General features: G+C 60.3%; 43 protein-coding genes and 2 pseudogenes. 26 read left to right on the forward strand and 19 right to left on the reverse strand.

Annotated features, from left to right (window positions below; all coding sequences use genetic code 11):
* Positions 1-71: 71 nt before the first annotated feature.
* A pseudogene (locus PCE31106_RS24415) lies at positions 72-895 on the reverse strand (IS3 family transposase); the annotation flags it as partial.
* Between the two features lie 723 nt (positions 896-1618).
* Between PCE31106_RS24415 and PCE31106_RS24185 the strand changes: the two are divergent.
* Positions 1619-1930 carry a serine hydrolase gene (locus PCE31106_RS24185; RefSeq protein ID WP_217425919.1) on the forward strand — a complete coding sequence of 104 codons (312 nt, stop codon included), beginning with the start codon at positions 1619-1621 and terminating at the stop codon, positions 1928-1930.
* Between the two features lie 527 nt (positions 1931-2457).
* On the opposite strand, the gene PCE31106_RS21590 is transcribed toward PCE31106_RS24185, so the two are convergent.
* From PCE31106_RS21590 to PCE31106_RS21600, 3 genes are all read right to left on the reverse strand, one after another.
* The gene (locus tag PCE31106_RS21590; protein ID WP_130025979.1) at positions 2458-2670 is read right to left on the reverse strand and encodes a cold-shock protein; all 213 of its coding nucleotides are present in this window, start codon (positions 2668-2670) and stop codon (positions 2458-2460) included.
* A 306-nt stretch (positions 2671-2976) separates the two neighbouring features.
* Positions 2977-11619 (reverse strand): glycoside hydrolase family 94 protein, encoded by an 8643-nt coding sequence (locus PCE31106_RS21595; RefSeq protein ID WP_150564624.1) that lies wholly within the window; start codon positions 11617-11619, stop codon positions 2977-2979.
* A 27-nt stretch (positions 11620-11646) separates the two neighbouring features.
* Entirely contained in the window at positions 11647-11979 is a 333-nt protein-coding gene (locus PCE31106_RS21600; RefSeq protein WP_150549841.1) for a hypothetical protein, read from the reverse strand.
* Between the two features lie 211 nt (positions 11980-12190).
* Between PCE31106_RS21600 and PCE31106_RS21605 the strand changes: the two genes are divergently transcribed.
* Together PCE31106_RS21605 and PCE31106_RS21610 are read left to right on the forward strand one after the other, a co-directional pair.
* On the forward strand, positions 12191-13009 hold the full coding sequence (locus PCE31106_RS21605) for a PRC-barrel domain-containing protein (protein ID WP_150549840.1): 819 nt from the start codon (positions 12191-12193) through the stop codon (positions 13007-13009).
* Positions 13010-13089: 80 nt separating this feature from the next.
* Entirely contained in the window at positions 13090-13959 is an 870-nt protein-coding gene (locus PCE31106_RS21610; protein ID WP_150564625.1) for a slipin family protein, read from the forward strand.
* Between the two features lie 37 nt (positions 13960-13996).
* On the opposite strand, the gene PCE31106_RS21615 is transcribed toward PCE31106_RS21610, so the two are convergent.
* The 3 genes from PCE31106_RS21615 to PCE31106_RS24080 all read right to left on the reverse strand — a co-directional run bounded on the left by PCE31106_RS21615 (position 13997) and on the right by PCE31106_RS24080 (position 16549).
* Positions 13997-15088, reverse strand: coding sequence for an AI-2E family transporter (locus PCE31106_RS21615; protein WP_150564626.1), 1092 nt, complete (start codon positions 15086-15088; stop codon positions 13997-13999).
* 387 nt (positions 15089-15475) lie between these two features.
* Complete coding sequence (locus PCE31106_RS21620; RefSeq protein WP_150549837.1) at positions 15476-15937, reverse strand: BON domain-containing protein; 462 nt, start codon at positions 15935-15937, stop codon at positions 15476-15478.
* A gap of 441 nt (positions 15938-16378) precedes the next feature.
* Positions 16379-16549: a hypothetical protein gene (locus tag PCE31106_RS24080; protein ID WP_174975356.1), complete on the reverse strand. Its 171-nt coding sequence runs from the start codon at positions 16547-16549 to the stop codon at positions 16379-16381.
* 225 nt (positions 16550-16774) lie between these two features.
* On the opposite strand from PCE31106_RS24080, the gene PCE31106_RS21625 reads away from it, so the two are divergent.
* Positions 16775-17014, forward strand: a complete 240-nt coding sequence (locus PCE31106_RS21625; protein WP_174975358.1) for a hypothetical protein — start codon at positions 16775-16777, stop codon at positions 17012-17014.
* 185 nt (positions 17015-17199) lie between these two features.
* On the opposite strand, the gene pgm is transcribed toward PCE31106_RS21625, so the two are convergent.
* Together pgm and tkt are read right to left on the reverse strand one after the other, a co-directional pair.
* On the reverse strand, positions 17200-18894 hold the full coding sequence (gene pgm / locus PCE31106_RS21630) for a phosphoglucomutase (alpha-D-glucose-1,6-bisphosphate-dependent) (RefSeq protein WP_150564627.1): 1695 nt from the start codon (positions 18892-18894) through the stop codon (positions 17200-17202).
* The gene (tkt, locus tag PCE31106_RS21635; protein ID WP_150564628.1) at positions 18891-20999 is read right to left on the reverse strand and encodes a transketolase; all 2109 of its coding nucleotides are present in this window, start codon (positions 20997-20999) and stop codon (positions 18891-18893) included. The genes pgm and tkt overlap by 4 nt, the downstream gene beginning before the upstream one ends.
* A gap of 301 nt (positions 21000-21300) precedes the next feature.
* On the opposite strand from tkt, the gene PCE31106_RS21640 reads away from it, so the two are divergent.
* Positions 21301-21459: a DUF3309 family protein gene (locus tag PCE31106_RS21640; protein ID WP_150549834.1), complete on the forward strand. Its 159-nt coding sequence runs from the start codon at positions 21301-21303 to the stop codon at positions 21457-21459.
* A gap of 126 nt (positions 21460-21585) precedes the next feature.
* Positions 21586-21762, forward strand: coding sequence for a CsbD family protein (locus PCE31106_RS21645; RefSeq protein WP_150549833.1), 177 nt, complete (start codon positions 21586-21588; stop codon positions 21760-21762).
* Between the two features lie 81 nt (positions 21763-21843).
* On the opposite strand, the gene tal is transcribed toward PCE31106_RS21645, so the two are convergent.
* The 5 genes from tal to PCE31106_RS24585 all read right to left on the reverse strand — a co-directional run bounded on the left by tal (position 21844) and on the right by PCE31106_RS24585 (position 26979).
* Positions 21844-22917: a transaldolase gene (gene tal / locus PCE31106_RS21650; RefSeq protein ID WP_150549832.1), complete on the reverse strand. Its 1074-nt coding sequence runs from the start codon at positions 22915-22917 to the stop codon at positions 21844-21846.
* 1026 nt (positions 22918-23943) lie between these two features.
* Positions 23944-24663 carry a Crp/Fnr family transcriptional regulator gene (locus PCE31106_RS21655; RefSeq protein ID WP_150550382.1) on the reverse strand — a complete coding sequence of 240 codons (720 nt, stop codon included), beginning with the start codon at positions 24661-24663 and terminating at the stop codon, positions 23944-23946.
* 230 nt (positions 24664-24893) lie between these two features.
* Positions 24894-25076 (reverse strand): hypothetical protein, encoded by a 183-nt coding sequence (locus PCE31106_RS21660; protein ID WP_150549831.1) that lies wholly within the window; start codon positions 25074-25076, stop codon positions 24894-24896.
* A 238-nt stretch (positions 25077-25314) separates the two neighbouring features.
* On the reverse strand, positions 25315-26595 hold the full coding sequence (locus PCE31106_RS21665) for an NRAMP family divalent metal transporter (protein WP_254441246.1): 1281 nt from the start codon (positions 26593-26595) through the stop codon (positions 25315-25317).
* 165 nt (positions 26596-26760) lie between these two features.
* Entirely contained in the window at positions 26761-26979 is a 219-nt protein-coding gene (locus PCE31106_RS24585; protein WP_150564629.1) for a YMGG-like glycine zipper-containing protein, read from the reverse strand.
* Positions 26980-27560: 581 nt separating this feature from the next.
* On the opposite strand from PCE31106_RS24585, the gene PCE31106_RS21675 reads away from it, so the two are divergent.
* A complete protein-coding gene (locus tag PCE31106_RS21675) occupies positions 27561-30671 on the forward strand; it encodes a transglycosylase domain-containing protein (RefSeq protein WP_150564630.1) in 3111 nt (1036 codons plus the stop codon).
* 112 nt (positions 30672-30783) lie between these two features.
* Here PCE31106_RS21675 and ppsA read toward each other — a convergent pair whose 3' ends face one another.
* Positions 30784-33189: a phosphoenolpyruvate synthase gene (ppsA, locus tag PCE31106_RS21680; protein ID WP_150564631.1), complete on the reverse strand. Its 2406-nt coding sequence runs from the start codon at positions 33187-33189 to the stop codon at positions 30784-30786.
* Positions 33190-33322: 133 nt separating this feature from the next.
* Positions 33323-33679: a transposase gene (locus PCE31106_RS24590; protein WP_437343839.1), complete on the reverse strand. Its 357-nt coding sequence runs from the start codon at positions 33677-33679 to the stop codon at positions 33323-33325.
* A gap of 163 nt (positions 33680-33842) precedes the next feature.
* On the opposite strand from PCE31106_RS24590, the pseudogene PCE31106_RS21685 reads away from it, so the two are divergent.
* The 13 genes and pseudogenes from PCE31106_RS21685 to PCE31106_RS21745 all read left to right on the forward strand — a co-directional run bounded on the left by PCE31106_RS21685 (position 33843) and on the right by PCE31106_RS21745 (position 45928).
* A pseudogene (locus tag PCE31106_RS21685) lies at positions 33843-35139 on the forward strand (IS701 family transposase).
* A gap of 520 nt (positions 35140-35659) precedes the next feature.
* On the forward strand, positions 35660-35950 hold the full coding sequence (locus PCE31106_RS21690; RefSeq protein ID WP_094068964.1) for a tyrosine-type recombinase/integrase: 291 nt from the start codon (positions 35660-35662) through the stop codon (positions 35948-35950).
* A gap of 53 nt (positions 35951-36003) precedes the next feature.
* Positions 36004-36258: an AbrB/MazE/SpoVT family DNA-binding domain-containing protein gene (locus tag PCE31106_RS21695; protein WP_094068963.1), complete on the forward strand. Its 255-nt coding sequence runs from the start codon at positions 36004-36006 to the stop codon at positions 36256-36258.
* Entirely contained in the window at positions 36258-36620 is a 363-nt protein-coding gene (locus PCE31106_RS21700; RefSeq protein WP_094068962.1) for a type II toxin-antitoxin system PemK/MazF family toxin, read from the forward strand. The genes PCE31106_RS21695 and PCE31106_RS21700 overlap by 1 nt, the downstream gene beginning before the upstream one ends.
* Before the next feature lie 67 nt (positions 36621-36687).
* Complete coding sequence (locus PCE31106_RS21705; RefSeq protein WP_094068961.1) at positions 36688-36882, forward strand: YqaE/Pmp3 family membrane protein; 195 nt, start codon at positions 36688-36690, stop codon at positions 36880-36882.
* A gap of 11 nt (positions 36883-36893) precedes the next feature.
* On the forward strand, positions 36894-37313 hold the full coding sequence (locus PCE31106_RS21710; protein WP_094068960.1) for a DUF2513 domain-containing protein: 420 nt from the start codon (positions 36894-36896) through the stop codon (positions 37311-37313).
* A 19-nt stretch (positions 37314-37332) separates the two neighbouring features.
* A complete protein-coding gene (locus tag PCE31106_RS21715; RefSeq protein WP_017234496.1) occupies positions 37333-37839 on the forward strand; it encodes a superinfection exclusion B family protein in 507 nt (168 codons plus the stop codon).
* A 21-nt stretch (positions 37840-37860) separates the two neighbouring features.
* Positions 37861-38118 carry a hypothetical protein gene (locus tag PCE31106_RS21720; protein WP_017234497.1) on the forward strand — a complete coding sequence of 86 codons (258 nt, stop codon included), beginning with the start codon at positions 37861-37863 and terminating at the stop codon, positions 38116-38118.
* A gap of 122 nt (positions 38119-38240) precedes the next feature.
* On the forward strand, positions 38241-38939 hold the full coding sequence (locus PCE31106_RS21725; RefSeq protein WP_094068959.1) for a response regulator transcription factor: 699 nt from the start codon (positions 38241-38243) through the stop codon (positions 38937-38939).
* Entirely contained in the window at positions 38920-40191 is a 1272-nt protein-coding gene (locus PCE31106_RS21730; RefSeq protein ID WP_094068958.1) for a sensor histidine kinase, read from the forward strand. The genes PCE31106_RS21725 and PCE31106_RS21730 overlap by 20 nt, the downstream gene beginning before the upstream one ends.
* Before the next feature lie 119 nt (positions 40192-40310).
* Positions 40311-41708: a TolC family protein gene (locus PCE31106_RS21735; RefSeq protein ID WP_172417179.1), complete on the forward strand. Its 1398-nt coding sequence runs from the start codon at positions 40311-40313 to the stop codon at positions 41706-41708.
* Positions 41705-42769, forward strand: coding sequence for an RND family efflux transporter (locus tag PCE31106_RS21740; protein WP_017234502.1), 1065 nt, complete (start codon positions 41705-41707; stop codon positions 42767-42769). The genes PCE31106_RS21735 and PCE31106_RS21740 overlap by 4 nt, the downstream gene beginning before the upstream one ends.
* A gap of 39 nt (positions 42770-42808) precedes the next feature.
* Positions 42809-45928 (forward strand): efflux RND transporter permease subunit, encoded by a 3120-nt coding sequence (locus PCE31106_RS21745; RefSeq protein ID WP_094068956.1) that lies wholly within the window; start codon positions 42809-42811, stop codon positions 45926-45928.
* Between the two features lie 76 nt (positions 45929-46004).
* Here the strand turns inward: PCE31106_RS21745 and PCE31106_RS21750 are convergent, their stop codons facing one another.
* The gene (locus tag PCE31106_RS21750) at positions 46005-47249 is read right to left on the reverse strand and encodes an MFS transporter (RefSeq protein WP_094069189.1); all 1245 of its coding nucleotides are present in this window, start codon (positions 47247-47249) and stop codon (positions 46005-46007) included.
* 530 nt (positions 47250-47779) lie between these two features.
* On the opposite strand from PCE31106_RS21750, the gene PCE31106_RS24685 reads away from it, so the two are divergent.
* From PCE31106_RS24685 to PCE31106_RS21780, 6 genes are all read left to right on the forward strand, one after another.
* Positions 47780-48088 (forward strand): hypothetical protein, encoded by a 309-nt coding sequence (locus tag PCE31106_RS24685; protein WP_017234505.1) that lies wholly within the window; start codon positions 47780-47782, stop codon positions 48086-48088.
* A gap of 15 nt (positions 48089-48103) precedes the next feature.
* Positions 48104-48472 (forward strand): hypothetical protein, encoded by a 369-nt coding sequence (locus PCE31106_RS21760; RefSeq protein WP_017234506.1) that lies wholly within the window; start codon positions 48104-48106, stop codon positions 48470-48472.
* A gap of 87 nt (positions 48473-48559) precedes the next feature.
* Complete coding sequence (locus PCE31106_RS21765; RefSeq protein WP_094068955.1) at positions 48560-49804, forward strand: TolC family protein; 1245 nt, start codon at positions 48560-48562, stop codon at positions 49802-49804.
* A 35-nt stretch (positions 49805-49839) separates the two neighbouring features.
* Positions 49840-51324, forward strand: coding sequence for an efflux RND transporter periplasmic adaptor subunit (locus PCE31106_RS21770; protein ID WP_246171432.1), 1485 nt, complete (start codon positions 49840-49842; stop codon positions 51322-51324).
* Positions 51321-54455, forward strand: coding sequence for an efflux RND transporter permease subunit (locus PCE31106_RS21775; RefSeq protein WP_017234509.1), 3135 nt, complete (start codon positions 51321-51323; stop codon positions 54453-54455). Before PCE31106_RS21770 ends, PCE31106_RS21775 begins: the two co-directional genes overlap by 4 nt.
* Positions 54456-54506: 51 nt before the next feature.
* Positions 54507-54875 carry a copper-binding protein gene (locus tag PCE31106_RS21780; protein ID WP_174975360.1) on the forward strand — a complete coding sequence of 123 codons (369 nt, stop codon included), beginning with the start codon at positions 54507-54509 and terminating at the stop codon, positions 54873-54875.
* A 642-nt stretch (positions 54876-55517) separates the two neighbouring features.
* Here the strand turns inward: PCE31106_RS21780 and PCE31106_RS21785 are convergent.
* A complete protein-coding gene (locus tag PCE31106_RS21785) occupies positions 55518-56501 on the reverse strand; it encodes a F510_1955 family glycosylhydrolase (protein WP_094068953.1) in 984 nt (327 codons plus the stop codon).
* A 168-nt stretch (positions 56502-56669) separates the two neighbouring features.
* Positions 56670-57002, reverse strand: a complete 333-nt coding sequence (locus tag PCE31106_RS21790; RefSeq protein ID WP_124988667.1) for a hypothetical protein — start codon at positions 57000-57002, stop codon at positions 56670-56672.
* Between the last annotated feature and the right edge of the window lie 669 nt (positions 57003-57671).

The following is a 57671-nucleotide window of genomic DNA, read 5'->3' on the forward strand; positions in this document are numbered from 1 at the left end:
TGATCTGCTGCCGCACCGTTGGACGCCTGCCGTCCGTTGAAACCTCATCCGTCAAGACGGGTTTGCTAGCCGCTTACAAATTCCGGCCCATTGTCCGACCGAAGATAACGGGGCGCTCCGTGCACGCTGATCAACCGACTTAGCACTTCAATGACTCGGCGTGAGCGAATCGATCCCGCCACATCGATCGCCAGGCATTCCCGCGTATATTCGTCGACCACGGTCAGACATTTGACTTGCTGCCCGTTTGCGCAGGCGTCGAATACGAAGTCGTAGCACCACACCGAGTTACGAGCCGCTGGCGCATGAGGCCTCGGACGGCTGCCGGCAACCCGGCGCCTACGTCGCTTCCTCGGCACTTGCAGGCCCGCCCGGGCCCAGAGCGAGGCACATCGGTCGCGGCCGACAACGATGCCTTCGCGCTCCAGCAACACGCGGATGCGACGAGAGCCGAAGCGCGGGTGATGTCCCGACAACGTTCTCATAGCCTCGATCACCGGTGCATTCTTGCTTGGCATCTTCAATGCATAGCTCAAGCTCGAACGGCTGACCTGCATCAGCGCACACGCTCGCCTTTGACTCAAACCCCGCGCCATCGCGAACCGGGCTTGTTCACAGCGAACCTGTGCGCTCACCACTTTTTTGCGCCGATCTCCCTCATGACCTCAATCTCAAGATCGCGCTCGGCCACCATTTTCTTTAACCGCGCGTTCTCGGCCTCAAGCGTCTTGAGTCGTTTGACGTCATCGCTGACCATCTCGCCGAACCGTTTGCGCCAAGCGTATATCGACGCTTCGCTCACGCCATTGCGCTTGGCCACCTCGGGGATCGTATCTCGATCCGCCTCGCGCAGAATTCGCACAATCTGTTCGTCACTGTACCGGCTCTTCTTCATACCAACTCCTCGTCTGAGCTGAGGAGCCATTATCTCTAGATTTGATTGGTACGAAATTTTCAGGGCAGGTCAAGGGCATCGACACCCTAATTTTTGTCCATCAATGTGGACACCATTTAAGTGCGTTTCTGTGGCGCGACAGAAAATAGGTGCAAAACGGTCGCGTACTCTGTGGTGGACAGAATTTGTGTTCAATCCTGCGAACCGAATCAGGTAATGATGCCTGGTGTGCATTCATGCCGATCCAGTCTCCTTGTGTCAAAACTTTCGTGACTGGCTCCAAGCAGAGATTCCGTGGAGTGAATCGATTGCCATCGATCACGTCATTTGCGCAGATGATGCTGGATCGGACGCGACCGCTAGGTTGGCGACCGAGATCATTGAAAGTTCCAAGGGGGCACGGTCGAAAGTCATCGGATATCGCGAGCTAGCCGCGGATTCACTGTCGACTGCGAAGCGGGTGCATGCGGTAACTGCCGTCGCCGGGAGCGGTGGGCTTTTGCGCGAGATCAGTCGGGATCTCCGAGAGTTTGTGTCGCCAACACTTCCCCGTAATTTTCTCCTCGGCATTGGGCTTCCGCAAACCAGGGAAGTATGGGAGAGATTTCTCTGCCATTTTCCCAGGATGGTAACCACCACGGGTGTTTACCATGGAAGGGAGCGCCCGGCGTTTCTCTCTCGAAACAGACTCAATTTCGAGCGCATTTCGAGGACAGAGAAACCATGCACATCAAACGCGCCAGGACCCTCAAACCCGCCCAAATCCGCCACCTGCTCCGCGTCACTGAGGCGACCAGTTGGCGCCCCGAGCGCAACGCACTCATTCTGCTCCTGGGCCTTATCTGCGGTATGCGAATCTCCGAGATTTGCACCGCTTGGCGTTACTCGAATGTTGGTCTCATATTCGTCGCTAGGCTTATTGAGCGGGCTGCAGATATGCCGCTTGAAGCCGCTATCAAGCAGCGTGTTTTGACGCCGCTTGGCATCTCGACGCTTCGCTTCGCAACGGAACGTTCAGAACTCTGTGGCGAGTAGCCTGATATAGGACGAACCGTTCAAAGCGTGAAGCAACATTGGTCAGTTGACCTCCGAAAGTAGTAACTAGCGGTCGGCGACTGGCGCAGGCAGCAATTCTGGGCAGCTATCCGGGGCCCGAGAGGACGTGCTTGCCGGACAGCGGCAACCGTTACAGCGCCGACGAACCAGGACATGCTAGCCATAATATCTTCTCCTGCTCGCGATTCAGGACCGGGGCCTGAATCGGTGACGCCGATGCCTACCACCCCCACCTGAGCGTGCTTGCGGCGCGGCTATAGGATTTGCCGAATTGTGTCGGCTCAAGGTGTTTGCCCACACGTCGAATCAGGTCGCGAGCGAGCAGTGCGTCGGTAAGGGCGTCTGACAGGGGCTCGGGATCGTGTCCTGAAACGCGCTGCAGTGCGGCAAGGATGGCTTGCTTCGAGAGGGAGAGCATGGTGGCCTCCGTTTAAATAACTGTCATCTTCCGGCCGGGTGCCGCGAACAGGCGTGCTTGCGTTCGGTCGACCTGGCCAGGCCGCGCGTCAGGCCGGCTTGATGTTGGACGCCTGTGGCCCTTTCGGACTTTGCACAACATTAAAGGAGACGCGCTGATTTTCCTGCGGCGTTCGAAATTCTTCGCGATTATCTGCGCTAATTTTAAAAAAGTGAGCGAAGAGATCTGCGCCTCCATCATCCGGTGTGATGAAGCCAAAACCCCTGCTGTCATTGAACCATTTGACAATGCCGGAACTCATAATTCACCTCTCTAATACCCAAATCTTATATCCAACGCTTTACCATCTCTAATTACAATGTATGGCGGCGTTGATAAATGGACAACCAAGAGGGTCAGAGATCGGAAGTGTCTCGCAGCGATCGGAATATCGACGCGCCATCGAAAAGCGGCGGACTTGATGGTCGCTAAATATTTTATACGCGCGCATTGATAAACAAACAAGCGATTTATTTTTTATGAAATTTAAATTTCAATTTATTTGTCTCAATGTTTTTTTAAACAATTGCATCAGAATCATCGTCCAATTCAGTGGTGAAGAAAGGCGTCACACTGGCGGAAGAAGACTGACCTGCACTCGGTGAGTACGTCCGTCGTCGACCAGCGGTATGTCTGGATCGCTTCCTTCCAAAAGTTGCCCGTCGACGGTAACGGATGCGGGGCCTTGACTCTGGCCATGCGGATTGGCTATAGAGATGAGATAACGCGATTCGCCAAATTGGTAGATCAAGCGATACCCGCGCCACTCCCGCGGAATGCACGGTGTAATGCGCAGCGCGTTGCCGCGCTTGTCCAGCCCCAGAATGGACTCCACGGTACCGCGATGCATCCACCCCGCAGCGCCGGTGTACCAGGTCCAACCGCCTCTACGCACATGCGTGGGGGAGGCGTAAATGTCCCCAGCCATAACGTAAGGTTCGACCTTGTAGGCATGTACACCGGCGCGCGTGTCGGCATGATTGATGGGGTTGAGCATCTTGAGCATGTCGCCGGCACGGTTGCCGTCGCCCATTTTCGCGTATGCGATCATGCACCAGGTGGCGGCATGCGCGTATTGCCCGCCGTTTTCCCGAATGCCCGGCAGGTATCCCTTGATGTACCCGGGATCTCGCGCCATCTTGTCGAACGGTGGTGTCAACAACAGGATGAGGTCGTCGCCCGGGCGTACCAGATAGTGCTCGACAGATTCCATCGCCCGACGCTGCCGGTCTACATCTCCCGCCCCGGAAATCACACTCCAGCTCTGAGCAATCGAATCGATACGACACTCCGCATCGCCCGCGGTGCCGAGCGGTGTTCCGTCATCGAAGTAGGCTCGCAGGTACCACGCGCCATCCCAGGCGCCATTGTTCAGCGCGGCATGCAAACGCTCAGCGTGCGCCCGCCATCGCGCTGCGGCGTCGACCTCTCCGCGCGTCTGCGCCAAATCGGCGAAGGGCAACGCGGTGGCATGCAGGAACCAGCCAAGCCAGATGCTTTCGCCTTTGCCTTCCATCCCGACGCGATTCAGACCGTCGTTCCAGTCGCCCCCGCCGATGAGCGGCAGGCCATGAGTGCCCGTTGCGAGACTGCAATCGATGGCCCGCTGGCAATGCTCGAACAGGGTTCCGCTCTGCGCTGTGACTGTCGGCACGTAATACGCATTCTCTTCGGTGTCGGGGACAGCGCGTCCCTCCAGATAGGGCACCGGCTCGTCGAGGATCTTCGTGTCACCCGTCACTCTGACGTAATGAATGACCGAGTATGGCAGCCAAAGCCTGTCGTCCGAGATATGGGTGCGCACGCCACGACCTGAGGGCGGATGCCACCAATGCTGCACATCCCCCTCGACAAATTGCCTTGCGGCCGCCTTGAGCAAATGCGCCCGGGCAAGATCGGGGCGCGCATGGCACAGCGCCATGCAATCCTGCAGTTGATCGCGAAATCCGAACCCGCCGCTCGCCTGATAGAACGCGGCGCGCGCCCACATGCGGCAAGACAGCACCTGATAGAGCAGCCAGCCGTTAAGCATAAGATCGGTCGCCCGGTCCGGTGTCTCGACCTGAAGCTGCGTGAGAATCGCGCGCCATTCCGATTTGACTGATGTCAAGACCGTGGCGGACGACGTCCCACGGTAGCGTTGAATGTATCTCCTTGCCGCGTCACGGTCGTTCGCCTGCCCAAGAAGAAGGGTCAGTTCGACGCGTTCGCCGGGTGCCAATGTGATGTGCGTGAGTAGCACGCCGCAAGGGTCCATGCCCGCACCCGTCGCATTACTAAGCGCCGCATCGGATATCAGCCCCGCAGGATGGGCGAGATCGCCGTTGCGGCCGATGAATTCCGTGCGGTTGCCGGTCCAACTGGACTGCTTGCCAAGCCAGTCCAGAAAAGCAACGCGCTCACTGAACTCGGCGTTCCATGCGTTGGTGGCGAACATTGCGCCCGTGACGGAATCGATCTCGGAGACGACAAACGGTGCATTGCGGGCACGTCCGGCACCTAGCGCCCATTCGACGTATGCCGCAGCAGAGAGTCTGCGCGGGCGCTTCGAACGGTTTTCGATAGTGAGTACGGAGAGCTTGACGGGGTCGTGCCAACTCACGAATTGCACGAGTTCGGTCTTGATGCCATACACGGCATGTTCGAAACGACTGTATCCAAAACCGTGAGAGGCAATATAGCGAGTGTTCTCCAGACGGATTGGAGATGCGGTCGGGCTCCAGAGATGTCCGGTTTCGTCGTCGCGCAAAAAGAACGCCTCACTGCACGGATCGACGACCGGATCGTTCGACCATGGCGTCAGTTGATTGGCTTGGCTATTGGCCGACCAAGTGTAGCCGCCCCCTGACTCGGAGACCTGAAAACCAAATTCCGGATTGGCGATGACGTTCAGCCATGGCGCGGGTGTGCGCTGGCCCGGACCGAGTACCGTCACGTACTCGCGCCCCTGCTCGGCAAACCCACCCAGCCCGTTGAAATACTCAAGCGCAGGGGCGGGCAACGGCGTGTCGGCGATGTCGTCGCCACGCGTTGCCCGCGTTCGGCCGATACTCAATGGCATGTGGGTAATGCTACGACCCATGCGCACGACCTGTTCTTCGAGGCTGCCTTGTCTCGCCCCCGCAAGCACGACACGGGCGGCCGTTAGCAACAATGTCATTTCCGCCGCCTCCAGGCCGTCGGCGCGAATGACGGAAATGCTGCCACGGCCGTCGTTAGGCCCGGATGTGACCTGTGTGCCGCTGACCATCGTCTGAAGGGAGACTTGCAGATCCTCGATATAAGACACCTTGCGTTCATTAAGAATCACGAGGTCGACCGGAACGCCTTTGCCTTGCCAGTATTCGTGGGCACGCAGCAACTGTCTGACAATGTCGCGGTCGTCCTGATCGTCCACGCGGACCAGTACGATAGGTAAGTCTCCGGAAATGCCAAATCGCCATAGCGATGGCGCACTGAGCGTGTTGCGTTTGAGCACCTCGGCAGCAGCACGCATCGCGGTGTCAACATAGAGCACCCGGTTGGCGATGAACTGGAAGAGGTGTGCGTCATCGGCGGTGATACCCAAATAGTGCAGATTGACCTGTCCCTGTGTCCACGCCAATGTCGAAATGCGTTGGAAGCTTGCCGGGTCGTGATATTTGTCGGTGAGATCGAGCAATGCCTCACGGCTTGGCGCCACCATCGTAGAAAACACCAGATGCTCGGTCGCACCGGGGGCAACGATAATGCGCGTGCGCAGGCTGAAGATCGGGTCCAGTACCGGGCCTACCGTATTCGACAGCGGACGGCCGTCCATCACCGCCAACGGGTCGCGAATCGTTCGCCCCCGTGTGATGAAACGTGCCCGATCCGTCTCATAGCCCACATTGCCGCCATGCGGCGAGCGCGCCAGCACATGCGCCGCCCACAAGGGCGTATCCGTGCCTCCGCGAGGGCGGCGCATGGCGAGCAGACCCTGCACTTCCGGCAGGTATTCGGTCTGGACGAACAGATTGGAAAACGCAGGGTGCGCCGTGTCGCTCGCCATCGGCGCCAGCACGACTTCAGCGTAGGAAGTGACCTCAATTTCGCGCGTCAGCGCGCCCTCGTTGGTGATGGACAGGCGACGGACTTCGGCGTTGTCTTCGGGCGACACCATGATTTCCAGTGTCGAGACAAGCGAGCCTTCCTGCCGGACGATGCTTGCACGATCCTCGGAGAACGCCACGTCGTAGGCGTCTGGCTCGATGTCCACAGGCTGGAAGGTCGCGGACCAGACAGCGTCATTTGCCGTATCCCGCAGAAACAGATAGCTGCCCCAGCGGTCGCACGTAAGGTCCTCGCGCCAGCGGGTCACGGCAGCGTTGCCGCATAGGCTGTATCCAGACCCGGCGGCAGTGATCATGACGGAATATTCGCCGTTCGATAGCAAGTGCGTGGCGGGAGGGGTCTGTCCTGCGGAATAGAATCGGCGCATGACCGGCACAATCGCCTCGATACCCGTTGGCGTGTCCGCGATGTCGGGCGCGAGATCCACCGCGCTGATTTCGCGCGGGTTCGCCTCATGCAAGAGCAAGTCGGCGGCCCGCGCGACGGGCTGACGATGGAAGCGTTGCCGCATGATGTCGCCGAACAGCACGTTCGTCAGCGCGACCAGCGACATGCCCTGATGATGGGCCATGTAGGTGCGAACCGGAACGGCGTTACAGTTTTTCGGTAGCCGAGAAGGGGTGTAGTCAATGGCGTCGTAATAGCCGAAGACACCGCGAGCGCCAACACCGTCGAGCCGTTTCAGGTTGGTCACGGCGTGCGGCAAATCATACATTGCGGCGAGCACCGTAGCATAGGGCGCGATCACGAGAGACCGCGCAAGCCCACGCTTCAATGCCAACTCGGGCACGCCGAAATCGGCATATTGATAGGTCATCGCACGGTCCCGAATGTTACAGGCCGACTCGGAGATTCCCCACGGCACGCTACGCGTCCTGCCATAGGCAATCTGACTCGCGACGGCAAGCCCGCACGATGAATCCAGCAGGCTCCTGTGGGGATAGTCCATCACCAGTGACGGCATCAGGTATTCGAACATCGAGCCTGACCATGACATCAGCACCGCTGCCTTGCCGTAAGGCGCCATGATGCGCCCGAGCCGGAACCAGTGCGTTGCCGGCACGTCGCCCTTGGCGATGGCAATGAAGCTCGTCAATCGCGACTCGGACGCAAGCAGGTCATAGTACGAGTTGTCCAGCTCGGCGTCCGCCATTCGATAACCAATCGAGAACAAGCGCCGGTCGGAGGCGAACAGGAAGCGAAAATCCATCTCGTCGAATAGCCGGCGAGCCAATGCTGCAACGGCTTCAAATCGTTTGGCGATGTCCGGACCGGGTAAAGGTGACGCCGTGAAGTACCGGGGCGATTGGCCGGCAGGCGACACGTCCGGCGTGAGATCGAGCAGGTGGCTCTTGACATTGTTCCGGATCGCGCCGACCCAGTAGAGCACTTCGCTATGCGCAGCGTCACCACGTTCGTTCACGAATGTCTGGGCGAGATCGAGCAGCGTCGTCGCGAGATGGTCGATCTCGCACCAGCGCCGGCGCCACCCCTCGGATGCATCGGCGATGACGTCAATCGGTTCGGACGGCACCGGCTGGAGGAGCATGTGTTCCAGCGCATTGAGCTCTTCGTATAAGTGGTTCCGGTTCACCGTGAGGGTTCGCCGGTCGTCGCTCTCGTGAGCGATGGCGTCGCGCAAGAGCGCAACCGTGTCGAGAACTCCATCGAGCTGCGCGCGGCCGAACACCGGTTCGAGAGCAATTTCTTCGCACGCGCTCGTCACCACGAGCAGATGGCCTGCCAGATTGCCGCTGTCAACGCTCGACACATACTGCGGTGCCAGAGGGCTCAGATCCTGGGTGTCATACCAGTTGAAGAAATGCCCCTGGTAGCGCGCAAGGGTCGACATCGTGCCAAGCGTTCGCTCCAAACGTTCGAGCGTCTCCGTCACGCCAATCCAACCGAAGTCGCGGGCAGACAGTACCGACAGCAAATAGAGGCCAAAGTTGGTCGGCGAGCTTCGGTGTGCCACCACGGGGCGCGGGTCTTCCTGGAAGTTGTCGGGCGGGAGGTGATGATTGTCGTCGTCGACAAAGGTAGTGAAAAAACGCCAGATTCGCCGGCCGGCCATTCGCAGTGCCTCGTTATCTTCCGTCGAGACGAGGGACGAGCGCGCGGGGCGCGGCTGGCGGCTGATCCGTTGGGCGACGAACGGAGAGAGGCCCCAGACGATCAGAAACGGCGCTGCCCAGAGAAGGCTGGCAGGTCTGAGCCATGTCACGATGGCCGCGCACAATACCGTGAGTGTGATGGCACCGCGAAGCGACCAAATAAAATTGCCGAACGAGCGCCCCGCATGCAGTTTAAGCTGCGCCGCCGTTACCCATTCGAGCAGTCTGCGCCGTGAGACGGTCAGCCGGAATAACGTGCGTGCGATGGCGTCGGCGGCGAGCCACGCCTGGTTCGCCAACATCGACGCTACGATAAACGTACGCTCGACGCCGCTGCCAATGTCGCGGCCAACCGCGCGCAAGTGGCTCGACATCGAAATGCCAGTCTGTGACGGGATCAGGCCTGCCGCAATCATGAATATCGTGGAGGCGGAAATCGCCAGCAATACCAGTGCCGACCAGACCCCGACAGGCGCCTGTGCGACTACCCATGCGCACACCAGCGTAGCCAGCGCCGCTGGCGCAGTGAGCGAGCGACGCAAATTGTCGAGCATCTTCCATCGAGCCGCCGCCGGAATCGCCCCGCCGCGCTTGCCGACAATCCACGGCAGAAGTTGCCAGTCACCGCGGATCCACCGGTGCAGCCGGATGGCGGCGACCTGCGCATGCGAAGGGAAGTCTTCGAACAGTTCGACATCCGTGACCAATCCGCAACGGGCGAAGTTGCCTTCGAAAAGGTCGTGGCTAAGAATCGTGTTCTCCGGAATTCGGTCTGCAAGCGCGGATTCGAACGCATCGACGTCATACAGGCCTTTGCCGATGTAACTGCCCTCGCCAAGCAAATCCTGATACACATCGGACACGGCGCCGGCATAGGGATCGATGCCGTAGCGTCCCGAAAACAGGCGCGAATAGAGGGTTCCCTCGTGCATGGCGGGCAGTGTTGGCGTGATGCGCGGTTGCAGAATGCCGTAACCAGCGACCACGCGCCGCGAGCCCCGATCGAAGTGCGGACGGTTCAGCGGGTGCGCGGCTGTGCCAACGAGCTGCCGCACGGCGTCGATAGGCAAACGCGTGTCGCTGTCGAGCGTGATGACGTACCGGACACCGGGAGGTGTCCACGGCGCACGTCCTTCGATGTCCATGAACGAGGTGTCGGTGGCACCTCGCAGCAGCCGGTTGAACTCGTGGAGTTTGCCCCGTTTGCGCTCCCATGCCAGCCATTTGCGCTGCGTTTCATTCCAACGGCGCCTGCGATGGAACAGGAAGAATCGTGGGGTATCGGCAGTGCTGTCTGCATAGCGGGAATTAAGCGTCGCAATGCGGGCGCTGGCGGCTGCCAGAAGCGGCATATCGCTGTCGATGTGCTCCGCATCGGCGTCGCGCCAGTCGGAGAGCAGGGCAAACCGGACGTCACCCTTGGCATTCGCAAGATAGTGCACTTCCAACTGTGCGACCTGTGCGGCGATGTCTGCCTCGTTCGTCAGCATCATCGGTACGACGACGAACGTTCTGAGTTCAGGCGAAATGCCGTCGGCCAGCTCAAGGCGCGGCAAGTGGCGGGGGGGGATCAGTCGGGCTAACGCGCGGTCGATGAGCAAAACGGCAAGCTCCGACGCCGGGAACAGACCACATACGGCCAATACAACCAGACCGGCGACGCCCACCCCCGCCGTGGCGCTGAGCAAGACGGGAATGGCCAGGATCAAGCCACTCAGCAGACAAACGCTCACGATGTAGGCCACCGCGCATTGCCGGGCATCATGCAACCGACAGCGACGGGCGATCGGCACACGATACGCGATCTCACGCTCAAAGGCGCGCCGGCCGGCCGACAGAAGATAGTAGCCCGGGTCCGCGCGACGCGCCATGTCTTCGGCGTCAGCCGCATCGCCCGTGCCAGAAGCTGCGGCGGCCGCCCGGGTGTTCAGCGCTTGCGTGACCTCAAGCTCCGACAAGCGCGATCTTGCCGCCAATTTCTCGATCTCGTGCCGGTAGCCATCGCGAGTCGCAAAGTCCATTTCCGCGTAACCTGCGTTGTGGCGCAGATGCGCGTCGACCAGGCTGACGTCCTCGAACAGTGGCTGCCAATCGAACGCCCGCATGTCGCGCAAACTGGTGATGACATTGCGCACGCTCATGTTCGCAGCCGCCTGACTGGCGTGTTCGGCCTGGACGATCTCCTCAGCCGATTGTCCTTGTTGCGCCAGTTGGTCGCTCAGCCATTGCAGGGACCTATCCTGATAGCGCAGGCGCTGAATCAACTGGACCGTGAAAGCCGGCTCGAACGGCTCGAACGGCTCGACGACGCGCGCGTGTGTCGTCGCTACATCACCGGCAGCAGGGGGTGCAGTCTCTTTGTGCGCGAGTAGGTCATCCGCATATCGGTCGGCGGCCTGACGGCTCACCTGGGCTCGTGTGACTTGCGCGCAGAGGCGCCGGAGATTCTCGATCATCACGGCGCGCAGTGTGAGTGGCATGGCCCAAAGCTCTGCCATGGTCAGCGGCTCGACCTTCTGATAGGCGAGCAGGAAGCACGTGAGCAGCGCAGGATCGAAACGGCTGTCGGTGTGAGCCACGAAGGCCCACATCACACCATAGATGCGCGGGAGGCCACGCAACGGGCCGTCAAGCAGCCGCGGCAATGATCGGAAAGACTTCGTGTTCAGACCGTTCCGGACCTCTCTGAACTGGTCCGAGACGGTACGGAAATTGTCGAGTAACCATTCCGCAGCCGGGGTAATCGAGCGGCGCTGCAAGGTGGCGTGCGCGGTTGCGTCATAGCACCGGCGCAATACACGCTCATTGTCGGCGGCGCGTAAGGTTAGCCCTCGGGTGCGCGGCGGATGCGCGGCGACTTGCTGGGCGCGCGCCAAACTGAGCGCATGCTGCTCCAGTCGGTCGCGGCTGAACAACTCCGCGCGAATCGGGGCCTCCACAGGCCCGAAGTCGCTCGTCCCCCGTGGGGTTCCGACAAAGTAATCCAGTCCTGGCGGTTTCCACATGCCGATGTCTCCGGCGTTGCACGGCTATCAGGAGAACACGGGATGCTTGTCATCCAGACCGACGACCTCGTCGTAAATGTGGTCTCGCGTATGGGGGTCGAAGTGCTGCCAGATTCGAGCGATCCAGTATCTCAGCTTGCGCTGGAAGACGTCGCGCCCGCTTACCGGAATGGCCGGGAACTGGATATTTTCACCAATCAATTTTCCCTGCAAGTACTTGTGGGCGTTCGCTCTCACATACGCCTTGGCTTTCATCAGATCCGTGGCGCTAGAGGAAAACGACAGATCCAGACATGTCAATGTCCAGACCGCGTCCTGACGTTCTCCGTAGACATGAAGCAGTATCCTTTCCTTTCTCATGATCGACTCCTCTTGGCGCATGCGCGGCATAGGTATTTGACCATCATCGCGGCTTTTGCCGACCGAGTCGGTTCGATACCGAACGGACTCGCCAGATACTTTGAAGTACGGTGAGAACGACTACGGCGTCTGACCGTCTCCATCGCGTGGTGTTTGTGTACATGCAACGGCCGGGCGCCGTCATTGACAGGCGATTCACGGGAGGTTTGCCATGTTACGAACCCTGGACGAACTGGAGGGCTGCACCGTCCGCGCGACTGACGGTGATGTCGGTCTCGTGAAAGATCTGTACTTCGACGACAAGGCGTGGGTCGTCAGATACCTCGTTGTGGAAACCGGGACGTGGCTTGCGAACCGGCAGGTATTGATCTCGCCGATCTCGATTGGCCAGAGCGACTGGCTCGACGACATCATCCCGGTCACGATCACCAGGGACCAGGTCAAGCACAGTCCGAACATCGACATGCACAAGCCGGTTTCCCGCGAGCATGAAGCCGACTATCTGGCGTATTACGGGTACCCGGACTACTGGGGCGGCATGGGCGCATGGGGAGAATGCGCGTTTCCGGGCGGCCTCGCAAGCGGCAGCCGTTCTGAACTGGATGCATTTCGTGCGGCACGAGAAGCTGCGAATTCCAACGACGAGGGCGTGAATCGGCCGCGACACGATCCGCATCTGCGCAGTGCCGATGCGGTGAGCAACTATCACATCCATGCGAGCGACGGGGACATCGGACACGTGGAAGGCTTGCTCGTGGATGTTCACACCTGGGCGCTGCGCTACCTCATCGTGAACACCAGCAACTGGTGGATGGGCCATCTGGTGGCCGTCCCCGTGAAGGTGATCGAGCAAATGAACTGGCTAGACGCGACTGTTTCGCTGGCGCTGACGCGCGAAGCGGTGAAAGCCGCGCCGCCCTACGATGCCAAGGCCCGGCTCGATCGACGCCAGGAAATCAGCATCCATAACCACTTCGGCCGCGCGGGCTACTGGGACGATCCGCCGGCTAACAAGCGAGAGGACAGTTAGGGGCGTGGCTTCAAGGCCCCGCATCTTGATCGTCTCGATACGCCGGTGGACTGAAATCCGCCTGCACAGGAGCGCCCAACATGAATTCCATCACTTCATTCCTGGTACTGGTTCTGCTTCTCGCGGGAGCCGTGGCTGGCGTCTACGTCAGTCCGTATCTGGCACCATGCTTTCTCGTCGCTGCCGTATTGCTGGGTTCGACGCTGAAGATGGCTAACGCATGGCAGAAGTTCGTGATCCTGCGCGCCGGCAAACTGCAAAGTGTGAAGGGCCCGGGACTGTTCATGATTCTACCGGTCATCGATAGCATCACGGCAGTGATCGACGAACGCATTCAAACCACGGCATTCAACGCCGAGCAAGCGCTGACAAAGGACACCGTGCCAGTCAACGTCGACGCGATCATCTTCTGGCACGTCGACGATGCCCAGAAGGCCGCCCTGGCGATCACGGATTACCGGCAGGCGATCGACCGGGTGTCTCAGACCTCCTTACGCGAGATGATAGGCGCGTCGATGCTATCGACCCTGCTTTCCGATCGGAAGGCATCGGACGAACAACTGCGCGCGGAAATCGGCGCCAAGACGGCCGCATGGGGCATCGCGGTGATGTCGGTGGAGGTGCGCGACGTCGCCATTCCGGTCGCCCTCCAGGACGCCATGTCGAGGCAGGCTCAGGCCGAGCGCGAAAAGCAGGCTCGCATGATTCTCGGATCTGCGGAAGCCATCGTCGCGGCGAAGTTTGTGGAGGCTGCGGCAGTTTACGAAGGACATCCGCAGGCGTTGCAACTGCGCGCCATGAATATCATCTACGAGACGACCAAAGAACGCGGCGCCACCATTCTGATGCCGTCCTCGATGGTCGACAGCATGAATCCGGTAGCGATATCGTTTGCTGTAGCCAGCACCGACCTGGGCAATTCGATGCCGGGACTGAAGACAGCCGCGTAGTCTCCGATCTACCGCATGTGGCGGGGCTGCCGTCGATCTAGTCGCCCAGGAGTTCCGCCACAGGCTGGAAGTGCTCCACGTGCTGCGATATGACCTTCACGATGACAATGATCGGGATGCTCAGCAGCATGCCGGCGATTCCCCAGAGCCAGCCCCAGAAAAGCAGCGAGACGAAGATGGCGACCGGATTCATCTTGGCGATCTTCCCGGTAATCCACGTGGAGACGAAGGTTCCGACGAGCGTCGCAATCGCAAGAGACGTCCCCGAGACCAGCAGCGCCATCGAGAACGATTGCAACTGCATGTACGCGGCCATACCGGTCGCCGCAGCGCTCACGCCCGGCCCGAGGTAGGGCACCACATGCAAAAGTCCCGTCGCCAGGGCCCAGGCCCCCGCGTTATCCAGACCCATTGCGCGAAACGCAACCCAACTGAGCCCGCCGACCAGCATATTGGTCACGAGCAGCATCAGCATGTATTGCTGTATGGAGTTGTTGATGTCGTCGAGAATGCGCACGGTGATTTTTTTCGACGATAGCGACGGCCCCGCCAACCGCACGAGCTTGCGCTTGAACGTGTCTCCGCTGACCAAAAGAAAAAATGCCAGCAGGATCACTGTCAGGGCTTGGGCAATGAATCCCAGCGCCCCCATTGAACCCACCCACAGAAAGGTGCTCAGCTTGAAAGCGGGCTGATCCAGCACGACATGCGTCACCGACTGCCTCGGCGGCGAGGACAGGTCGGAGGCCCGATTGGCCGCGTTCTCGATCGCCCCCGCAGCGGCTTTCATCTTTTGAAGATTGCCGAATGTGCCGCTGTGCAGGTTATCCAATAAGGTCGAGAACGTCCGTGTGACCGCAGGTAACTGCTCGACCACTCTGTCGATCTGATCGCGCAAGGGATAGCTGCCGGACACGAATATGCCGACGACGGCGAGCATCACGATAACGGCGCCAGCGTAACGTCCGACTCTTAGCTTCCCCAGCCCAACGACCAGAGGGTTGAGGGTGTAAGCAAGGAAGACGCCGAGCAGGACCGGGACGACAAATCGTTGCGCCCACTCAAGGGCGAATAGGACGGCGAGCGTCGCCAGAATGCCCAGTGCCAGGCCTCGCGCGTCCACTGGCATGCGCGGTGTCGGCTCGACCAGGGACGCTGCCGTGTCCACGCCTTCCGAGCTGTTCGCGGATAGGGGCGGGCTGGCGTCGGGTCGTTGCGAGATTGGGCCGCCATGACTTCCTATAGATCCGAAAAGACGAGCCGCGCCCCGGTTGATCCATGCGAATGACCACACGGTGGACCTCCTGATTCGTAGGAATATGCGAGCGAGTCCATAGGCTCGATCGATTGAAGGGCATGTGGCGTGATGCTCGTTTGCAAGCGGCACTTGCCGCTATGGGCAGCGCAAAATGAAACCCTTCGTGACAAACAGAAGCACCGCATAACGCGTGACAATCACCTCGCTTCCTCGGTGAGACTCACCGATCTCTTCATGCTGTTATCGAAGTTGTGCAAACTATCGCGGGCCAACGGTCAATCCCGAGCTATCTACGCGCTTGACGCCCTTGACATGTTCCGCAATGCGCTTCGCACCGCTGACGGCGTCTTGACTGGCAAGCGTCCCAGTCAACACGACTACGCCGTGGGTGGTCTTCACGCTGACGTTCGTGCCGTCGCTGATGCTATTCGCGAGGAGCTCGGATTTCACTTTGGTAGTAATCCAACTGTCGGACATGACACGTTCCGAACGGTGCATGTCGCTCTTGGCCTCAGAGGTCATGCTGCTGTCCTCGGCCTTTGCGGGCACAAGCGCGAGGCCAAGTGCGATTGCCAAGCCGCCAGTGAGCGCCCCGCGCCAAGCGGGCCGATGGACGCGAACCATGTTCAGCAGATGTTTCCTTGGCTTGGGAGTGGTGGGTCGCACATCGGTGCCGAGACCCTCGGCAACAGCGGGAACCACGGAAATTTGCGTAGTCATGGCGATCTCCGTATTACCACGGTGGCCTTAACCGGACGTCGGCATGACGTACGCGAGGCGAACCGGACGCGACCATTCACAATTCAGGCCGCGCTCAACCGCACGGCTGAGAAGCTCAGCATGCGCGTACGTCTGCGACATGTCAGTCCGCTACCGAACCGATGGGCCGCATTCGGCGTGCGGACTGTCAACGCTTGGGGCACTGGCGAATCGTCCAGGCGCGTACGTTGACGTACCGTATCTGGATGCGCGCGGGCATGGCGTAAGCGTGTCATTGACGATCATGGATGCGGGCTTCGTGGTGGGCGGGCAGTACGGCAAAGGATCGCTGCGCGTTGCAGACCACACTGTGGGATTAAATCGTTGTGATGCCGCGCATTGAACCGGGCCCCCGAATGGGGGCTCGGTCCGTTAGCGCACCAGACCTTTTGGTGTGGCGATTTACTCGTCGGAAAGCTGCACCAGCGCTGCTGTCTCGCCCGGTGTAGCCACGTTGACAAGCTTGTTTCTCGCACCGCAGCCGGGGCAATCGAAATAAAAGCCGAGGTCGTTGACTTCCGGAGTCACGTCCGGAAAGTCGCTCAACTCGCCGCACGTTCTGCATGTGAACATCTGCCTCTCCCTAACGTCTTGACGAAAGTGCTTTACCAGCCACTCGGCGCCGATGACCTAAGCCGCTCAAGGGTCGTCAGTGCCGCTCGAACCCATATCGATGGCGTGATGCAGAGGCTAAGGGCGGACGTCCCGAACGTCTGTCCGATAGCGAACAATCTTTGATCCGGGGAGGACGGGGAGGAGGGGCCGCCAGCGAACAGACGCAACCTCGGTGCGCAGATAATGCTAGACAACGCCAACAGGGCGCAGTCGTTGCTTAAAACACACGCCGATGGCGAAAACCATATGAGCGTCGTTGACGATTTGCGGTCATACGGTCAAGTTGCCAAGGCCCATGCCGACGGTATCGGGAAACTGATGCCCGCCTTAGAGGCGCGTTACAACAGCATGTCCGACGTGCAGAAGCACAATGCCGACCTGATATTCCGCAAGGAAGGTCATCAAGTGGGCCACAAGCGCTGAGAAGGCAGGAGTCTATGATGAAATCCTGGCTCACACGAAAACAAAGCACGAGTCCCATCAGGACGATCGGTCTTGCGTTGGTGATCCTGGGCCACTCGAGTTTCGATAGTGTGCGAGTGCCCTGACCGGCCGGGGTCAACTGATCACGAGGGGCCTGCTTCAGGCAGGCTTTGGGGAGACGCTTGCTATGAAGGCGGCGAGGTTACGTCGCCAAGCGCCTCTTCGACGATGGCTTGAGCCTCGTTCAGCAGTCGCTGCAGGTGGCGCTCGCCCTGAAAGCTCTCGCCATAGATCTTATAGATCGCTTCCGTGCCGGACGGGCGCGCGGCAAACCAGCCATGATCGGCCACCACTTTCAAGCCACCGATTGGCGCGTCGTTGCCGGGCGCCTGGGTCAGAATTGCATTGATCGGCTCTCCGGCGAGCCGCTCCGATCGCACCGTGTCGGCTGACAGGGCCGCGAGCGCAGCCTTCTGTGCGAGTGTCGCACTCGCTTCGCGCCGGGCCTCCACGGGTGAGCCCAATGCGTACGTCAGTGTCTTGTAAAGCGCTCCGGGGTCCCGCCCGGTGCGCGCCAGCATCTCGCCTGCCAGCAGTGCAGGGATCAGACCGTCCTTGTCGGTTGTCCAGACGGCACCGTCGCGCCGCAAGAAGCTCGTGCCTGCGCTTTCCTCTCCGGCGACCGCCAGGGATCCATCGAGCAGCCGGGCAGCAAACCATTTGAACCCGACGGGAACCTCGTAAAGACGGCGCCCGAGCTTCGACGCCAGACGGTCGATCAACTGGCTGCCGACAACGGTCTTGCCAATCGCGGCGTCGGCCGGCCACTCAGGGCGGTGCTCAAACAAGTACTCGACCGTCACGGCCAAATAGTGGTTGGGCGCAAGCAAGCCCCCGCCTGGCGTCACGATGCCGTGCCGGTCATGGTCGGTGTCGCAGGCGAAGGCGACGTCGAACGCATCTTTCTGTGCGATCAGGCCTTGCATCGCAAAGGCCGACGACGGATCCATTCGGATTCGGCCGTCCCAATCGGCGGTCATGAAGGCAAATGTCGGGTCCACGGTCGTCCGGGTGACCGTCAGATTGAGTCGATACCGATCGGCAATGGCCGGCCAATAGTGAACGCCGGCTCCCCCCAGTGGGTCAACGCCCATACGAATGCCTGAAGCACGCAACACATCCATGTCGATAACGTTGGGCAAGTCGTCGATATAGGTGTTCAGGAAGTCATAGGGGTGCGTCGTGGATGCGCGCATGGCCTGCTCGACGCTGATCCTTGGCATCGTTCGCAGTCCGCCGCGCAACAACTCGTTGGCTTGCGTCTCGATCCAGGTGGTCGCCGCAGACTCCGCCGGCCCGCCGTGCGGCGGGTTGTATTTGAAGCCGCCGTTATCGGGAGGGTTGTGCGACGGCGTGATGACGACACCGTCAGCGAGCCCTGCCGTACGCCCGCGATTGTATGTGACGACGGCATGCGACACCGCAGGCGTTGGCGTGTATTCGCCGCCCGCCGAAATCATCACGTCGAGACCGTTGCCCGCGAACACCTGCATGGCAGTTGCAAACGCCGGTTCGGACAAAGGATGCGTGTCGATGCCAACGAATATCGGTCCATCAATGCCATGCCGTTGGCGGTAGCCGCAGATGGCCTGACTGATCGCCAGGATATGCGCTTCGTTGAACGTCGTCAGGAACGACGAACCGCGATGGCCGGAGGTTCCGAACGCTACGCGCTGCGCCGGAACGTCCGGGTCGGGGGTGTTGCAATAGTAGGCCGTTACTAGACGCGAGACGTTGACCAGCTTGTCCGGCGAGATCTGCTGTCCAGCGTATGGGCTGACCGACGCGATCCGCGATGCAAGCGTTCTGGATTCGCTCATGACGGTGTCCCGCGCGACTTCGTACCGTGACGCATGAGCTGCGCCTTGGCGGCAGTGACGATATGCGCCACGTCGAAGCCGAAATGACATGCCAGCGCCTCGCGCGGGCCAGACTTGCCAAACGTGTGCATCCCGAAAATGGCGCCTTCATGCCCGGCATAGCGCTCCCATCCAAAGGTGGAAGCCTCCTCCACGGCAACTCGCGCGATGACGGAGGGCGGCAGAATGTGGTCGCGATACGCCAACGACTGACTCTCGAATATTTCCCACGACGGCATGCTGATCACCCGCGCGAAAATTCCATCCCGCTTCAGTTCGTCGTACGCCGCAGCGCACAACGCAACTTCGCTGCCAGTGGCCAGCAGCAGCACGTCCGGGGTACCGCCTTCGATGTTCATTTCCTCGCAGGCATCAACCAGGATATATGCGCCTCGGGCAACGCCTGCGGCACTTGCGTAACGTTGTCGATCAAGAATTGGCACGGCCTGACGGGTGAGTACGAGGCAGACCGGCCCGCGCTTGCGCTCCATGATGACGCGCCACGCCTCGGCGACTTCTGCGGCGTCGGCTGGACGCAGTACGGTCATGCCCGGCATGGCCCGCAGCGAGGCAAGTTGTTCGATCGGCTGGTGCGTGGGCCCGTCTTCCCCCAGGCTGATGGAGTCATGCGTCCAAACCGTGACGAGCGGCAGTTCCATCATCGCACCCAGCCGGAGTGCCGCCCGGCAGTAATCGCTGAAGATGAGAAAGCTGACGACAAACGGACGTAGCGACGACAGACTCATGCCGTTGGCTATCGCACACATGGCATGCTCGCGCGCGCCGAAGTGAAAGTTCCGGCCCCGATAGTTGCCGCCAGCCTGTGCGTCGGGGTTCTGGAAATCGCCCACGAGATCGAAGGTCAGGCGAGTAAGCGTCGATGGGGAGAGATCGGCAGCGCCCCCTAGTAACCAGGGTACACGCTCGGCAATGGCATTGAGCACTTGCCCCGATGCAGCGCGGGTCGAAAGACCGGCCGTCGTCGCGGTAAAAGCGGGTAGGGGGGCGTCCCACCCAGGGGGTAGCTCCCGCGCCTGCATTCGCTCCAGTGCATCGGTCAAGTCGGGATACTGGGCCCGATAGTCCGCAAAAAGCTCGAGCCAACGCGTATGGGCGTCGCGGCCACGGCGGCCGAGGCCTCCGTGCAAATGCGACGTTACGCCATCGGGCACGTCGAACTGCTTGTCGGGATCTCTGCCGAAAAATTCTTTGGCTAGACGCACCTCCGCCGCGCCGAGCGGCTCTCCATGAGCTTCACGCTTGTCCTGGCGGTGTGGCGCGCCATAGCCGATATGGCTTTGCACGATGATGAGGGTTGGCGCGTCGCCGGTGTCGAGAAAACCTTGGTAAGCACGCGACAACTGCGTCAGGTCATTGGCGTCGCTTACGCGCTCGACATGCCAGCCATACGATGCAAAGCGCGCACCGACGTCTTCGGTGAATGCCAGGCGGGTGGATCCTTCGATGGTGATGTGGTTGTCGTCGTATATCCAGCACAGATTGGCCAGCTTCAGATGACCGGCGAGCGAGGCGGCTTCGGCACCGAGCCCCTCCATCATGTCGCCGTCGCCGCAAAGCGCGTAGATGTTGTAGTGAAATAGCGGAAACCCCGGACGGTCGTAGGTTGCACTTAGCCATTTCTGTGCGATCGCCATACCCACGCTCGTGGCAATGCCTTGCCCAAGCGGACCGGTCGTGGTCTCGACACCCGTCGTCCAACCGTACTCGGGGTGTCCGGTGCATCGGCTTCCCGGTTGTCGGAAGGACTTAAGGTCGTCGATCGTCACGGCCAATTCGTCGGCTGCATCATCGCTCTTGACACCACAAACGTGCAGCAAGCTGTACAGCAGCGCACAGGCATGCCCGTTCGACAAGACAAAGCGATCCCGGCCAGCCCAGAGCGGATGGTCCGGGTCGTAACGCAGGAAACGTTGCCACAAACAATAAACCGTCGTAGCAGCGTCCATCGGCGTGCCCGGGTGCCCGGACTGTGCCTTTTGCACCGCGTCGATCGACAAGGTGCGCAGGGTGTCGACGCACAACTGATCAAGATCATCGTGCTGCATCGCTGGCATCTCCATCGAATGGTGAAACGGTTGACTGCTACGCCCTTTGACTCACGAAGGTATTGCGATCTGGCAACATCGCTCGCTCGACACTAGGAGCGTTTGTTCGGTAGGTCTGTCCACTACCGAACAGAAATCCATTGCCGCACCACCTGATCGCGGCGCTGATCAGAGGCTTCCAATACCGAACGAGCCTCGTTCGCCGTCTTAGTACGGCACCGAACCGACGTGCCGTCGTTGTGCGACTACCCTTATTGTGAGGGCCTGGAAATCTCCCTCTAACCAAAGCAGGGAGTAAATCATGTCGTTAGGAATTGTGGCGCTGATTGTTCTGGTACTTCTGTTGGTAGGAGCATTCCCAGCCTGGTCGTACAACTCGGGTTGGGGATTTGCGCCGAGCGGCGCAGTGGGATTGCTGCTGGCCGTCGTGATTGTTCTGCTCTTGATGGGTCGACTATGAGGCGCGCAATCCAGATCTTGCTCGACACCGTCAATCGGCGTGTGACGCATGTCGCCACGAAAGCGCGCGACACCCGAACCCCGGTCAAGGGGCTCAATTTCTTATCCACCGAGAACGTAAATCATCATGAACAAAGACCAAGTGAAAGGCCGGGTCAAGGAAGCCGTCGGCAAAATCAAAGAGGTCACCGGTAAGGTGGTCGGCAACACGAAATTGGAGGTCGACGGCAAGATCGAGAAGCATGTCGGCAAAGTTCAGTCAGTCGTCGGCGACGCACGCCACGATCTGAAGAAGCACACGTAAAGGAATCGCCGGACCCCGTCACACGCGACGCTTCGGCCATCAGTGCGCTCGGGGCGTACGCTGTGCCGCCGGGTTCGGGTGTCAGTCGGGTGTGCGCTTGTCGGCAATGGCCTGCATGAGTTCAGTCCATGCCTGCCGAAACGACGCAACGCCTTCGCGCTGAAGGCGTGCGGCGAGTGCTGCGACGTCGATGCCGGCGTGCGCGAAGTCTGCGAGCACCGGATCGGCGTTACCACCATCCTCGCGCATGACACTGATCAATTCGCCGTGCGTCGCAAATGCCAGAAGGGTTGCCTCCGGCACCGTGTTTATCGTATCCGGTGCGGCAAGTGCTTCAACGTAGTAGCCCGGCGAGAGTTCCCGGCTCTTGACTCCCGTACTGGCCCACAACAGGCGCTGGGAGCTTGCACCAGCTTCGGACAACTCGTGCCACATCGGGTGCGACATGCGCTCACGGTAGGCGCCGTACGTTTGTTTGGCCACAGCCACGCCGAGACGGTTGCGCAATCCGAACGGCACCTCCCCCGTGATGGCGGTGTCCCAGCGGCTGACGAAAAGCGATGCCACGGATGCCACGTGCAGATCAAGCCCGGCATCACGCCTGCGCGCCAGGCCTCTCCAGTAGGCGTTTGCCGCCTCTACGTATTGCTCCCGAGAGAAAAGGAGCGTGACATTGATCGGCACGCCGGCAAAGATTGCCTCCTCGATCGCGACGAGGCCGATCGCCGTGCCGGGGATCTTGATGAACAGATTGGGACAATCGGCGCTTGCATGCAGGCGCTTGGCGGCTGCTACTGTTCCGACGGCGTCTTCGGCGAGCCACGGCGACACTTCCAGCGAGACCCATCCATCGACACCGTCGGTCTTTTGGTGCACCGGAAGGAACAGCCCGGCCGCCTGGGTCAGGTCCTTGATCGCAAGGGAGAAGAACAACGCTTCGTCGGTGAGCGTCGGATCGGCCGGCTTCGCGATGTCCATGTCGTACGCTGCGGTATCGCGAATCGCCTTGAGGAATATGCTCGGATTCGACGTCAAACCTGTGACGTCGTATTCATCTCGGTAACAGGCCAGCGTCCCGTCAACCAGCAAGCATCGCGTGATGTTGTCGAGCCACAGACTCTGCCCGAGCGCCTGCAATTTCCGAGTGGCTTTCATGGAACCTCGCCGAAGGCGTTTCGCAAGACGTTATCGAGCTGCAGCTATTCCGGTATAGACCTCACGTTACACGGCAGACCGACGCCGATACGGTACGTCAGCGTACCAATCCACCGACACGATCGGGGCAGGGATGACGCATCGCGGCGCGAGATCGGCCGGTTCAGTGTTTGTCATATTCCGCAGCATTTCTTCATCGCCATGTGCGATACCGGACGGACACCCCATATCCCCCACGAGCAAAGTGGTCACGAGCCATGGGCATAGGCACGCACGTGAGTCTACGGAGAGGGTTATGACACCGAGTCAGGTCAGAGAGCGAATCAGAGAGTTGGAAGCGAAATTCTCACGCATCAAAGAAGATTTCTTCCATGTCGTGCATAGTCAGGAAGACGCGCCTCGCAGAAATGACGAGGCGACGCCGTCAGGCGAGGCGGGTGAAATCAGGGAGGATCTCACCAGGGACCGTTAGGACTATCAGGCGCCGACCATTTGTGTTGAGAGACGTACGGAGGGCATAGGTGCCGGTTACCCCGGCGAAAATGCCGTTCTCGGAGGAGGGTGCCATGAAAGCGGTTCGAAGTTTGCTATTGATGCTTGTCGTCGTCACGTTGGGCGGCTGTTGGTGGGGACCCGGCCCCGGTTACGATCACGGGGGCTATGGGCAAGGCGGTTACGACCACGGGGCAGATGGCCACGGCGGTTATGGTCGTGGGGGAGATGGCCACGGCGGTTACGACCGCGGGGGCGGCCCGGGACGAGAAAGATAAGTGGAGCCCCGTTCAGAGCCCGCGCAAGTGTCGCGCGGACAACGCGGACAACCTGCACCGGAGCAAACAGGACAAGCGCCTCGTGAAAGGCGGCAAGGCGGTGGGGACTAGGGGCGAGACGCTGGACACTGTGAATCGCACCGCTAACTCGGCCAACGGCAGACATTCCCGATTACAGCGGGTTGGGGCGAACGAAATGCCAGTGCGGCAAGACTCGATGAAACGCTCGTTGACACTCCCGCTGGCGGGGGCGACGTCAAATGGCCTGGATCTCGGGAAGCAATCGATCGAACTCCCGTTTCACCACACCATAGCACTCGCAGACACGCTTTTCGAGTCCGGCCCGGTCCAGCACTTCGATATGCCCGTGGCTGTAACGGATAAGCCCGGCAGTCTGAAGCTTGAGCGCGGCTTCCGTGACGCCGGATCTGCGTACGCCCAGCATGTTGGCGATCAACTCCTGTGTCATCCGCAACTCGTTGGACGGCAGGCGATCGAGACTCAATAACAGCCAACGGCACAGTTGCTGGTCGATCGAGTGGTGGCGGTTACAGACGGCCGTTTGCGCCATTTGCGTAATCAATGCCTGGGTATAGCGCAATAGCAAACGTTGCATGGGCCCAGCGCGCCTGAACTCTTCCTTGAGCAACCGGGCGCTCAGCCGATAGGCGTACCCGGCGCTTTGCACGATCGCTCGGCTCGGCGTTGTTTCGCCGCCCATGAAGAGGGCGATGCCGACGACACCCTCCTTGCCCACAATGGCAATCTCGGCCGACGAGCCGTCTTCCATCACATAAAGCAATGAAACGATTGCTGTGGTAGGGAAATACACATGATCCAGACGGTCTCCGGACTCGTAAATGACCTTGCCAAGTGGCATTTCGATCAACGTCAACTCTGGGGCGATTCGCGCCCACTCGTCGTCCGGCAAGACGGACAGCAGATCGTTGGCGTCTTTGTTCGGTTGCGCAAGCATGCCTTTCCTCTCTTCCATGCCCTGAGATCGGACACGTGCGCGTCTGAATCGCTGCGTAATGAGTGCGTTGAGTGAATCGATGGCGCTACCATGATTGAACGAGGCTCTGCGTGGCAGGGCTCCCTGGCGGTTGCTCTGAGCTGTTGCCGCTCAACAGCTCACTTCTGAATTTTTTTCCGCCGTAATGAAAATGTCAATCACTCATTGCCAGAGAGCCTTCGGCGATCCTTTCACGCATGGATGAAAAAATCCAGGGCGGGTAGCCATCGGGACGATCGTCCGCCTTCCTCTTCCCAAACAAGAACTGCCGCCTGATACCGGTCACGCTCCTGCTTGGTGAGAGAAAGCCGAGTCTCGCGGATCGCCAGTTGCAAGGCGATCATTCGCTTGCTTAATTGCTTGTGGCCTCTCATGGTCGTTGTCCTCGCCCGCAACTTCCAGGCATTAGTCCGAGTGAACTCGCGTCCTGAGCGCTTGTCGCGTCATTCACAATAGGCCCAACTCCAACGATGATCCGTACGTAAGCGTACGAACTATGGCGTGCTGGACGCCCCCCGCGTCTGATATCGAACACGCAGTCATCGTTGCACAGCAATGCACCTATTGGAAAGGGCATAGCAATCGCGTCACGTGCTTCGGCACGCAAACAACTCACCGCCCCCATGTGGCGAACATGGTGAGGACTGCGCAAGCCATGGTGCCGGTGGCTAGCCAGCCCAGCGATTTTAGCCGCAGACTGATCGCAAATTTACCCATCACGTCGCGTCTGCCCGCCATCAGCATCAAGATTGTCATGATCGGGACGGCAATTACGCCATTAATCACGGCGCTCCAGAAGAGCGCCTTGATGGGATCAATGGCGGTGAAATTCAACGCCAGACCTAGCAGGGTGGCGAGCGTCAATATCATGTAGAAGCCACGTGCCTGTAGGACTTCGCGCCCCAGACCAATGCGCCATTCGAAAGCCTCGGCGACTGCATAGGCCGACGAACCCGCCAGCACCGGCACCGCCAACAGCCCGCATCCGATAATGCCGGCAGAGAACAGCAGGAACGAGACTTCGCCGGCAAGCGGCCGTAGGGCTGCGGCTGCCTGCGCCGACGTCTGGATGTCTCTCACTCCGTGCTGATATAGCGTGACAGCGGAAGTCAGTATGATGAAGAAGGCGATCACGTTCGAGAACGCCATTCCGATATAGGTGTCGATTCTGATGCGGCGCAAGTTTCGCCGCGCTTGCGATGGGGCCTCGGTCAGCGGCTCCTGCCCCTTTGTTGCGCGCTGGACCTCCACCTCCTGAGACGCTTGCCAGAAGAACATGTAGGGACTGATGGTCGTGCCGAACACCGCGACAACCGCCACGATGTAGCCGCCGTTGAATGACAGATCGGGAATTACGGTCCGATACAGCACGTCCCCCCAAGAAATCTTGACACTGAAGACCGTGGCCACATACGCGAGCAGCGCAAGCGTAAGCACCTTAAGAATGGGGGCATAACGCGGAAACGGGATGAAAACCTGCAACGTCAGCGACCCCATGCCGAAAGCGACCGCGTACCAGACAGCCGGACCACCGATCAGGAGCTTCAATGCCACCCCCATCGCACCGACATCCGCCGCGATGTTGATCGTGTTTGCCACAAGCAAAAGTCCAACGAGGACATACAGTATCCAGCCGGGGTAGTGCTTTCGAATATTCGCCGCGATGCCGTCCCCGGTGACGCGACCGATTTGCGCACTCACCACCTGAATTCCGATCATGAGCGGATACGTCGCCAAAGCCGTCCACAGCAAGCCGTAGCCGAATGCTGCGCCTACCTGGGAATAGGTGGCGACGCCGCTCGGGTCATCGTCTGCCGCGCCGGCAATCAACCCTGGTCCCAGCTTCTCCCAGAGCGATTGGTTCTTATGGAGTGCAGTGCGGTCGAGCGACACGATATCCACCCCGTGAGAGGAGACCGACCGAATATCTCGGTCACATCAGGCGATTTTGCCAATCTGGTCGGTACGCTCGTCAACCGAGGGACCGGCTGTCCGTGCTCCGCGGCGGCGGTATGCTCATCATTTCGAAAAGGACTCGGCAAGGGAAGACGGCGAATGCTATTTGCCGATCACATTCCCAACGACGCCACCGACAACAGCGCCCCCGACGGTGCCCACCGCACTCCCGCCGGTCAGTACTGCGCCGGCCACCCCACCCACGCCTGCTCCTACCGCAGTATCTGTGCCGCGCCGCGACATCCCCGCGCAGCCGCTCAAACTGGCCGCGATGACAAGAACGGAAATTCCCCAAGACAACATACATTTGGCATTGTCCATTTAACTAGCCTCCCGGCACTATCGCCTAGATGACGAGTACGGCCGATCTCAATCGTTGCCCCCTCAGGGAGTTCTGACTGGAAATTTGTGAACTGTCGTAGTGTCGACGACGGCCTGAGGCGAGTCATCCGCACAGTGCGGTCGAGATGTGTGAAAGAGATATGCCATCCCGCTGCCTGCGTGCGCTTCTGCGAAGGTTTGTGTGCCATGGCTATCGGCGCGCAGAAGCGCGGCGGTTTCATGGCTTGCACACTCAAACGGCATAGTTGAGAGTTCCACAATGCGTCATTTGGCCGGGGCAATCGGTTCGGTAGCCGACGCTGGCGGACAGGAATATCGCGCTGTGGTGTCAGCGCATTCTGACGTTCGTTGTGACATTCCCGAGTCGCTGTTAGCGCCGACGTAAAACTGACCCGCCTGGGAGAGGATGGCGGATTTTGCCGCCGATGCTGACTCCGGAGCAAGCAGTGGATGGTTTGAGGTGAACAGAGACAATGCGCGGGAAACTCCGCATGGCGGTTTATCAGGGAAATGTGCTCGACTAACATCGGCATGGCTCGTGCAGCCCGGAAGACCCAATCATGGATCGGCATCTGATTCAAGTACCGCTTCGCGCAGCTGCCACCCCATCTTCTGTGCGGTGGATCAAGTGGCTGCTGCTCGCCGGTTTTGTGATCGTCCTTGCGATCGCGGCGCAACTTCTTCGAATCGAAATCGGAACCTCGCGGCTGCAGGCGCGCTACCTGTCCGAACTGGGACACGACATCCACTTCGCGGTTGCCGACGGCCCAAGCGACACCGTCCGATTCCCGGTAGCCGGCGGTCCGTACGACATGCGTCTCGGCTACGCGTCGTTGCCCACCTTCGCGCGGCGCCTGGCCGACCGCGGCTTTTCCATTACGGCACAGGCGCGCGACTCACCCATGATGACGTCAGTGGCAGACCATGGGCTGTTTCTGCCTTACGAGGAAAAGGATCAGGCTGGACTGCAACTGTTCGATGCAACGGGAATACCGCTTTATAGCGCACGCTACCCAGAGCGAATCTACAGCCGCTTCGAGGCGATTCCGCCACTGATCGTCAACGCGTTGCTATTCATCGAGGACCGAAGTTTGCTTGATGCAAATCAGCCGAGCCGCAACCCGGCAATCGACTGGGGACGTTTCAGTCGTGCGTTGTACGACCGGGGCGTGCGCATGTTCATCAGGAGCCAGCCGAGCCCGGGCGGTAGCACCCTCGCCACCCAGATCGAAAAATTCCGTCATTCGCCCGGCGGCCGCACCGCGACGCCGCCGGAAAAATTGCGGCAAATCGCGTCTGCGTCCGTACGCGCCTATCTCGGCGGCCCGATGACGCTACCGGCGCGCAGGCAGATCGTCGTCAGCTACCTGAACACGGTGCCGCTTGCCGCGCAGCCCGGCATGGGCGAAATCGAGGGCATCGGCGACGGCCTCGCGATCTGGTATGGACGCGACTTCGACGACGTGAATCGCCTGCTGTCGGCACCTCCGCATGCCGACACACTCGGTGCGCAGGCGATCGCGTTCAAACAGGCGCTGTCGCTGATCATTGCGCAGCGCGCGCCGTCATATTTCCTGAGCCGGAACAACGCCGCGCTCGAACAACTGACGGACAGCTATGTGCGCTTGCTGGCGAGCAACGGGATCATCTCGACGCCGCTGCGCGACGCCGCACTCATGGTCCATCTCGAACTGAAGCACGCGAGCCCGACTCACCCGCAGGCATCGTTTGTCACGCGCAAGGCGGTGACTGCGTTGCGTGCGGATTTGCTCAATACGCTCGGCGTGGCGAGCTTCTACGATCTCGACCGCCTCGACCTCTCCGTACACGCGACACTTGACGACCGGGTGCAGCAGGCGGTTGGCGAAAGGCTCGCGCTTGCCACCACCCCCGGGGGTGCGAAGGCGGCAGGCCTGTATGGCTTCGAGATGCTGCGCCCGCAGGACGATCCGTCGCGAATTGCCTTCAGCTTCACGCTGTTCGAGCGGAGTCACGGCGCGAACCTCATGCGCGTGCAGACTGACAGCGTGAACCAGCCGTTCGACGTCAACCAGGGCGCGCGCCTGAATCTCGGTTCGACGGCCAAGCTACGCACGCTGATTACGTATCTGCAAATCGTTTCGGAATTGCACGCGCGCTACGCGCCGATGAGCACGGATGATCGGCGCCACGTCAAACCCGACAGGCAGGACGTGCTGACGCGCTGGGCGCTCGATTATCTGTCGCACACGCCGGATCGCTCGCTGCGCGCAATGCTCAATGCCGCCGTCGAACGCAAGTATTCCGCGAGCACTGGCGAGACGTTTTATACGGGCGGTGGTGCGCAGACATTCACCAATTTTGACGCGACGGACAACGGCAGCATCCTCACCGTTCATCGGGCGTTCCAGCGTTCGGTGAATCTGGTGTTCGTGCGACTGATGCGAGATATCGTGCGCTACGAGATGATCCAGACCGCGGGGCCGTCATCGCAATGGCTCGACGACCCGGTCGTGCGCGGAAAGTATCTTATGCGGTTTGCCGGTCAGGAAAGCCGCGTCTACGAGCATCGCTTCTATGCGAAATACCACGGCAAGACGCCCGACGAGGCGCTGGCGACGCTGCTGCACGAAGTGCGCAAGTCGCCGCCGAAGACTGCAACGGTCTTGCGCAGCGTCGCGCCCGACGCAGCCGAAACATGGTTTGACGCGCAGATGCGCGCCACGCTCAAGGGCACGCCAGCGGTGTTGCTGACGCCCGAGGATCTCGCGAAGCTCTACGTGAAGTACGGCATCGACAGGTTCAACCTGAACGACCGAGGTTATATCGCCAGCGTGCATCCGCTCGAACTGTGGACGGTCAACTACCTGCGCGATCATCCGGATGCGACGGAAGCGGATGTGCAAGCCGCCAGCCGCGATGCACGCGTCGCTGCGTATTCGTGGCTCTTCAAAACGCGCTATCGCGCGACGCAGGATCGCCGGATCAGGCGCATGGTGGAGTTGCAGGCGTATGAGGAAATCGGCACATCGTGGCGCGCGCTGGGTTATCCGTTTGCGGCGATCACGCCGTCGTATGCCGCGGCGATAGGCGCGTCGGGTGATCGACCCGCCGCGCTCGCACAACTGATCGGGATCGTCGCGAGCGGCGGCACGGCGTTGCCAGCCCGGAACCTCACCGCGCTCGACTTCGCGCAGAACACGCCCTACGAGACGCATTTCGTGCACGCGCCCGTTGGCGGACAGACGGCGCTGTCGCCCGAGATCGTCGAAGTGGTGCACGGACTGTTGCGCGACGTAGTCCTTGGCGGCACGGCGAAGCGGTTGGCGGACGGCATGCCGGTCTCTAACGGTCGGGGGCTGGATGTCTACGGCAAGACAGGTACTGGCGATCAGCGCTTCAACGTATTCTCGCGAGGGCGACGACTAATCGAATCGCGCAAGGTGAATCGGACGGCAACCTTCGTCTTCGTGATCGGCAATCGTTTTTTTGGCGCGCTCACCGCCTATGTGCACGAGCCATATGCGGCACGTTACGACTTTACGAGTGCGATGGCGGTGCAGTTGTTGAAGTCCATGGCACCGGTGCTTCAGCCATTGCTTGACGTGGAGGCGACTCGGGTTTCGAACCGATCTCTCGATAGGTCCACAGGGGATGCGGTGGTGGCGGGCGCGAGGTCAGCGCGACAATAGCCGTATGCGATCGCGCAATCCGGCCGCTATGTCTTCGGCCGGGTTGCGCGTCTTCACGGTGACAATGCCTGTCGTGGCCGATCCCGCCTTGCCGGGATGGGCCCGTACATCGCTATATTGCCGGGGCCTTCGGTGCCACCCCCTCCGCGGCAGCCACGCGGCGCTTGACCGCGATGAAGCTGTCAGGACTCACCGAAATGGAATCGATGCCGCATCCCACAAGGAAGACGGCAAACTCCGGGTGGTCGCTCGGCGCCTGTCCGCACAAACCGACGTCGGCGCCGGCTTTGTGTGCCTGCGTGATGACGCTCTGGATCATCCATTTGACGGCGTCGTCCTGCTCATCGAACAGTTCCGCAAGATCCGCCGAGTCGCGATCAACGCCGAGCGTCAGTTGCGTGAGGTCGTTACTGCCAATCGAGAACCCGTCGAAGCGTTGCGCGAAAGCCTTCGCCAGAATCACGTTCGACGGGATCTCGCACATTACGTAGATCTTGAGTCCGGCTTCGCCGCGCCGGATGCCGTTCTCGGCCATGACCTCGAGCACGCGGTCTGCCTCCTTTGTTGAGCGGCAGAATGGGATCATGACGATGACATTCCTGAAGCCCATCTCGTTGCGCAGGCGGCAAATGGCCCGGCATTCGAGCGCGAAGCCCTCCCGGTAGCGGGGAGAGTAGTACCGTGAGGCACCCCGGAATCCGAGCATGGGATTCTCCTCCTTCGGCTCGAATTCCGCGCCGCCGATCAGGTTCGCGTACTCGTTGGTCTTGAAGTCGCTCATGCGAACGACAACGGGATGGGGGTGCTGCACCGCGGCAATCCGTCCCAATCCACGTGCGAGACGATCGACGAAGTACTCCGTCGGGTCTTCGTACCCCGCCGTCAACGCGGCGATGGTCTGCTTGGCGACTTCGTCCTTGAGTGTCTCGTAGCGCACAAGCGCCATCGGATGGATCTTTATAGAATTGCTCACTACGAATTCCATTCGTGCGAGCCCGACACCATCTGCTGGAATCCGCCACCAGCGAAACGCTGCCGCCGGATTGGCGAGGTTTAGCATGACCTTGGTGCGTGTCGTCGGGATACGGCCAAAATCGATCTCCTCGACCTCAAAGTCGGCGGTGCCCTCGTAGACGAATCCCTCGCGGCCTTCCGCGCAGGACACAGTCACCACCTGCTCGTCGTGCAGCAGATGGGTCGCATTGCCCGCACCCACGATGGCCGGAAGCCCAAGTTCGCGACTGACGATCGCGGCGTGTGATGTGCGGCCACCCTGGTCGGTGATGATGGCCGCGGCGCGCCGCATAACAGGCACCCAGTCCGGGTCCGTGGTCCGGGTGACGAGGATGGCGCCGTCGACGAAGCGCCCCATGTCGCGCGGGCTTTCGATAACGCAGACGTTGCCGGCTGCAATGGCTTCGCCGATGCTTATCCCGGTGATGAGCTTGCGACCTGCCTTCTTGATGCGCCAGGTTTTCACTGCGCTGGCTTCGCGACGTGACTCGACCGTCTCCGGCCGGGCCTGCACGATGAACAGCTCCCGGGTATGGCCGTCTTTTGCCCATTCGATATCCATCGGCTGGCCGTAGTGCTGCTCGATCACACAGGCCCATCGCGACAAGGTCAGGATCTCCTGATCGCTCAAAACGAAGGTCGTGCGCTCGGCTTTCGATGTCGGGACGTTCTTTGTCGGTCGCGCGGTCTCGCTCGTGTAGATCATCTTGAGAACTTTGTCGCCCAGTTTCTTCCCGACGATAGGCGCCAACGATGGCTCCGACAGAAGCGGTTTGAATACCTCATACTCGTCAGGATCGACCACGCCCTGGACCACGTTCTCGCCGAGCCCCCAGGCCGCATTGATCAGGACGGACTTGTCAAATCCAGTCTCCGTGTCGATGGAGAACACGACACCGGCGCCCCCCAGATCGGATCGCACCATACGTTGCACACCGACTGACAGCGCGACCTTCAGATGATCGAAGCCCTTCGCCTGGCGGTAGCTGATCGCCCGGTCTGTGAAAAGCGACGCGTAGCATTGCCGGCAGGCATCGAGCAACGCACGCTCGCCGCGGATGTTGAGATAGGTTTCCTGCTGCCCGGCAAAGCTCGCGTCCGGCAGATCCTCGGCGGTCGCACTCGATCGCACGGCGACGTCCAGGTCGGCCTGTCCCGTGCGGTGGTTCAACTCGTCGTAAGCGAGCCGGATAGCCTCGGCGGTCTCCTTTGGCCAATCGCCCCGAAGCATGGCCCGGCGGATTGTTTGTCCGGCCTCGGCCAGGGAAAGCTTGCAGTCACCCAATTCGCCGAGCACCGAGGCGATTGTCTGTTGCAACCCGTTCGCGTCGATGAAGCGCCAGTAAGCATCGGCTGTGAGTGCAAAGCCCGGTGGGACATTAACGCCCCGGTTCGCGAGATTTGCGATCATCTCGCCGAGCGACGCGTTCTTGCCGCCGACGCGCGGAACGTCGGTTCGTCGCAGTTCCTCAAACCAGACAATCTGTGATTTGTCATTGGCCATGTATGGGTCCTTTGCGGCGGGGATGGTGATATTTCCCCAGAGTCGTCATTTCGGTTCGAACATGCGGCGCACCATGGCGATGGCGAAATGCTGCCATTCCGACGCTGTGGCTGCCTGCAGGACTGGAAACGAGTCAAGGGGGGAGGGAACAGATCGGCCGTCGGACAGGTACAAAAAAGTACCCGCTGTCGAAAGTCTTGAGGCGCGCGTTCTCGGTTTCTAATGCTTTGATGCGTTTGACATCATCGCTGATCATGTCGCCGAACTGTTTTCGCCAAGCGTAGCAGGTGTTCTTGTTCAAATTTAGGATGCCATGGCGAACGATGTTCCCGCTCAGCAAGACAAGCGAAAATCGTGATCGAGTTGGCGGACACAAAATAGGGCACTCGCAGCCAGCAAAAATAAATAATAAAATCAATCGCTTACAAATTAACGAACGGCATCGACACCCAGATTTTTGTCCATCAACGCGGACACAAATTAAGTGCATTTCTGTGGCGCGACAGAAAATAGGTGAAAAACGGTTGCGGACTCTGCCGTGGATAGAATATGGGTTCAATTCTGCCAGCCGATTCAGGTCATGATGTCTAGTCTTACTGTGTCAATAAATTCATGCCATTATAGAAACTTCTTCATCCACGGCGTGAGGAATGATGGACTGGGAAACGTCATTCGAGTCGTATCTGGAACATTTGTGTGAAGCGCTTGGGCATAACGATCGCGAATCAGGATTGAAGGGGCTATTGCCAAGGGCTGATGCCGCCAATTCGGCGCAAGAGCGTCGAGCCGCTGGCGGCGCATCTGGAACCGGAGCACGTGAGCGCGCGGCACCAGTCGTTGCATCATTTCGTGGCGAAGTCGGAATGGTTCGATACGGCGCTGCTCGAGCAGGTGCGGCGCTGGGTGCTGCCGCATATGGACCCGGCTGGCGGGTTGTATTGGATCATTGACGACACGGGATTTCCCAAGAAGGGCAAGCATTCGGTCGGCGTGGCGCGGCAATACTGCGGTCAGTTGGGCAAGCAGGACAACTGCCAGGTTGCGGTGAGCCTGTCGGTGGCGACGGAAGATGCGAGCCTACCGGTGTCGTATCGACTGCATCTGCCGCGTGAATGGAGCGACGATCCCGCGCGACGACAGAAAGCCGGCGTGCCCGAGGAAATTGAGTTTGCAACCAAACCGGAGATTGCGACCGGGCAGTTGCACGAAGCACGGCAAAGCGGCGCGCCCGACGGTATCGTGTTGGCCGATGCGGGCTATGGAGACGACACCTCGTTTCGCGAGGCCGTCAGCGAGCTCGGGCTGCAGTATGCGGTGGGCATTCGCTCGAACACGCGCGTATGGGCACCGGGCACCGCTCCTCTACCACCCGAATCCTCCGCGGGGAAATCGGGCCGGCCGCGTAGCTTGTTACGGCGCGCGCCAGGGCATGAGCCGATCGGAGTCAAAGATCTGGCCTTGACGCTCGATGCCTCGCGCTATCGCAACGTGATCTGGCGTGAAGGTACCTGCGCCGCGCTCAGTTCGCGCTTTGCCGCCGTGCGCGTGCGTGCTTCACATCGCGATTACTGGCGCTCCACACTGCGCGATGAGGAATGGCTGCTGATCGAATGGCCCGAAGATGATGCGGAGCCACTCAAATATTGGCTTTCGACTTTGCCCCCAGACACGACGCTCGAACGCATGGTTCATGTTGCCAAGCTGCGCTGGCGTATCGAGCGGAATTATCAGGATCTCAAGCAGGAATTCGGCCTGGGACACTTCGAAGGACGTGGCTGGCGTGGATTCCATCACCATGCATCGCTGTGTATTGCCGCCTATGGGTTTCTTGTTGCTCAACGCCTCATTCAAGGCGACAGTAAAAAAAACTCCTCGATCCGCGACCCATTTGCCTTACCCTCGGATTACGTGCCACGCGGGTCCGCAGCGCACGCAGCGCCACGTGGCTGATTCCATCACCACGCTGCGCTGGCGTATCGCTGCATACATCGCGCGCCGGATCCAGCGATGTCCGTTTTGTTCAGCGGTCAATGCTGGTTTATTGACACAGTAAGACTAGTGTGCACCGACGCTGATTCACAGATGATGTTGGATCGGAAGCGATAGCTAGGTCGGCTGCCGAGATCATCGTAAGCCCCAAGGGGACACGGCCGAGAATCATCGGATATCGCGAGCTGGCCGCTGATTTACTGTCAGCTGCGAAGCGGGGGCTTGTGGTCACTGCCGTCGCCGGGGGCGGTGTGCTATTGCGCGAGATCAGTCGAGATCTCCGGGAGTTTGTGTCGCCCGCACTTCCCTGTAATTTTCTCGTTGGCGCTGGGCTTCCACAAACCAAGGAAGCATGGGAGAGGTTTCTGCGCCATTTTCCGAGGACGGCAGAAACCACGGGCGTTTATAGTGAAAAGGAGCGCCCGGCGTTTCTCTCTCGTAACAGGCTCAATTTCGAGCGCATTACGAGGACCGAGAAACCATGCACATCAAACGCGCCAAGACACTCAAACCTGCCCAAATCCGCCACCTGCTCCGCGTGACCGAGGCCACCAGTCGGCACCCCGAGCGTGACGCGCTTATTCTGCTGCTCGGCTTCACCTGCGGGATGCGGATCTCCGAAATTGCCCGCATCGAAGTGGCGGACGTACTCCAGCCCTCCGGACTAATTCGAGAAGAAGTGAGCCTGCGGGCAGCGATCACGAAAGGCTGCCGCCAGCGCTGCGTGTACCTGAGCCATCGATTGATGATGCGAAAAGTAGATACACGTTGAAACTCCGAAAGATCATGTCTATACTCGTAGATACGTAATGGAGGTGAATCATCATGGCAAAGACGGCAACACTGACTATTCAGCAATGGGGAAACAGCTTGGCGGTACGGATTCCTGCCGCAGTCGCGCGCTCTGCGCACTTCGAGGTGGGCCTCGAGGTGGAGGTGACAACCGATGAGGTTGGCGTCACCGTAAAGCCTGTCTGCCCTCGTAAGCTCACCCTTGCTGAAAAGCTCGCCAAGTTCGACCTGTCTAAGCATGGCGGAGAGGCTATGGCGGCAACCCCTGTTGGCGCGGAGGCTTTTTGATGTCGAAGGTCGCTTGGGCACCGGATCGCGGCGATATCATCTGGATCGACTGCAATCCACAAGTCGGTCGAGAAATGAAGAATATGCATCCGATGCTCGTCCTGTCGCCTAGAGCGTTTAACGAGACAACCAGCATCGTCATTGGCCTGCCTATGACGATGGCAGAGTACAACGACACCAATCCGTTCGCTATCAAGTTCAAGGGGCCGAAAAACGTCACCAGCTACGTCTTAGGGCATCAGCCGAAGTCCTTCGACTGGCGGGCGCGCGGCGCGAAGCCGCATCCGTGGAAGCAGGCACCGCAGGAAGTTTTTTTGGCCGCCTGCGAGCAATTGAACCAGATCATTTCGATCTGCGAGTAAGGGTTTGCCTGGCGTGAAACGCCCCGAACCGGCCGGAAGCCGGGACTGATATCGTAAGAGGAACTACATGCGTCTGCTGCTTGCGTTGATTTTGCCTTGGCTTCAATTTTTCACGATCGGACGTCCCTTCGCGGGGATCATCTGCTTGCTTCTCCAACTCACGATCATCGGTTGGATTCCGGCTGCGATCTGGTCTGTGTATGCGCTGAGCCAGTACAAGACCGACAAGAAAATCGAGCGCGCCCTGGCTAGTCGCGGGTGACGAGGAAGCCAATGAAGCGAGACTGGGACCTACTGCGCAAACAGCTGACGGACATAGAGGCCGGGAATGATGCGCTGGCAGATATTCCGGATGCGCCGAAGTGGACAGATGATCTGACTTGGGAGTCATATGACGCTCTTGCCAGAGAGCGGCGGAAAATTGAAGAGCGAATCGCAGGGCATCTCGAACTGCTAATCGACAGTGGATATGTTGATGGTCTTCATGTGCTCCGTGGGGCAGACAACCATTTCTCGTTCGCTTGTTCCGCGCCTAGGCTTACGATGTCCGGGCACGATCTACTCGATACTATGCGGTCATCGTCAATCTGGGATTCGATTAAATCCAACGCCAAGAAGAAGGGCATCGAGCTGACGTTTGATGCCATTAAGGCACTCGGTGCTTACGCCTTGAAGCAGACACTGGCTGGATAGGAAAAGGGGATACGCTAACATGGGCATGATCGGGGATGCCGCCGAGGGTATAAAAGCAGTTGGCCAAATTGCCGTGAAGCCTCTACTTGCCATCGCGTTCGCTAGCGGGGCTCTGCTATACGCTCCGGCACATCTTGTTGACGCAGCGGGCCTCGTCGACTTTCTCACGAAGTACCGAATGTGGGTCGGAGTCGCGTTGCTGGCGTCCTGCGCTTATCTGCTCGCGCATGGACTCACTTGGATCTTCAACGTCCTCGGCTCCTGGCTCGGCGATGCACGGATGCGAAAGGTCAGACGAAAGTGGCTCACGACGCTTACGCCAGACGAGAAGGCAGTTCTCGTTCCCTATATCCGCAACCAAGCGGCATCAATCGATTACAGCCTTAACGATGGTGCCGTGCGCGGCTTGGAAGGGAAGGGAGTGCTATACCGAGCGTCGTCCGTTTCATATGGCCTTAATTTTCCGTTCAATATGCAACCGTGGGCCCGTGAAATTCTGGTCGCGGAGCCTGAGCTTCTGATGTAGGAAAACGTTAGGGGGATAGTAATGGCAACAACCGAAAATCCCGGCCCGAAGGGCGAGTTGGTGTTGGTGGACTACTTTCACGAGTCGTCGAGCGGACATTTTGACAAAAGCAACCGCGCCGTACTTTTGCCAGGCAATGGGACAATGGTCACTCTGGATGTATTCGCCGATTCCTGCAATCACTTCAAAGGGCCGCGAGAAGAAAGTCGGGAGCTGTGGGAGATCGATCGCGAAGCATTGATCGGTCTCATCAACCAACATGGTAAGCGAGTCGGATAGGAAAACTGGAATGGAACTGATCTACTGGCGCGAGTTTGACGAAGGCGAGGAGCGGTTCTCAGGTAGGGCGCTTTGGGTACCGTTCGTCCGTTTCCCAGTATTGCAGTGTTAGCAACCTCAACATGAAAGTACTTATCATCGAAGACGACGCAGCCATTGCAGCGAACGTCTACGACTACCTGGAAAGCCGTGGTTTTCAAGTCGATCTCGCAGCGAACGGTCCCGCAGGACTCAAGTTCGCGCTTTCCGACGCCTGGGATGCGATCCTGCTTGATATTTCGCTGCCGGGTATGGACGGGCTGGCACTGTGCCGTGCGCTGCGTCAGCAGGCGCATCGCGATACGCCTGTGCTCATGCTAACCGCGAGGGATTCGCTCGATGACAAACTAATGGGCTTTAGTCACGGAGCGGACGACTACCTCGTCAAGCCCTTTTCGCTCAAGGAAGTCGGCGCGCGTCTCGACGCATTGATTAAGCGCTATCGCGGCAGGGTGGCCGCACAGGCGCTGCGGTTCGCCGACCTGACGCTCGATTTGCAGACGCTTGCTGTCGAGCGCGCCGGCCGCCCGATCAAGCTCCAACCCAAATGCCTTCACATTTTGCGTTTGCTCATGTTGGCGCCCGATCGAGTGCTAACGCGCCAGGAACTCGAAACGGAAGTGTGGGGAGGCGAACCGCCAGGAAGCGACACATTGCGCACCCACATCTATATGTTGCGCAAGGCTTTGACGAAGCCCGGCGACGCGGAACTCGTCGAGACCGTTCACGGACTCGGCTATCGACTTTCTACTGGCAACGCCAATGCACCTCAGTCTTCGTAAGAAAGTCGCGCTGGCATTCTCGGCCGTCACGATTGTGTTGCTGGTGACACAAGCACTCGGTGTCCGGCTTCTCGCAGAGGCGCAAGAAGAACGACTGATCACCGCGTTGATTCGTGACGATATCGCGAGTGTGGTGCGAGGTTACGAAGCCGCGCCGTCGACGTTACCCCCTCTCGATGATCGCCTCAACGGCTATCTCTCCGCGGCCGACAGCTCCTCTCCGGCACTGCCCACCACTGTCGCTCAGCTTCCTCCCGGCACGCACGAACTGATTGCCGACGGGCGCGAAATCCACGTGACCATTGTCCCATTCAATCACGTACGACTCTACCGAGTCTATAACTTCAGCGTCTACGAGAAACATTTCAAAGAAGTCATTAACGCACTCATGGCGACCACGGGTGTGTTCGCGCTAGTCGCGATCTGGCTGGCATTTGGCTTGTCAGGCATGTTAGTTCGTCAGGTCGCAAACCTGGCAAATCAGGTCACAAAGCTCCGTCAGGATTCCGAGCCCTCAATCCAGTCGGGCGAGTTCGATGAGCAGGAATTGATCGGCCTTGTCGACGCCTTCAATGACTTCCACCGGCGCATGGCCGATATGGTCGCGCGAGAAAAGGAGTTCACCGGCAACGTCAGCCATGAGTTGCGCACGCCGCTAACCGCCATCAAAACGAGCTGCGAACTGTTGGACCAAGCCCCGGGGCTCGACGACAGAGCACGTGCGCGGATTGCACAGATCGAGCGCGCGGCAGACCATATGCGGGAACTGGTCAGCGCCTTGTTGCTATTGGCTCGCGAGGAAACATCCTCAACAACACAGCCTGTGGCACTTGCCTCACTTGTCACGGAAGTGCTTCATCCATTTGCAGAAAGGATCCGGGCAAAGGATATCGACCTCGTTGTCCAAGTGCCAATGGACCTACGCGTCGACATCAACGACGCCGCGCTGACGATCGTATTATCCAACTTGATCGAAAACGCGGTGCGTTATACCGATGTCGGTCACATCCGCTTGGCGTGGAAAGACAGACGATTGTGCGTGGAGGATAGCGGGAGCGGCATCGCCAAGGAGGCGCAGCCGCACATTTTCGATCGACTTTATCGCGGCGATCAAGCCGAATCCGTCGCACGTGGCTTCGGCCTCGGCCTGGCGATCGTGCAGAAACTCTGCGCGCGTTACGGCTGGCCGGTCACCGTTGACAGCGCACTTGGCCAAGGGACCCGAGTCTCCCTGCGGCTCCCGGTGGTTTAACCCGCCAACGCGACGCGACATTCAATCGCTGACGTTCTTGACGAAAATTTCACATCGCGTTGCGTAGCATCCCGTCTTGACCGCCCCATTGGGCAGCAACGAGACGCGAGGGTGCTGACGTGCGCCAAACACCGCTCATTCTTTTACTTTGTCTGGCAGGCTGCGCCACCTACCACGCGCAGCCAATCTCGCCGGCGACGCTCGCGCACCAATTCGAGTTGCGCACGCTTTCCGATGAAGGCCTACGTGAATTCATGCGGCGCGAACTGGGCCGCGACGTCCCGCCATCATCCCAGGCTAGCTGGAATCTCCCAATGTTGACGCTGGCGGCGTGGTATTTCAGTCCGGAACTCCGCGTCGCACGCGCCCAGTGGGCGACAGCAAAAAGTGGAATCGACGTTGCCGACGCGCTGCCAAACCCCGTGTTGCAGTTGCCGTTCCAGCGCTCGTCGCCGAATCCTGGGCCTGGAACCGCCTACACGTGGGGCCTTGCGCTCGACATCCCCATAGAAACTGCCGGAAAGCGAGGCTATCGGGTCGAGCAGGCCGCACACCTTGCACAATCCGCTCGGTTGAGCGTCATGAACACCGCTTGGAAAGTGCAGGCACGGGTGCGCGATACGCTGCTCGCGATATACGCCGCTCGTGAGAAGGCGACTTTGCTCTCGCGCAAGGCCGATGTCCTCCGGGAGATCGTCGCGATGGTGGAGAAGCGCCGTGCCGTCGGCGAAAACGCCGGACCGGACGTCGACGCTGCCATCGTTGCAGCCACGCAAGCACAAGCAGAGCTCGCGACAGTTCGCGGCGCGGAGCAGGGCGCTCGCGCGCAACTCGCCTCCGCCATCGGTGTTCCGACGCGATCGCTGGACGCTGTTCAGCTCGAACTCCAAATGTTCGGCATGGTTCCGGCGGCACCGCCCGACGCCGATGTGCGTCAGGCGGCGATCCTCAATCGTCCGGATCTGCGCATGTCGCTTGCCGACTACGCCGCCGCCGAATCCGCGCTACAGCTTGAAGTGGCAAAGCAATATCCCGACATTCATTTGGGGCCTGGCTACACCTACGACACCGGCACACACAAAATCGCGTTCGGTCTCGCCGGTATCAACCTGCCGATCTTCAATCAAAACCAAGGCAGCATCGCTCAAGCCGAAGCGAATCGCAAGGAGGCGGCTGCGCGAACGGCAGCACTGCAAGACACGATACTCGGCGAGATCGACAGGGCGCTCGACCTCTATCAGGCGAACGTGGAAACGCTGCGCATCGAGGACGCGCGCCTCGCAGCAGCCCGCCGACGGCTTGACAGTACGGCCGCGGCGTTTGCGGCCGGGGATGCCGGCCGACTGACCTATGCACAGGCCAGTGCCGATTTCCAGACGAATCAGCTCGTCCGGCTCGATGCCGCCATCAGTGCCCAACAGGCGGCGGGTCGGCTCGAAGACGCCGTGCAGCGTCCTCTTACTGGCGACGCCCCCGCATTGAAGCCGTCTGTGACTGAAAAGGAGTTGCGCAAATGAAGCTACGTTGGATCATTCTCTGCGCCACGACGATCGCGTTGGCAACTGGTGCCATCTGGTACGTCTATCGGACACTTTCCCTTCAGCCGTCGGCTGCCGGCACTGCCGTGAAGGACACTTCACAACCTTCCGTACGTACGGTCAACGGGGAAACCGTCGTCGTGGTTGCGCCGGATGCTCAACGCGCGAGCCATATCGAGGTGACATCGCTTATCGACGCGCCACGCGAACAGACGCGCCCGGCCTACGCGACAGTGCTTGATTTGCAGCCCCTTTTCGATTTGCGCAGCCGCTTCGCCGCCGCGCAAGCGGATCTCGACACGCTCACCGCGCAGGCGGACAATTCGCGCGACCAATATGCACGGAGTCGGACACTATTTGAAGATGATCAAAATGTGTCCCGCAAGTCCGTCTCAGATGCCAATGCCATGATGCGGGCGAACGACGCAAAACTGCGTTCCGCCAAGATCGCAGTGGCCGGACTCGGCGCGACGTTACGCCAGCAATTCGGCGAGGCGCTTGCCGCGGCTGCGCAGGCACCGACATCCCGCGTCATGGAGCATCTCCGGGCCGGGCAAGCGACTGTGCTGCGTGTCACGCTTCCGGCGGGCAACGGCACCGATGCCCCGCCACAGATTACCGTCGATTCGCCGGATGGCAAGACGTTGCCAGCGCAGCGACTCTCGGCGGCGCCGAGCACCGATCCTGCCCTTCAGGGCCAGCCTTGGCTTTACCTCGTCTCCCAGATGCTCCCGGCCGGCACGCGAACACTCGCCAATCTTCCTGCAACTGGCGCGGCGAAGGCGTCACTTGTCGTTCCGGGGGGCGCCGTTCTCTGGTATGGCGGACAGCGGTGGGCGTATGTCAAGACCGCGCCTGACAGCTTCACGCGCCGCTTCGTTCCCGGATCGGGCGACGGTGATCCCAGCGTGAGCCATACGCCGGGCTTCCACGCCGGTGATCAGGTCGTCATTCAAGGCGCGCAGTTGCTGCTTTCCGAAGAACTCAAGCCGCGAGGTATCGCCACCGTCTGCAAAGACCCTCCGGAGTGCGACGACTAATTCGCCCACCGCAACGCGCACCGACCGATACGTTCCCTCATGCTTAACGCGATCATTCGCTTTTCACTGCGCTTTCGAGGCGTCATTTACGCGCTGGCCGTCGTCGCGGCCGGTTATGGCGTTTATTCGCTCACGCGCGCGAAGCTCGACGTCTTTCCCGAGTTCGCTCCGCCGATGAGCATCGTGCAAACAGAAGCACCGGGCCTTACCAGCGAGCAAGTCGAGACGCTCGTGACACAGCGGCTGGAGAACGGTCTGGGCGGCCTTGTCGGACTCCAGTCGATGCGATCTAGGTCGATGCAGGGCCTGTCGGCCATCACGCTCGTATTCAACGAGCATACGAATGTGATGCAGGTCCGTCAGCTCGTGTCCGAGCGGGTCAATGAATTGGCCGCGACGCTACCGTCGGGCGTCCATCCGCCACGACTGTTGCCGCTGACGACGACGACAAGCGTTGTGCGAACGATTGGCCTGACATCCAACACGCGCTCACTTCAGGCGCTATACGATATCGCGCAGTGGACGTTGCGACCGCAACTCATGAGCGTTCCCGGTGTTGCCGATGCCATTGTTTTCGGTGGCCAGACCCGGCAGATGCAGATCCAGGTCGATCCGACCAAATTAATACGTTATGGGCTATCGATCCAGGACGTGGTCGCCGCCGCGAAAGCATCAACGGGAGTGAAGGGCGCCGGGTTCATCGAGGGGGACAACCAGCGTATCGCGGTGAACGCGGACGGTCAGATCGCCGAGCCGCAGACGCTGGCCAACGTGGTGCTGCATTGGAGCCATGGTGCTGCCGTCCGCATTGGGGACGTCGCCACCGTGGCGTGGGGCGCTGCGCCGGCGGTCGGCGCCGCATCGATCATGGCGCATCCCGGCGTAATGGTTGTTCTGGAAAGCCAATATGGCACCAATACGCTCGAGGTGACAAAAGGCATCGAGACATCGCTGGCGTCGATCAAGCCGATTCTCGCGAAGCAAGGCGTCGAGGTCAACGCCGAGGTATTCCGGCCCGCCAGCTTCATCGATGCGGCGCTGAGCCACCTCCGCACTGCGTTGCTCGTTGGCGCGGCGCTTGTGATCGCTGTCCTTTTCCTATTCCTGCTCAATGTGCGCACGGCCGTCATTTCAGCGGTAGCGATTCCGCTGTCACTGCTCGTTGCGATTATCGTTCTGACCGCATTCGGCGTCAGTCTGAACACCATGACGCTCGGCGGGCTCGCGATCGCGCTGGGCGAAGTGGTCGACGACGCCATCATCGACGTTGAGAACATCTATCGGCGGCTGCGGCAGAATCAGACCTTCCCGACGCCGCAGCCGGCCTATCGCGTCGTGCTGCGCGCCTCGCTTGAAGTGCGCAGCGCCGTGGTGTTCGCGACGTTCATCGTGATGCTGATCTTCCTGCCGGTGCTGACGTTATCGGGCGTCGCTGGAAAATTGTTCGCGCCGCTTGGTATTGCGTACATCCTGGCCGTGCTCGCGTCGCTTGGCGTGGCACTCACCGTCACACCCGCGTTGGCCTTGGCGCTACTGGTAGGCGGGCCATTGCCACAGCATGAGCCGCGTCTGATTGCCCGCCTGAAGGCTCGTTATGCAGCGCTGCTCCTGACGGTCGAGCAGCACGTGAGGTCCGTGATGATCGCCGTTGGGCTGATGTGCGTCGTCGCGCTCGGATCGTTACCGCTTCTGAGCGGCAACTTCATCCCCGAACTTCGCGAAGGTCACTATATCGTGCACATGGGGCTTGCCCCCGGCACGTCGCTTGCAGAATCGATGCGCGTCGGCGCCCGAGTGTCGCAAGTGTTGATGAAGGTGCCCGGTGTTCGGTTGGTCGCACAACGGGCGGGGCGTGCCCATGGCGTCGTCGACCCGACCGGCGTTCAGCTTTCAGAATTCGAGGTCGATCTTGCGCCAATGAGCGCGACTGGCCAAAGCTGGGCCCTCTACCGCATCCAACAGGCACTCGCTCGCTTTCCGGGTTTGACGACGTCGGTCAATACGTTTCTCGTTGAACGGATCGACGAGACGATATCGGGTGCGACGGCGCCTGTGGCCGTGAACGTGTTCGGCGACAATCTCGACGTCATCGACCGCAAGGCGCAGGAGATCGCTCAACTACTGGGTTCGATTCGTGGTGCGGCAAGCGTCCGGGTCGAATCTCCCCCGGACATTCCTGAGCTGGAAGTCAGGCTCAAACCCGAGTCATTGAGCCGCTGGGGCTTCCGGCCGCTCGACGTGCTCGACACCATCCAGGCGGCGAATGAGGGCACCACCGTCTCCCAGATCTACCGAGGCAGCCGAACATACGATGTCGTCGTCGTCCTGGCGCCATCGGCCAGGGCGACACCTGACGATATCGGTGCGCTGAAGTTGCGCAATCCGGATGGACTTGCCGTGTCGCTTCGAGACCTGGCGTCGATACGTCAGGTGTCGGGCCGCTATCAAATCATGCACGACAACGGTCGACGCATGCAAACCGTCTCAGTCAACCTAGGCAACCGGGCGGTCGGTGATTTCGTCAAGGAGGCGCAGGCGCGTGTGAGCCGGGAAATCACGTTGCCGTCGGGAACGTATGCCGTGTTCACGGGCGAGAACGAAGCGCGTACACAATCTCAGCATGACCTGGTCGTGTACGGAGCGATTTCGCTCCTCGGCATTGCGATGCTGTTGTTTCTCGCGATGAAGAGTCGTCGAGGGGTGGTCCTGGTAATGATCAACCTACCGTTTGCCTTGGTGGGTGGCGTCCTGAGCGTAGCGCTCACGGGCGGTACTCTGTCGTTAGGCGGCATGGTAGGTTTCGTGACGCTCTTCGGGATTTCGTTGCGCAACTCCATCATGCTGATCAGTCACTACGAACACCTGGTGCACGTGGATGGCCGTACCTGGGGACCGGAGACCGCAGTGCAGGGCGCATCCGAACGGTTAATTCCGATCCTGATGACAGCGCTCGTGACAGCACTCGCGCTCGTGCCGCTCGCGCTGACCAGCGGTGCCGCTGGCAACGAGATTGAAGGGCCGATGGCCATCGTGATTCTCGGGGGGCTAGTTACGTCAACGGCACTGAACCTTCTCGTTTTACCCACACTTGCATTGCGATATGGCCGATTCGAACGCGATCTGCTTGCAAAACCTTCGGAGAACTCGCCGGGCATATAACCTGCGCGTACCCGCAATACGCCTCGTCTCGCATGCCGCTTTTTCGGCCGTTCATAGCCGTTCGCCCGTGTGTTGCTCACGAGGCACTCTTGACCAGGGTTTCTTTCATCCGCGCGACGACGATCACGCCGGACAAGAAGGTGAGTCCGGCGATCAGCCACACTGCAGCCGCCAAACCGAAGAAGTCGGCTGTGACACCAGCCAGGAGTGCACCGACTGCATAGCCCAGGTCGCGCCACAGCCGATACACACCCACGGCCGAGGCCCGCCAAGCAGGATGCGCCACGTCACCAATGGCGGCCAGCAACGTCGGATAGACCATCGCAGTGCCGACGCCCAAGAGTACGCCGCCCACACCGAAGCCCAGGAAGCCGTTGCTTGATGCCGTGATTGCAATGCCTGCCGCCTGCGTCCACATCCCCCAAGCGATCAACTGCTTGCGGCCAATGTGGTCGGACAGGGCTCCCGTGAAAATCTGCGTCATACCCCACACGGCAGGGTATATCGCTGCAAGCGTGCCGACCTGAGCAAGCGACATGCCTGCGGTAGCGAAGACCAGCGGAAATAGACCCCACGCCATGCCATCGTTGAGGTTATTCACCAACCCCGCCTGGCTGATGCTCGACAGATTGCGGTCGGTGAGCGAGGCGCGACGGAAGATTTCGCCTTGGGTGGGCAGCGCATCTTCATGTTCGGTGTGGTGCGCCTGCACTTCGTGTGCAACGTAGTGCCGGGTTTCGCCAACCGCCATAGCCGAGAGTGTCAAACCCGAGGCAACGTAGACGACACCCAGGTAGAACGGTTCCGGGCGCAGCCCGTAGCGGGCGGCCAGCCAGCCGGTGGCGAGCGCGCTGCCCGCCACGGCGAAATAGCCGGAAAATTCGTTGAGGCCCATCGCCAGGCCGCGTTGCTTGGGGCCAACTAGGTCGATCTTCATTATGACCGTGGTGGACCAGGTAAGGCCCTGACTGACGCCTAGCAAGACATTGGCAGCGACGATCCAGTTCCAATCGGGTGCCCACATCAGGACGAAAGGCACCGGCACGGCCACCAGCCACCCGGCGACCAGTATATGCTTGCGGCCGTACCGATCGGACAGTCGTCCTGCAAAGTAGTTGGTCAGCGCCTTGGCGATGCCGAAGACAACGATGAAGGAGAGAATTGCTGCCCGCGCCGCGACGTGAAATTCGTACGCGGCGATGGCCGGCAAAATGCTGCGCTCAAGTCCGACCATCGCCCCGACAAAGGCATTCACCAGCACGAGCAGCGAGAACTGGCCCAAGTTCTCGCGCAATCCGAGACGAATGTCAGATGTGTGCATGGGGCAGATCTCCAAGCTGAGGTTGAAGCGCAGCTTGTCGACGCCCACGAAAAACCACGGCCCTTCGCCGCGTCGCTTGCCCAGCCCCCCACAACCGAAAGAGTGGGAAAAGGGCCGATTCCTTGCTGGGGAATTGCGTGGAGAACATCGTCAGCGCCTCCGTCAGAACACCAGTACCTTGTCTGCCTCAGCTGTCCAGGCAGTCATTTAGCTCAAGGTGCTGCGGCGAGTTCCCTTGATAAGTTCATAGACGCTAATTCCTCGAGCGTCGAGACAAGTGCCGTACAGACCGCCGCCGCCCCCGACCGTGCACAGCATATCTCCCGCGTTCTAATAGTCCTCGGGAACATGCTGGCCTGACTTAGCACAGACCACTGCGCCTCCCATCAGGAACAGTCGGACCGTCCCACTTTCACGCTTGACCAGCGCTTTGGCGAGACGCAGAGCATTTTAGCTGTGTTCGCTCCCGTAGGCGGCATCATTGAGAATGAAAAAGGTTTGCATGGTGGCCTCCATAAGCGTTTCGATCGATGTTTGAGTTGCTTCGCGGCTTACTGAGTCGAGCTTTCGATGCGCAAACCGCCTGCGGCCCGTTCGCTGACGCCAGTACGGTTCTCAATGGCTCCCCCCGTCCCGCATCGACGACCGACGCTATGCTGGCCGAGCGAATCGACGACCGGCTCGAGGAACTGGAGGACTATACCAAAGTCATGTGCGCAATCCTGGAGCAACTGCGACCTTTGGCAGCCCTGCGCGGTCGGTCGCCGGCAAGGCAGCGACTGACGCCACACCTGACTCTCGCCTTGGGTTTTCTAGGAGCGTATTGTCGCGCACAATGATTTATACTACTTGCCATGCGAATCATCCGCCTGCTTCTGCTTATCGTGCTGTCGCTAGCGCTGCCCACGGTCGGGCTGGCATCTGCGGGCTATATGGGTGAGTTCCAGATGCAGCAGGCGGCAGACGCGAGCATGACGGAGATGGCGATGCCGGTCGGCCATTGTGACGAAACCGCTACCAAAGTGGCCCAGCCCGGCAAACTCAAGGCCGGCACGCTCTGCAAGCTTGGTCAGGACTGCAAGATTGGCGCTGCCTATCATCCGACCAGCCCGGTCAAGCTGTTCCATCCATTGCCCGCTGCGCAGCGGGTTACGCCAGTGCCCACGCGAGCACTGCTTTCCCACGTCCCCGAAGGACTGTGGCGACCTCCCACTTCGCTTTGATTTCCTGACAGTATGATCCGCTGAGCGTGCGCTCGGCGGTCGCAGGCTGTGCGCACGCGCACGTTGTCTCGTCACGGAGTCAATAACATGTTCACGCGTTGGATGCTCATCCCCTTGCCCTTGTGTTTGGCAGGGGTGGCCGGCCTCGTCCAGGCCGCGCCCTTGACCTTTAGCGACGCGCTCAAGGTCGCCGAACAACAATCCCCGGCGCTGACGGCCAGTGCCGCCAACCTCCGATCGGCCCAGTCTGCGGCGATTCCGGCGGGCGCTTTACCGGATCCAAAGCTGATCGCAGGCGTCGAGAACTACCCTGTTTCCGGAGATACCCGCTGGGCACTGGAGCGCGACTTCATGACCATGCAGAAGATCGGCATCATGCAAGAGGTGCCCAATGGCGACAAGCGTCGCGCGCGCGTCGAAGTGGCCGATGCCCGTTCGGTGCTGGCCCAGAAGCAGCAGCAGGTCTCGCTGCTTGAAGTGCGCCGAGGCACCGCGCTCGCTTGGCTCGATCGCTACTACCTGGAAAAAAAGCTGGCGCTGTTCGACCAGCTCGACCAGGAGAATCGCCTGCTGGCCGACACCGTGCGGGCTCAGGTCGCCTCCGGCAAAGGCCAACCGGCCGACGCCGTGATGGCCGAGCAGGAACAGGCCGACCTCGCGGATCGTCGTGACGGCCTGACACGCGATATCGCCATGGCAATCGCTTCATTGCGTCGTTACGTGGGCGCTGACGCGGATGATCCCTTGCCCGGCGACGCGCCGGCGTTGGCGGTCGATCCAGAACGCTATCGGGCGCATCTGCATCATCACCCGGAAGTGGAACTGTTTGCCGCAAAGTCAGGCGAAGCCCGGGCCGAGTTGCATGAAGCGCAGGCGGAAAAAAAGCCCGACTGGGGCGTCGAGCTGGCCTACCAGCGTCGCGGCCCGCAGTTTGGCAACATGGTTTCGGTCCAGTTCACGATCGGCTTGCCGATTTTCTCGAAGAGCCGGCAAGACCCGATGATCGCCTCCAAGGCGGCCGATCTGGAGCGGGCCGACGCGGAGCGCGACGCCATGTTGCGCGATCACCTCAATGAGCTCGATAACGGCCTGGCCGAATACACGTCACTCACCCGCCAACTGGATCGCGTCAACCAGACGTGGCTACCGCTCGCACGCCAAAAGGTCGACCTCCTTACGGCCGGCTATCGCAGCGGCAGGACCGACATGGGCACGGTACTCGCTGCCCGGCGCGATCTGATCGAGCGGCGCATGAAGGCAATCGATCTGGAAAACCAGCGCGCGCAGATCGCGGCCAAACTTTACTTCACGTATGGCGGGGACGAACAATGAAGCCACGTCACATAACACTTGGTGCATTGATTGTCTTGGTAGCCGCCGCCAGCGCCGGCGCAGGATACTGGTACGCGCTGCGTCATGCGGGCAGCGCTACGGGGAGTGCGCCCGCGGCCGCCGCCAATGGCGTGCCCACTCAAGGCGACGCCAATCGGAAAGTGCTCTATTGGTACGACCCGATGGTGCCGAACCAGCACTTCGACAAGCCCGGCAAATCGCCCTTCATGGACATGCAACTGACGCCGAAGTACGCAGGTGAAGGCGGCGATGCCGCGGGCGTTCAGATCGATTCGGGCGTGGCGCAAAATCTGGGCATCCGTCTGGCCCGGGTCGAGCAAGGCACGTTTGACGCACCGATCGATGCGGTGGCCAACGTGGTCTTCAATGGCCGGGACGTGGCGGTGGTGCAAGCGCGCAGTGGCGGCTTTGTGCAACGCGTCTACGCCAGGGCGCCCGGGGACGTGATCGCGCAAGGCGCACCGCTTGCGGACTTGCTGGTGCCTGAATGGGGCGGTGCACAGGCCGAGTTCCTCGCGGTGCTCCGCACCGGTGACAAGGGCCTGGTCGACGCCGCGCGCGAAAGGCTCATGCTGCTCGGCATGCCCGCCGGGCTCATCGCCCGGGTCGAGCGTACGGGTGTGTCGCAATCGACGTTCACGATGACCTCGCCCATCGCCGGGGTTATCCAGTCGCTCGACGTGCGTCAAGGCATGAGCATTGCCGCCGGCATGACACTCGCGAAAATCAACGGATTGGCCACCGTCTGGCTCGAAGCGGCCGTGCCGGAATCCCAGGGTGGATTGGTCGCCGTTGGCCGCCTGGTGGAAGCCCGTCTGGCGGCGTATCCTGGCGAAACCTTCAAGGGCAAAGTCATCGCCGTATTGCCTGAAACCGATTCGGCCAGCCGGACCCTCAAGGTGCGGGTCGAGTTGCCTAATCGCGACGGGCGCCTGAAGCCCGGCATGTTCGCGCAGGTCCGCGTGCAGAATGGCGCGGCTAAGCCGGTTCTCACCATTCCAACCGAGGCGGTGATTCGCACGGGCGTGCGCAACGTCGTGATCGTCGCGCAGGACGGCGGCCGCTACGCGCCGGTAGAGGTCAAAGTCGGGCAAGAAGGTGCCGGCAAGACGGCGATTCTCGAGGGTCTGTCGGAAGGACAGAGCGTCGTCGTCTCCGGCCAGTTCCTGATCGACTCTGAGGCCAGCCTGCAGGGTGTCCTCACCCGCCTCGCGGGCGCCCCCGCCCAGGCCACGGTCCAGCCGGCAAGTGGCGCGAGCGCCCCCGCCGCGCTCAACGAAGCCACCGGCAAGGTGGAAAAACTCGAACACGGGCAAATCACGGTCTCGCACGGCCCGGTCAAGTCGCTCGGCTGGGGGCCGATGACGATGACGTTCAAGCTGTCCGACCCGTCCATGGCGACCGGCATCAAAGCGGGCGATACCGTGCATTTCGGCTTCGTCCCCAGCGGCGATGAGTTCGTCGTCAAGCAGTTGGAGAAGACAGGAGCCGGCTCATGATCGCGAGGCTGATCCACTGGTCGATCGTCAATCGCTTCCTGGTTCTGATGGCGACGCTCTTTGTTGCTGCCGCGGGCGTGTGGGCGGTCAAGACCACACCGGTCGACGCACTGCCGGACCTGTCGGACGTGCAGGTCATCATTCGTACCAGCTATCCGGGCCAAGCCCCACAGATCGTCGAAAACCAGGTGACCTATCCGCTGTCGACGACAATGCTGTCGGTGCCCGGTGCGAAAACGGTACGCGGCTATTCCTTCTTTGGCGATTCGTTCGTCTACGTCCTGTTCGAGGACGGCACGGACCTGTATTGGGCGCGCTCGCGCGTGCTTGAGTACCTGAACCAGGTGCAAGGCCGCCTGCCCGTCACGGCCAAGACCGCATTGGGACCGGATGCGACTGGCGTGGGCTGGATCTACGAGTACGCATTGATCGACAAAACGGGCCAGCACGACCTCGCCCAACTGCGCAGCCTGCAGGACTGGTTTTTGCGCTTTGAGTTGAAAAGCCTGCCCAACGTCGCCGAAGTTGCCTCCATTGGTGGCATGGTCAAGCAATACCAGGTCGTGCTCGACCCCATGAAACTGGCCGCCTACCATATCCCTCAGGCAAAGGTCATCGATGCCATCCAGAAGGCCAATCAGGAAACCGGGGGTTCGGTGCTCGAGCTGGCGGAGACCGAATACATGGTGCGCGCGACCGGCTATCTGAAATCGCTCGACGATTTCCGCAACATTCCGCTGAACGTCTCGGCCACCGGAGTTCCGGTCAAGCTTGGCGATGTAGCTACCATTCAGGTTGGCCCCGAAATGCGGCGTGGCATCGCCGAATTAAACGGGCAAGGAGAAACCGCCGGCGGCGTGATCATCCTGCGCTCGGGCAAGAACGCTCGCGAAACCATCGCCGCGGTCAAGGACAAGCTCGCCGAGCTGCAAAAAAGCCTGCCTGCCGGGGTCGAGATCGTGCCGACCTACGACCGCAGCAAGCTGATCGACCGCTCGATCGACAACCTCAAGCACAAGCTGATTGAAGAGTTCATCGTCGTGGCACTGGTTTGTGCGGTGTTCCTGTGGCATTTGCGCTCGGCTCTGGTGGCGATCATTTCACTGCCCCTTGGCGTGCTGATCGCGTTCATCGTCATGCGCTATCAGGGCATTAACGCCAACATCATGTCGCTTGGCGGCATCGCCATTGCGATCGGTGCGATGGTCGATGCGGCGGTGGTGATGATCGAGAACGCGCATAAGAAGATTGAGATGTGGACGCACGAGCATCCCGGCGAGTCCCTCAAAGGCAGCGCGCATTGGACCGTGATCGGCGAAGCGGCCGCAGAAGTCGGGCCGGCGCTGTTCTTCAGCCTGCTCATCATCACCTTGTCGTTCATTCCGGTGTTCACACTCGAGTCGCAGGAGGGGCGCTTGTTCGGCCCGCTCGCCTTCACGAAGACCTACGCGATGGCAGGCGCTGCGCTGCTTTCGATCACACTGATCCCGATTCTGATGGGCTACTGGATACGGGGGCGCATCCCGGACGAAACGCGAAACCCGCTCAATCGTGCGCTCATCCGTATGTATCGCCCGCTCCTCGACTGGGTGCTGGTGCGGCCGAAACTCACCTTGGTGATCGCTATGCTGGCGCTCTTGACCACCGCGTGGCCGATCAGCCGCCTGGGCGGCGAGTTCATGCCGCCGCTCGATGAGGGCGATTTATTGTACATGCCCTCGGCACTGCCGGGGCTATCTGCGGCAAAGGCGGCGGAGTTGCTGCAGCAGACCGATCGTCTGATCAAGACGGTGCCCGAAGTCCAGAGTGTGTTCGGCAAGGCGGGGCGTGCGGAGAGTGCGACGGACCCGGCGCCCATGGAAATGTTCGAGACCACCATCCAGTTCAAGCCACGCGATCAGTGGCGCCCTGGCATGACGCCGGCCAAGCTGGTCGATGAACTCGACCGGGTCGTGAAGATCCCTGGCCTGTCCAATATCTGGGTGCCACCGATCCGCAATCGCATCGACATGCTGGCCACCGGCATCAAAAGTCCGATTGGCGTGAAGATCTCCGGGACGAACCTGGCCGAGATAGATCGCGTCGCGCAAGACGTCGAGCGGGCTGCGAAAACGGTGTCGGGTGTGAGCTCCGCGCTGGCGGAGCGCTTGACGGGCGGGCGGTATGTCGACGTCAACATCGACCGCGCGGCCGCGGCGCGCTACGGCCTGAACGTGGCCGACGTGCAGGCAATTGTGTCCTCGGCCATCGGCGGGGAGAACGTCGGGCAAACCGTGGAGGGGCTCGCGCGCTATCCGATCAACGTGCGCTATCCGCGCGAGATTCGCGATTCGCTCGAGGGACTGCGCAATCTGCCGATCCTCACCGACGCCGGTCAACAGATTACGCTGGGGACAGTTGCCAAGATCGATGTCAGCGATGGCCCGCCGATGATCAAGACGGAAAACGCCCGGCTCTCGGGCTGGGTCTACGTCGATGTGCGCGGCCGGGATCTGGCGTCGGTCGCGGGCGACTTGCGCGCAACAGTGGCGCGGGAGGTCAAGCTCGAACCCGGCATGAGCATTGCCTATTCCGGTCAGTTCGAATACCTGGAGCGCGCCGCCGCACGCCTCAAGCTGGTCGTGCCCGCGACGCTGGTGATCATCTTTGTGCTGCTCTTCATGACCTTCAGTCGCTTTGACGAGGCTGCCCTGATCATGACGACGCTGCCCTTCGCCCTAGTGGGCGGCATCTGGGTTCTCTATCTGCTCGGCTACAACATGTCGGTGGCCACCGGCATCGGCTTCATCGCGCTCTCGGGCGTCTCCGCCGAGTTTGGCGTGGTCATGCTGCTGTATTTGAAGCAGGCCATCGCGGCAAGGCAAGCATTGGGCGTCACGTTGACTGCAGAGAGCCTGGACGACGCCATCCGCGAGGGGGCGGTCTTGCGGGTGCGCCCCAAGGCGATGACGGTCGCCGTCATTCTCGCCGGCCTGATCCCGATTCTGTTGGGCAGCGGCACCGGCTCGGAGGTCATGAGCCGGATCGCGGCGCCCATGGTGGGCGGCATGATCACCGCGCCGCTCCTGTCAATGTTCGTGATCCCGGCGGCCTTCCGGCTCATGCGTGGCCGGAATCATCGCCGGACGTAGTTCCCTTGCCCGAAAGGGTGTTTTTCTCACTATGTGTCAAAGGAGTTTGTTATGTTCAAAATGATCAGCGCAATGCTCACCTGTGTCGCCCTCGGTGCCTCCCTGCCGGCCGTGGCCGCCGGCGCGGCCGATATGAAACCCATGAGTGGCATGAGCCAGATGGGGGGCATGAAGACAGACAAGTCTGCTGCGGTCACCGCAACGGGCACCGGCGTGGTCAAGGCTGTCGACAAGCAAGCTGGCAGCGTGACGCTGGCCCATGGGCCGATCAATGCATTGGGCTGGGGGCCCATGACCATGGGCTTCAAGGTGGCCAATGCCAAACTGCTGAGTGGCGTTTCGGTTGGCCAGAAGGTCAACTTCACCCTGGTGTCGACGGGCGACGCCCAGACCGTGACAGCGATCCAACCTTCGAAATGATGCATTGGCGCGAGCGGATGCTGCGACGATTGGCTGCCGCGCTGGCGGCGCGCTCCGCTCGCTATGGCCCTACGCGATCGTGGCAATCGTCATCGCGTCGTGGTTGCTCCATCACTTCATCGCGTCCGCCACTTGGCGCGAGTGGGCCGGTGCCGGTCTTGTGCGTCCTTCATAATCGCGCCACAAGTCGAGATTTTCGACTTCCGGTCGACGATTCACCTGCTGATCAACGTCTTGCACATCGAGGTCCGACGGTACATGCAAGTGATCACCCGTTGTGGCCGTCGACGAAATCGACGTCGAGACCGAGGATATGGGCGTCGGGCTCGCCGAGTACTGGATGGCACCTCGGCGCGTAGCTCAGCTGAAGGCACACGGTTAGCGATTCTTTCGAATGCGATAACCAAATGGCCATTGATCGCCGATCCATTGAACAATTTGATCGGTTATCCAGTCCCTCACACAATCGTTCGCATCATAGTTCTTCCCCCTTGATCCGAAATTGGGATCGGGAGTATTTCCGGGTTGCGCGGCCGGCACCGGAGCACTTTAACAATATGACCTTTCCTTGGGATGCTCTGGCAGCGACAGGAAAGGCTCGAATGCTCGGACGCGCGTACGGTATCCGAATCCGCCCCCGCCTTACGTCGCCTGACCTCTATCCACGATCCGACGCCATGTACCTCCCTGGTCATCCGAGAGATACACGTCACGTTTGAAAGTCGCAATGACAATTTGACGGAAATCGACCGGGTTCTGGCAAATGAACGCGATACCGTCCTCATCTGACATAGGTAGCGCAACGTCGTTTGCGTCCTTACCATCCTTCCAGCGCAGGCGCGTCAACCTTGATCTTGTCAAGTACTGGCTTAGCCAAATGTGGATCCCATCAAAATCAAACCACGCGGCAAGTGCAAAATCCTTGCCATACACGTGCTGAAAATGTTGGGCAAAATCCTCGGAGATGAGCAGTCCAGTATCGGTGCTGGCGGCAACGACGCCAGGTTGCGTGGGATGCACGGCAAGGCTGTGCGCAGCAGACGCAATATCGACTCCCCGTGCGGTCGCAACGGTCCATGTCGTACCGTCAGATTGCGTGTAAAAGAATCCTTGATTCCGCAGAACGGCATTCGAGGAATCGTTATAGACGTAAATGGCCCGTGCATAGTAGCTCGCCCCCATTACACGCAATGCCGCTTGATCGCTTAATGCCAACGCCTTCCATGTGACCCCGTTGTCACGACTTCGCTGCAAGCCGAGGCGATTCGGAGCATTGCCGCTGGTCGACGAATAACCGCTGCTCAACAAAGAGCCTTCTGTCGCAACGATTGCTGTGAGGTCGTCGGCTGCCCCCGGCGCCATGCTCCAGCGTCCTGCATGATAGACCGCCAAGCCATTGTGCGTCGCGATGAAAAGTCGTGTGCCATCTCGACTGTACGCTAGGCCGTGGATATGTGTCATGACGGGAAAGTCCGAAGCCGATACGCTCTGCGCCCGCAGTGTCGAATCACCGTGGGTAGCCGCGAACGCATCAACCAGGGGAGGGACTGAAGCGACCCCGAGCAAGAGTGCAGCCAATAGCGCGTGTCGGCGTGCTGCGTTCAGACGTGCGAGGTTGTAGATCATATGCGCCTCCGTCAATTCATAGAGTGCCTCGCCGATTACCGCATTTGCATGCCTGCAATCGTTATCACAACATTCGTCGGGTTCTCTGGCCTGGCATAGCCCCCCCAAAGGACATGACATCCCCTTAGGCCTGACGAAGCTATAGAACGTCGGTATCGATGGACGTCCTCACTTGCGTTCACGATAGTGGATAGTGTGCGCGCAGCCGCCGTCCGTGGCAACGACCCGCCTGTGCCGGACGGTGATCGTTTTCCCACATTCTTGTTGATTTTCCGGACCTCGTCGAAGCTCTGCCGCACGTTCGTCGCAATTTCCGCGACACCGTTCGCCGCCATCGTCGATGCGACTATCTCCGTGGCGAGGCCAAGTGACGGGATCAGCGCGCTGAATAGTATTCAAACAGGTTTCATGACAGGATTCTTGAGGTAAAAAAGTGGAGTAAAAGGCAGCGAAATCCTGTGAGAGTATTCCGTTTTCGCGAACGGCGTTCGTGCCGGTCATTCATGTTTCATGGCGTCCCGGCTGCGAAAGAGGAAAACCTACGGGCCGCTCTCGTTGAGCTGCCAAACAAATTGCACAACTCTTCCCAAACTCCACTGAAACGGCGTTGACATTCTGATGTTCCATCGTCGGGACTTTGTGCATCATCGCCGAGTGATCCTTCAATTCAACTATGGCGCCAAGCGCCATCTCGTGCAGCACCCAGCCGGATTTCCTCACGACGAATCCTATGGCGACACCGCGCCTGACCGTCGAGCGGCTCCGGAATAACGTGCATCGCTTCGGTCACGTCGACGGTAGGGGTTCGAGAGACTCCTTTCGCGTACCCAGCCTTGCCGATCAAGGCCGTTTAGTCATCTTGCGAGCCTACGCGTCAGTCGGCGCAACGCACACTGCGACGCCCAAAAAATCGATGCAGGGCGTGCAAAGTCGGCAGAGCTGCATTCTGTATTTAAGGCATATCCATTGACTGTCTTCGGACCGTCCGGAGGCAATCGAGACGAAGCACGGACTTCATTGCAGGCGCGTACCGAAATTGGGGATCGCAACAGGATCGACTTGCTTCGCCAACGCGGCGCATTTCCATGCTTGATGGACATGACAACATTGTCATCTGGAAGTAATGTCAGTGACGCCGCCCCACTGGTAGTATCGCCCGCAGTACGTTGG

This window comes from Pandoraea cepalis (assembly GCF_902459665.1).
Classification (GTDB): Bacteria; Pseudomonadota; Gammaproteobacteria; order Burkholderiales; family Burkholderiaceae; genus Pandoraea; species Pandoraea cepalis.

What these genes read in the sequence shown, in the direction of transcription:
- PCE31106_RS21640 (WP_150549834.1), top strand. Translation starts at nt 21,301, where the DNA reads ATGTCGTTAGGAATTGTGGCGCTGATTGTTCTGGTACTTCTGTTGGTA.
- tal (WP_150549832.1), bottom strand. Translation starts at nt 22,917, where the DNA reads ATGAAAGCCACTCGGAAATTGCAGGCGCTCGGGCAGAGTCTGTGGCTC.
- PCE31106_RS21725 (WP_094068959.1), top strand. Translation starts at nt 38,241, where the DNA reads ATGAAAGTACTTATCATCGAAGACGACGCAGCCATTGCAGCGAACGTC.
- PCE31106_RS21710 (WP_094068960.1), top strand. Translation starts at nt 36,894, where the DNA reads ATGAAGCGAGACTGGGACCTACTGCGCAAACAGCTGACGGACATAGAG.
- PCE31106_RS21600 (WP_150549841.1), bottom strand. Translation starts at nt 11,979, where the DNA reads ATGAGAAAGGAAAGGATACTGCTTCATGTCTACGGAGAACGTCAGGAC.
- PCE31106_RS21605 (WP_150549840.1), top strand. Translation starts at nt 12,191, where the DNA reads ATGTTACGAACCCTGGACGAACTGGAGGGCTGCACCGTCCGCGCGACT.
- PCE31106_RS21610 (WP_150564625.1), top strand. Translation starts at nt 13,090, where the DNA reads ATGAATTCCATCACTTCATTCCTGGTACTGGTTCTGCTTCTCGCGGGA.
- pgm (WP_150564627.1), bottom strand. Translation starts at nt 18,894, where the DNA reads ATGAGCGAATCCAGAACGCTTGCATCGCGGATCGCGTCGGTCAGCCCA.
- PCE31106_RS21655 (WP_150550382.1), bottom strand. Translation starts at nt 24,663, where the DNA reads ATGCTTGCGCAACCGAACAAAGACGCCAACGATCTGCTGTCCGTCTTG.
- PCE31106_RS21750 (WP_094069189.1), bottom strand. Translation starts at nt 47,249, where the DNA reads ATGCACACATCTGACATTCGTCTCGGATTGCGCGAGAACTTGGGCCAG.
- PCE31106_RS21700 (WP_094068962.1), top strand. Translation starts at nt 36,258, where the DNA reads ATGTCGAAGGTCGCTTGGGCACCGGATCGCGGCGATATCATCTGGATC.
- PCE31106_RS24185 (WP_217425919.1), top strand. Translation starts at nt 1,619, where the DNA reads ATGCACATCAAACGCGCCAGGACCCTCAAACCCGCCCAAATCCGCCAC.
- PCE31106_RS21785 (WP_094068953.1), bottom strand. Translation starts at nt 56,501, where the DNA reads ATGATCTACAACCTCGCACGTCTGAACGCAGCACGCCGACACGCGCTA.
- PCE31106_RS21730 (WP_094068958.1), top strand. Translation starts at nt 38,920, where the DNA reads ATGCACCTCAGTCTTCGTAAGAAAGTCGCGCTGGCATTCTCGGCCGTC.
- PCE31106_RS21595 (WP_150564624.1), bottom strand. Translation starts at nt 11,619, where the DNA reads ATGTGGAAACCGCCAGGACTGGATTACTTTGTCGGAACCCCACGGGGG.
- PCE31106_RS21760 (WP_017234506.1), top strand. Translation starts at nt 48,104, where the DNA reads ATGCGAATCATCCGCCTGCTTCTGCTTATCGTGCTGTCGCTAGCGCTG.
- PCE31106_RS21705 (WP_094068961.1), top strand. Translation starts at nt 36,688, where the DNA reads ATGCGTCTGCTGCTTGCGTTGATTTTGCCTTGGCTTCAATTTTTCACG.
- PCE31106_RS21675 (WP_150564630.1), top strand. Translation starts at nt 27,561, where the DNA reads ATGGATCGGCATCTGATTCAAGTACCGCTTCGCGCAGCTGCCACCCCA.
- PCE31106_RS24080 (WP_174975356.1), bottom strand. Translation starts at nt 16,549, where the DNA reads ATGTTCACATGCAGAACGTGCGGCGAGTTGAGCGACTTTCCGGACGTG.
- ppsA (WP_150564631.1), bottom strand. Translation starts at nt 33,189, where the DNA reads ATGGCCAATGACAAATCACAGATTGTCTGGTTTGAGGAACTGCGACGA.
- PCE31106_RS21780 (WP_174975360.1), top strand. Translation starts at nt 54,507, where the DNA reads ATGTTCAAAATGATCAGCGCAATGCTCACCTGTGTCGCCCTCGGTGCC.
- PCE31106_RS21695 (WP_094068963.1), top strand. Translation starts at nt 36,004, where the DNA reads ATGGCAAAGACGGCAACACTGACTATTCAGCAATGGGGAAACAGCTTG.
- PCE31106_RS21715 (WP_017234496.1), top strand. Translation starts at nt 37,333, where the DNA reads ATGGGCATGATCGGGGATGCCGCCGAGGGTATAAAAGCAGTTGGCCAA.
- PCE31106_RS21790 (WP_124988667.1), bottom strand. Translation starts at nt 57,002, where the DNA reads ATGACCGGCACGAACGCCGTTCGCGAAAACGGAATACTCTCACAGGAT.
- PCE31106_RS24585 (WP_150564629.1), bottom strand. Translation starts at nt 26,979, where the DNA reads ATGGACAATGCCAAATGTATGTTGTCTTGGGGAATTTCCGTTCTTGTC.
- PCE31106_RS21590 (WP_130025979.1), bottom strand. Translation starts at nt 2,670, where the DNA reads ATGAGTTCCGGCATTGTCAAATGGTTCAATGACAGCAGGGGTTTTGGC.
- PCE31106_RS21620 (WP_150549837.1), bottom strand. Translation starts at nt 15,937, where the DNA reads ATGACTACGCAAATTTCCGTGGTTCCCGCTGTTGCCGAGGGTCTCGGC.
- PCE31106_RS24685 (WP_017234505.1), top strand. Translation starts at nt 47,780, where the DNA reads ATGTTTGAGTTGCTTCGCGGCTTACTGAGTCGAGCTTTCGATGCGCAA.
- PCE31106_RS21765 (WP_094068955.1), top strand. Translation starts at nt 48,560, where the DNA reads ATGTTCACGCGTTGGATGCTCATCCCCTTGCCCTTGTGTTTGGCAGGG.
- PCE31106_RS21625 (WP_174975358.1), top strand. Translation starts at nt 16,775, where the DNA reads ATGCTAGACAACGCCAACAGGGCGCAGTCGTTGCTTAAAACACACGCC.
- PCE31106_RS21645 (WP_150549833.1), top strand. Translation starts at nt 21,586, where the DNA reads ATGAACAAAGACCAAGTGAAAGGCCGGGTCAAGGAAGCCGTCGGCAAA.
- PCE31106_RS21720 (WP_017234497.1), top strand. Translation starts at nt 37,861, where the DNA reads ATGGCAACAACCGAAAATCCCGGCCCGAAGGGCGAGTTGGTGTTGGTG.
- PCE31106_RS21745 (WP_094068956.1), top strand. Translation starts at nt 42,809, where the DNA reads ATGCTTAACGCGATCATTCGCTTTTCACTGCGCTTTCGAGGCGTCATT.
- tkt (WP_150564628.1), bottom strand. Translation starts at nt 20,999, where the DNA reads ATGCAGCACGATGATCTTGATCAGTTGTGCGTCGACACCCTGCGCACC.
- PCE31106_RS21740 (WP_017234502.1), top strand. Translation starts at nt 41,705, where the DNA reads ATGAAGCTACGTTGGATCATTCTCTGCGCCACGACGATCGCGTTGGCA.
- PCE31106_RS24590 (WP_437343839.1), bottom strand. Translation starts at nt 33,679, where the DNA reads ATGCACTTAATTTGTGTCCGCGTTGATGGACAAAAATCTGGGTGTCGA.
- PCE31106_RS21690 (WP_094068964.1), top strand. Translation starts at nt 35,660, where the DNA reads ATGCACATCAAACGCGCCAAGACACTCAAACCTGCCCAAATCCGCCAC.
- PCE31106_RS21660 (WP_150549831.1), bottom strand. Translation starts at nt 25,076, where the DNA reads ATGAGAGGCCACAAGCAATTAAGCAAGCGAATGATCGCCTTGCAACTG.
- PCE31106_RS21775 (WP_017234509.1), top strand. Translation starts at nt 51,321, where the DNA reads ATGATCGCGAGGCTGATCCACTGGTCGATCGTCAATCGCTTCCTGGTT.
- PCE31106_RS21615 (WP_150564626.1), bottom strand. Translation starts at nt 15,088, where the DNA reads ATGCCAGTGGACGCGCGAGGCCTGGCACTGGGCATTCTGGCGACGCTC.